54 protein-coding genes (2 of these 54 cut by a window edge) are annotated in these 56053 nt (G+C 69.6%); 32 read left to right on the top strand and 22 right to left on the bottom strand.

What is annotated here, in order from left to right; translation table 11 throughout:
- From fliN to MKK54_RS24680, 7 genes are all read right to left on the bottom strand, one after another.
- Positions 1–256: the 5' portion of a flagellar motor switch protein FliN gene (gene fliN, locus MKK54_RS23820; RefSeq protein WP_244015023.1), read on the bottom strand. Its footprint begins 89 nt before the window's first position; only the first 256 of its 345 coding nucleotides appear in the window; its start codon is at positions 254–256; the stop codon falls past the left edge of the window.
- A gap of 27 nt (positions 257–283) precedes the next feature.
- Entirely contained in the window at positions 284–883 is a 600-nt protein-coding gene (locus MKK54_RS23815) for a FliH/SctL family protein (RefSeq protein WP_244015021.1), read from the bottom strand.
- Entirely contained in the window at positions 880–1932 is a 1053-nt protein-coding gene (gene fliG, locus MKK54_RS23810; RefSeq protein ID WP_244015019.1) for a flagellar motor switch protein FliG, read from the bottom strand. The genes MKK54_RS23815 and fliG overlap by 4 nt, the downstream gene beginning before the upstream one ends.
- Before the next feature lie 42 nt (positions 1933–1974).
- Entirely contained in the window at positions 1975–3591 is a 1617-nt protein-coding gene (fliF, locus tag MKK54_RS23805; RefSeq protein ID WP_244015017.1) for a flagellar basal-body MS-ring/collar protein FliF, read from the bottom strand.
- Between the two features lie 204 nt (positions 3592–3795).
- Positions 3796–4071 carry a DUF1153 domain-containing protein gene (locus MKK54_RS23800; RefSeq protein WP_018044452.1) on the bottom strand — a complete coding sequence of 92 codons (276 nt, stop codon included), beginning with the start codon at positions 4069–4071 and terminating at the stop codon, positions 3796–3798.
- Between the two features lie 100 nt (positions 4072–4171).
- A complete protein-coding gene (locus MKK54_RS23795) occupies positions 4172–4846 on the bottom strand; it encodes a flagellar hook assembly protein FlgD (protein ID WP_244015015.1) in 675 nt (224 codons plus the stop codon).
- A 12-nt stretch (positions 4847–4858) separates the two neighbouring features.
- Positions 4859–5827 carry a flagellar hook-length control protein FliK gene (locus tag MKK54_RS24680; RefSeq protein WP_244015013.1) on the bottom strand — a complete coding sequence of 323 codons (969 nt, stop codon included), beginning with the start codon at positions 5825–5827 and terminating at the stop codon, positions 4859–4861.
- Here MKK54_RS24680 and MKK54_RS23785 point away from each other — a divergent pair.
- From MKK54_RS23785 to MKK54_RS23765, 5 genes are all read left to right on the top strand, one after another.
- Entirely contained in the window at positions 5817–6350 is a 534-nt protein-coding gene (locus tag MKK54_RS23785) for a hypothetical protein (protein ID WP_244015011.1), read from the top strand. The two genes, MKK54_RS24680 and MKK54_RS23785, sit on opposite strands and share 11 nt — an antisense overlap.
- A 233-nt stretch (positions 6351–6583) precedes the next feature.
- On the top strand, positions 6584–7738 hold the full coding sequence (gene mnmA, locus MKK54_RS23780) for a tRNA 2-thiouridine(34) synthase MnmA (RefSeq protein ID WP_244015009.1): 1155 nt from the start codon (positions 6584–6586) through the stop codon (positions 7736–7738).
- A gap of 49 nt (positions 7739–7787) precedes the next feature.
- Positions 7788–8441, top strand: a complete 654-nt coding sequence (locus tag MKK54_RS23775; protein ID WP_244015007.1) for a methyltransferase domain-containing protein — start codon at positions 7788–7790, stop codon at positions 8439–8441.
- A gap of 20 nt (positions 8442–8461) precedes the next feature.
- A complete protein-coding gene (locus MKK54_RS23770; RefSeq protein ID WP_244015268.1) occupies positions 8462–9244 on the top strand; it encodes a TVP38/TMEM64 family protein in 783 nt (260 codons plus the stop codon).
- A gap of 186 nt (positions 9245–9430) precedes the next feature.
- Positions 9431–10918, top strand: coding sequence for a sensor histidine kinase (locus MKK54_RS23765; protein WP_244015005.1), 1488 nt, complete (start codon positions 9431–9433; stop codon positions 10916–10918).
- 98 nt (positions 10919–11016) lie between these two features.
- Here the strand turns inward: MKK54_RS23765 and bioB are convergent, their stop codons facing one another.
- Together bioB and MKK54_RS23755 are read right to left on the bottom strand one after the other, a co-directional pair.
- The gene (gene bioB / locus MKK54_RS23760; RefSeq protein WP_244015003.1) at positions 11017–12036 is read right to left on the bottom strand and encodes a biotin synthase BioB; all 1020 of its coding nucleotides are present in this window, start codon (positions 12034–12036) and stop codon (positions 11017–11019) included.
- A 65-nt stretch (positions 12037–12101) separates the two neighbouring features.
- On the bottom strand, positions 12102–12986 hold the full coding sequence (locus MKK54_RS23755) for a fumarylacetoacetate hydrolase family protein (RefSeq protein WP_244015001.1): 885 nt from the start codon (positions 12984–12986) through the stop codon (positions 12102–12104).
- Between the two features lie 412 nt (positions 12987–13398).
- Between MKK54_RS23755 and MKK54_RS23750 the strand changes: the two genes are divergently transcribed.
- The 5 genes from MKK54_RS23750 to uraD all read left to right on the top strand — a co-directional run bounded on the left by MKK54_RS23750 (position 13399) and on the right by uraD (position 17862).
- A complete protein-coding gene (locus tag MKK54_RS23750; protein WP_244014999.1) occupies positions 13399–14736 on the top strand; it encodes an OmpP1/FadL family transporter in 1338 nt (445 codons plus the stop codon).
- A 247-nt stretch (positions 14737–14983) separates the two neighbouring features.
- Positions 14984–16351, top strand: coding sequence for an MFS transporter (locus MKK54_RS23745; protein ID WP_244014997.1), 1368 nt, complete (start codon positions 14984–14986; stop codon positions 16349–16351).
- Between the two features lie 43 nt (positions 16352–16394).
- On the top strand, positions 16395–16931 hold the full coding sequence (locus tag MKK54_RS23740) for a hydroxyisourate hydrolase (protein WP_244014995.1): 537 nt from the start codon (positions 16395–16397) through the stop codon (positions 16929–16931).
- A 50-nt stretch (positions 16932–16981) separates the two neighbouring features.
- Positions 16982–17335 (top strand): hydroxyisourate hydrolase, encoded by a 354-nt coding sequence (gene uraH, locus MKK54_RS23735; protein ID WP_244014993.1) that lies wholly within the window; start codon positions 16982–16984, stop codon positions 17333–17335.
- A gap of 11 nt (positions 17336–17346) precedes the next feature.
- Complete coding sequence (gene uraD / locus MKK54_RS23730) at positions 17347–17862, top strand: 2-oxo-4-hydroxy-4-carboxy-5-ureidoimidazoline decarboxylase (protein WP_244014991.1); 516 nt, start codon at positions 17347–17349, stop codon at positions 17860–17862.
- Between the two features lie 51 nt (positions 17863–17913).
- On the opposite strand, the gene MKK54_RS23725 is transcribed toward uraD, so the two are convergent.
- Positions 17914–19722 (bottom strand): PHA/PHB synthase family protein, encoded by a 1809-nt coding sequence (locus MKK54_RS23725; protein WP_244014988.1) that lies wholly within the window; start codon positions 19720–19722, stop codon positions 17914–17916.
- A gap of 146 nt (positions 19723–19868) precedes the next feature.
- Between MKK54_RS23725 and MKK54_RS23720 the strand changes: the two genes are divergently transcribed.
- The 3 genes from MKK54_RS23720 to MKK54_RS23710 all read left to right on the top strand — a co-directional run bounded on the left by MKK54_RS23720 (position 19869) and on the right by MKK54_RS23710 (position 22074).
- Entirely contained in the window at positions 19869–20222 is a 354-nt protein-coding gene (locus tag MKK54_RS23720; RefSeq protein ID WP_244014986.1) for a hypothetical protein, read from the top strand.
- A gap of 239 nt (positions 20223–20461) precedes the next feature.
- Complete coding sequence (locus tag MKK54_RS23715; protein WP_244014984.1) at positions 20462–21694, top strand: LL-diaminopimelate aminotransferase; 1233 nt, start codon at positions 20462–20464, stop codon at positions 21692–21694.
- Positions 21695–21846: 152 nt separating this feature from the next.
- Positions 21847–22074, top strand: coding sequence for a hypothetical protein (locus MKK54_RS23710; protein ID WP_244014981.1), 228 nt, complete (start codon positions 21847–21849; stop codon positions 22072–22074).
- 22 nt (positions 22075–22096) lie between these two features.
- On the opposite strand, the gene MKK54_RS23705 is transcribed toward MKK54_RS23710, so the two are convergent.
- On the bottom strand, positions 22097–22672 hold the full coding sequence (locus MKK54_RS23705) for an OmpA family protein (protein WP_244014979.1): 576 nt from the start codon (positions 22670–22672) through the stop codon (positions 22097–22099).
- A 342-nt stretch (positions 22673–23014) separates the two neighbouring features.
- Between MKK54_RS23705 and MKK54_RS23700 the strand changes: the two genes are divergently transcribed.
- Entirely contained in the window at positions 23015–23344 is a 330-nt protein-coding gene (locus MKK54_RS23700) for a hypothetical protein (RefSeq protein WP_244014977.1), read from the top strand.
- On the opposite strand, the gene MKK54_RS23695 is transcribed toward MKK54_RS23700, so the two are convergent.
- A complete protein-coding gene (locus MKK54_RS23695) occupies positions 23244–23735 on the bottom strand; it encodes a DUF2809 domain-containing protein (RefSeq protein ID WP_244014975.1) in 492 nt (163 codons plus the stop codon). The two genes, MKK54_RS23700 and MKK54_RS23695, sit on opposite strands and share 101 nt — an antisense overlap.
- 110 nt (positions 23736–23845) lie before the next feature.
- Here MKK54_RS23695 and prfB point away from each other — a divergent pair.
- Positions 23846–24974 (top strand): peptide chain release factor 2 gene (gene prfB, locus MKK54_RS23690; protein WP_244014973.1). Its coding sequence is split into 2 segments (ribosomal slippage): positions 23846–23914 and positions 23916–24974, totalling 1128 coding nucleotides; the frame shifts between segments, so codons are not numbered across the junction.
- A 163-nt stretch (positions 24975–25137) separates the two neighbouring features.
- Here the strand turns inward: prfB and MKK54_RS23685 are convergent.
- Entirely contained in the window at positions 25138–26340 is a 1203-nt protein-coding gene (locus tag MKK54_RS23685) for a M23 family metallopeptidase (RefSeq protein WP_244014971.1), read from the bottom strand.
- A gap of 83 nt (positions 26341–26423) precedes the next feature.
- A complete protein-coding gene (locus tag MKK54_RS23680) occupies positions 26424–26891 on the bottom strand; it encodes a peroxiredoxin (protein ID WP_244014969.1) in 468 nt (155 codons plus the stop codon).
- Positions 26892–27047: 156 nt separating this feature from the next.
- Here MKK54_RS23680 and MKK54_RS23675 point away from each other — a divergent pair, with 156 nt between their 5' ends.
- Entirely contained in the window at positions 27048–30494 is a 3447-nt protein-coding gene (locus MKK54_RS23675; protein ID WP_244014967.1) for a DUF3971 domain-containing protein, read from the top strand.
- A 6-nt stretch (positions 30495–30500) separates the two neighbouring features.
- Here MKK54_RS23675 and tyrS read toward each other — a convergent pair whose 3' ends face one another.
- Entirely contained in the window at positions 30501–31793 is a 1293-nt protein-coding gene (tyrS, locus tag MKK54_RS23670; RefSeq protein WP_244014965.1) for a tyrosine--tRNA ligase, read from the bottom strand.
- A 150-nt stretch (positions 31794–31943) separates the two neighbouring features.
- Between tyrS and MKK54_RS23665 the strand changes: the two genes are divergently transcribed.
- From MKK54_RS23665 to ribB, 3 genes are all read left to right on the top strand, one after another.
- Complete coding sequence (locus MKK54_RS23665) at positions 31944–33083, top strand: anhydro-N-acetylmuramic acid kinase (RefSeq protein ID WP_244014962.1); 1140 nt, start codon at positions 31944–31946, stop codon at positions 33081–33083.
- Between the two features lie 104 nt (positions 33084–33187).
- Positions 33188–34291, top strand: a complete 1104-nt coding sequence (gene aroC, locus MKK54_RS23660) for a chorismate synthase (RefSeq protein ID WP_244014960.1) — start codon at positions 33188–33190, stop codon at positions 34289–34291.
- Positions 34292–34371: 80 nt separating this feature from the next.
- Positions 34372–35448 (top strand): 3,4-dihydroxy-2-butanone-4-phosphate synthase, encoded by a 1077-nt coding sequence (gene ribB, locus MKK54_RS23655; protein WP_244014958.1) that lies wholly within the window; start codon positions 34372–34374, stop codon positions 35446–35448.
- Between the two features lie 136 nt (positions 35449–35584).
- On the opposite strand, the gene MKK54_RS23650 is transcribed toward ribB, so the two are convergent.
- Complete coding sequence (locus MKK54_RS23650; RefSeq protein ID WP_244014956.1) at positions 35585–35854, bottom strand: hypothetical protein; 270 nt, start codon at positions 35852–35854, stop codon at positions 35585–35587.
- A 107-nt stretch (positions 35855–35961) separates the two neighbouring features.
- Complete coding sequence (locus tag MKK54_RS24590; RefSeq protein ID WP_279597522.1) at positions 35962–36723, bottom strand: cold-shock protein; 762 nt, start codon at positions 36721–36723, stop codon at positions 35962–35964.
- Positions 36724–37117: 394 nt separating this feature from the next.
- Here MKK54_RS24590 and MKK54_RS23635 point away from each other — a divergent pair, with 394 nt between their 5' ends.
- From MKK54_RS23635 to MKK54_RS23620, 4 genes are all read left to right on the top strand, one after another.
- Complete coding sequence (locus tag MKK54_RS23635) at positions 37118–37588, top strand: response regulator (protein WP_238282925.1); 471 nt, start codon at positions 37118–37120, stop codon at positions 37586–37588.
- A gap of 156 nt (positions 37589–37744) precedes the next feature.
- On the top strand, positions 37745–38845 hold the full coding sequence (locus tag MKK54_RS23630; RefSeq protein WP_244014954.1) for a Ppx/GppA phosphatase family protein: 1101 nt from the start codon (positions 37745–37747) through the stop codon (positions 38843–38845).
- Positions 38842–39558, top strand: coding sequence for an RlmE family RNA methyltransferase (locus MKK54_RS23625; RefSeq protein ID WP_244014952.1), 717 nt, complete (start codon positions 38842–38844; stop codon positions 39556–39558). Before MKK54_RS23630 ends, MKK54_RS23625 begins: the two co-directional genes overlap by 4 nt.
- A gap of 265 nt (positions 39559–39823) precedes the next feature.
- Positions 39824–41119, top strand: a complete 1296-nt coding sequence (locus MKK54_RS23620; RefSeq protein ID WP_244014950.1) for an alpha-hydroxy acid oxidase — start codon at positions 39824–39826, stop codon at positions 41117–41119.
- Positions 41120–41255: 136 nt separating this feature from the next.
- Here the strand turns inward: MKK54_RS23620 and MKK54_RS23615 are convergent, their stop codons facing one another.
- The 3 genes from MKK54_RS23615 to MKK54_RS23605 all read right to left on the bottom strand — a co-directional run bounded on the left by MKK54_RS23615 (position 41256) and on the right by MKK54_RS23605 (position 44995).
- On the bottom strand, positions 41256–41681 hold the full coding sequence (locus MKK54_RS23615) for a DUF779 domain-containing protein (protein WP_244014947.1): 426 nt from the start codon (positions 41679–41681) through the stop codon (positions 41256–41258).
- A 130-nt stretch (positions 41682–41811) separates the two neighbouring features.
- Entirely contained in the window at positions 41812–43332 is a 1521-nt protein-coding gene (gene adh, locus MKK54_RS23610) for an aldehyde dehydrogenase (protein WP_244014945.1), read from the bottom strand.
- A 241-nt stretch (positions 43333–43573) separates the two neighbouring features.
- Positions 43574–44995 carry a serine hydrolase domain-containing protein gene (locus MKK54_RS23605; protein WP_244014943.1) on the bottom strand — a complete coding sequence of 474 codons (1422 nt, stop codon included), beginning with the start codon at positions 44993–44995 and terminating at the stop codon, positions 43574–43576.
- Between the two features lie 379 nt (positions 44996–45374).
- On the opposite strand from MKK54_RS23605, the gene MKK54_RS23600 reads away from it, so the two are divergent.
- Complete coding sequence (locus MKK54_RS23600; RefSeq protein WP_244015264.1) at positions 45375–46544, top strand: multidrug effflux MFS transporter; 1170 nt, start codon at positions 45375–45377, stop codon at positions 46542–46544.
- Between the two features lie 113 nt (positions 46545–46657).
- Positions 46658–47176 carry a DoxX family protein gene (locus MKK54_RS23595; RefSeq protein ID WP_244014941.1) on the top strand — a complete coding sequence of 173 codons (519 nt, stop codon included), beginning with the start codon at positions 46658–46660 and terminating at the stop codon, positions 47174–47176.
- A gap of 4 nt (positions 47177–47180) precedes the next feature.
- Here MKK54_RS23595 and MKK54_RS23590 read toward each other — a convergent pair whose 3' ends face one another.
- The gene (locus MKK54_RS23590; protein ID WP_279597530.1) at positions 47181–48779 is read right to left on the bottom strand and encodes an MDR family MFS transporter; all 1599 of its coding nucleotides are present in this window, start codon (positions 48777–48779) and stop codon (positions 47181–47183) included.
- A 141-nt stretch (positions 48780–48920) separates the two neighbouring features.
- Here MKK54_RS23590 and MKK54_RS23585 point away from each other — a divergent pair, with 141 nt between their 5' ends.
- From MKK54_RS23585 to panE, 5 genes are all read left to right on the top strand, one after another.
- Positions 48921–49823 (top strand): DUF3313 domain-containing protein, encoded by a 903-nt coding sequence (locus tag MKK54_RS23585; protein WP_244014937.1) that lies wholly within the window; start codon positions 48921–48923, stop codon positions 49821–49823.
- 165 nt (positions 49824–49988) lie between these two features.
- On the top strand, positions 49989–51482 hold the full coding sequence (gene guaB / locus MKK54_RS23580; protein ID WP_244014934.1) for an IMP dehydrogenase: 1494 nt from the start codon (positions 49989–49991) through the stop codon (positions 51480–51482).
- A gap of 7 nt (positions 51483–51489) precedes the next feature.
- Positions 51490–51912, top strand: coding sequence for an MAPEG family protein (locus MKK54_RS23575; RefSeq protein WP_244014932.1), 423 nt, complete (start codon positions 51490–51492; stop codon positions 51910–51912).
- A 22-nt stretch (positions 51913–51934) separates the two neighbouring features.
- On the top strand, positions 51935–52366 hold the full coding sequence (locus tag MKK54_RS23570; RefSeq protein WP_244014930.1) for an MAPEG family protein: 432 nt from the start codon (positions 51935–51937) through the stop codon (positions 52364–52366).
- Between the two features lie 133 nt (positions 52367–52499).
- Positions 52500–53450 carry a 2-dehydropantoate 2-reductase gene (gene panE / locus MKK54_RS23565; protein WP_244014928.1) on the top strand — a complete coding sequence of 317 codons (951 nt, stop codon included), beginning with the start codon at positions 52500–52502 and terminating at the stop codon, positions 53448–53450.
- A gap of 13 nt (positions 53451–53463) precedes the next feature.
- On the opposite strand, the gene MKK54_RS23560 is transcribed toward panE, so the two are convergent.
- A complete protein-coding gene (locus MKK54_RS23560) occupies positions 53464–53637 on the bottom strand; it encodes a hypothetical protein (RefSeq protein ID WP_244014926.1) in 174 nt (57 codons plus the stop codon).
- 147 nt (positions 53638–53784) lie between these two features.
- On the opposite strand from MKK54_RS23560, the gene MKK54_RS23555 reads away from it, so the two are divergent.
- Positions 53785–55086: an RsmB/NOP family class I SAM-dependent RNA methyltransferase gene (locus MKK54_RS23555; RefSeq protein WP_244015262.1), complete on the top strand. Its 1302-nt coding sequence runs from the start codon at positions 53785–53787 to the stop codon at positions 55084–55086.
- A gap of 429 nt (positions 55087–55515) precedes the next feature.
- On the top strand, positions 55516–56053 hold the start of the coding sequence (gene guaA, locus MKK54_RS23550) for a glutamine-hydrolyzing GMP synthase (protein ID WP_244014924.1). It continues 1019 nt past the right edge of the window; only the first 538 of its 1557 coding nucleotides appear in the window; it begins with the start codon at positions 55516–55518; the stop codon falls past the right edge of the window.

Genomic DNA, 56053 nt, shown 5'->3' with positions numbered 1-56053 from the left:
TCACGAAGATATCGATCGCCTCGCCGACCTTGCGGTCGAGTTCGAGCACGGCGCCGGGCTGGAGCCGGAGAAGGTCGCCGATCGGCATGCGCGAGGAGCCGAGCACCGCCGAGACCATTACGGGCACGTCGAAGACCTGCTCGAGATCGGCCGCGCTCTTCGGGGTGGTCGGCGTTTCGCGGATGGACTCGGTGCCGAGGCCGTCGAAGGACGCGTCCATTCCGTTGAGCTGGGGCAGGCTGAAATCGTCGGACATGGTGTTTTCTCGGGGTGCTTGAACGGATCAGGAGGCGATGCCGACGGCATCGAGAACGGCGGCCTCGATGCGGGCGCGGTCGCGCACCACGCCGCCATCGGCCCATTCCATGCGGGCGTCGCCGGGGGCGAGGTCGGGCTCGCCCAGAACCACGAGCCGGCCCTCGAAGCCGCGCTCGCGCGCGAGGCGCTTCACCAGGGTCTCGGCCTCGTCGACGAGGCTCTCGTGGACCCGGACCACGAGGTGTGGAACGCCGCGCAGGTGCTGGAGCGCGGCGCGCGCCGCGTCGCCGATGGCCGCCAGCGGATGCGCGTCGAGGGCCTCGCCGGCGATCTTGCGCGCCAGCGCGATGGCGAAATCCATCGCCTCGTCCTCGCGCTCCCGGTCCCGGGCGTCGGATTGGCCGATGAGGCCGGCGGCGGCGAGGCCGAGTCGGGTGATGGCGTCCGAGAGCCGCGCCTGGATCTGCTGCTCGGCCAGGGCCTGACCCTCGCGGACGCCCCGCGCATGGCCCTCGGCCTCGGCCCGTGCCACGGCCTCCGCCAGGGCGGCGGCTTCCCGAACGGTGGCGGGATTGTCCGCGCGGGGGCGGAAATCGGTCTCGAAGAGGAAGCGGCGCGCGTTCAATAGACCAGCTCCTCCTCGCCGCTCGACTTGGCGATCATGATCTCACCCTTCTCGGCCAGTTCCTTGGCGAGTTCGGTCATCTTGGCCTGGGCCTCGTCGACGTCCTTCAGGCGGATGGGACCGAGCGAACCCATCTCGTCGGTGATGTTCTTGGCCGCGCGCGTGGACATGTTGCGAAGGAAGAAGGTGCGCACGCGCTCGTCGGCGCCCTTGAGCGCGCGGCACAGGGTTTCGTTGTCGACCTTGCGCAGGAGGGTCTGCACGCTGCCGGCATCGAGCTTGAGCAGGTCCTCGAAGGTGAACATGAGCTGGCGGATCTTCTTGGCCGAACCGCGATTGGCCTGATCCAGGGCGGTGAGGAAGCGGCCCTCGGTCTGGCGGTCGAAGGCGTTGAAGACGTCGGCCATGAGTTCGTGGGCGTCGCGCCGGGTGGTCTGGGCGATCGTCGAGACGAACTCGACCCGCAGGGTCTCCTCGATGTGGCGCAGGGCCTCCTTCTGCACCGTCTCCATCCGCAGCATCCGGTTGAGGACGTCGATGGCGAAGTCCTCGGGCAGGATGGTGAGCACCTTCGCGGCGTAGTCCGAGCGCACCTTGGAGAGCACCACCGCCACGGTCTGCGGGTACTCGTTGCGCAGGAACGAGGCCAGGATCTCGGGGTCGATCTGCGTCAGGCTCGCCCAGACGCGCTTGCCGGAGGCGCCCTTGATCTCGGCCATGATCGCCGAGACCTGCTCGGTCGGGAAGATCTTCAGGAGCAGGGATTCGGTCCGCTCGAAGTTCGAGGTGATGCCGCCACCCGAGGACAGGCGCGACACGAAGTCGACGATGAGCTTCTCGACGGTCTCGGCCTCGAGCGAGCCGAGCTGCACCATGGCGTGCGAGACGAGCTTGATCTCGTCCTCGTCCAGCATCTGCCAGATCGGCGCGCCCTCGCTCTCACCGAGCAGCAGCAGCAGGGCCGCCGCGCGCTGGGCGCCCGTCATGGCGGCGAAGGCGCCGTTGTTGCCCTTGGCGAGTTCCGCCTGGATGTTCAGTCCCGAGGACATGGTCTCAACGCCTCAAGGCATCATGGAGGGAGGGGGCGGGCATCAGGATTCGTGGATCCAGTTGCGCAGGACCTCGACGGTCTCGCTGGGGCTGGCGCGCACCATGTCGACCACGCGCTGCACCGTTTCGGCCTGGACCTTGCCGTTGAGTTGCGCGAAATCGACGAGGCGCGCGGTGGGGTTGTCCGACGGCGCCAGGGCGGCGTCCGCGCCCCCCGCCACGGCGCCGGCCGCGCCGGCTCCGGACACCAGGGCGATCTGGAGCGGATCGGAGGCCAGCACCTTCTTCAGGAGCGGGCGCACCACCGCCATCAGCACGATGAGCGTCAGCATGCTGAGCACCGCGAGCTCGACGATGCGCATCACCTCCTCCTTGGAGGGCGAGAGCAGCGACTGAATCAGCGTCGGCTCGACGAACTCGGCCTGGGCGGGGGTTTCGGCGAAGCGCAGATTCACGACCTCGACCTGATCGCCGCGCGTCTTGTCGAACCCGATGGCCGTCCGCACCAGGGCGGCGATGCGGTCGACCTCGGCGGCCGGCCGAGGCTGATAGACCGGCTTGCCGTCCGGCCCCGGCACGTAGGCGCCATCGACCACCACCGCCACCGAGAGGCGCTTGACCCGGCCGCCCTCGGCGATCTCCGTCTTGGTCACGCGGGAGATCTCGTAGTTGGTGGTCTCCTCGTTCTTGTTCGTCGAGTCCTTCTGCGCCGGGGCCTGCCCGGGCTGGTTGGCGCCGGGCAGTTCGTTGCCCACGCTGACCGCGCCCTCGGCGCCGCCGGTGAGCGAGTTCTCACTGCGGGTCTGGGTGGAGCGCACCACACGGCTCTCGGGATCGTAGCTCTCCGAGCGGCTCTCGACGCGCTTGAGGTCGAGTTCGGCGCTGACCTGGACGCGGGCGCGCCCGGCCCCGACGATCCCGGCGACGATCTCCTCGATCTGGGAGCGCAGCCGGCGCTCGATGCCGACCTGCTTCTCCTCCATCCCCGCGCCGGTCTCGGATTCGGCGCCCTTGGCGCCGTCGGCGAGGAGGCGCCCGCGCTCGTCCACGATGGAGACGCGCTCGGGCTTCAAGCCCTCCACGGCCGAGGCCGCGAGGTGGCGGATGGCCCGGACCTGCGAGGCGTCGAGGTCTCCCATCAGCTTGAGGACGATGGCGGCGCTCGGGGTCTCCCGGTCGCGCTCGAACAGGCGGCGCTCCGGAATCACCAGGTGGACGCGGGCCGCCTGGACCCGGCCGATGGCGCGGATCGAGCGGGACAATTCGCCCTCCAGCGCCCGCAGGTGGTTCACGTTCTGCACGAAGTTGGTGGACGAGAAGGCGTCACCCTTGTCGAAGATCTCGTAGCCGACGCCGGCCTGGCTCGGCAGGCCCTTGCCGGCGAGATCCATGCGCAGGCGGGGCAGGTCGGCGCGGGGCGCCAGGATGGTCTGGCCCGCATCGCCGCGGGTCTCGTAGCGAATGCCGCGCGCGTCGAGGTCGCGGATCACGGCGGAGGAATCCGACATCGACAGGTCGGCGAAGAGGACGCCCATGTCGGGCTTCGAGACCCGCAGAATCACGAAGGCGAAGAAGCCGATCAGCGTCATCGTGACGGCGGCCATGGCGGCGAGACGCGCCGGGCCCAACTTGGTCACGAGGTCGAGGACCGGTTTCACGAAGCGACGCACCCACTCGAGCCGCAGCGACGGACCCTCCGCGCTCGGCCGGCAAAATTTGCCCAGTCCATGGTTAGCGCCGGGTTAACAAGTCTGAACGAAGCGGGGCGGGCGCCGTCGGCGGGGGCCCCGAGAAACACGAAAGCCGCGCCCGGGTGAGGGGACGCGGCTTCCGGTGTGGGATGGATCCGTGTGGATGTCGGCTCAGTGGCGGTAATGCTGGATGCGCGTGGTGCGCAGGCCGGCCAGACCGTGCTGGTCGATGGAGAACTGCCAGCTCAGGAATTCCTCGGTGGTGAGGGTGTAGCGCTGGCAGGCTTCCTCGAGACTGAGCAACCCGCCCCGGACGGCGGCGACCACTTCGGCCTTGCGACGGATCACCCATCGCCGCGTGGTGGTCGGCGGAAGGTCCGCAATGGTTAACGGACTTCCATCAGGCCCGATCACGTATTTCACTCTCGGGCGGCTTGGTTCGGTCATGATACGCTCTACAACTCGACTGACCTGTCGAGATTGGAAGCTAGGTGGTGCCGCTTAAGATATCTTGAAGCGGATCAATCGCATTGGATTCGCCTGTTCGTCATGTGGACAACCCGGAACCGATGTCCTGGACCGAGGAGACCGGAACCCGCGACGTGCCGAGCAGGAGCACCGGTTCCGTCCCGGTGAGGTCGATTCCGTCGACGGTTCCGCTGACCTTCGTGTCGACGCTGACCTTGGTGCCCGTCGCGTCGAGGGCGTCGACCTTGATCGAATAGTTTCCGTTGGCCGAGGTGAAGCCTGTGGAGGAGCGGCCGTCCCAGGCGAAGCTCTGGGCGCCGGCCGCGAGCGCCTTGCTCTGGGTCGCCACGACGTTGCCCTTGGCGTCGCTGATCGTGATCGTGGCCTGGGTGGCGGCGCGGGCGGGCGTCAGGGTCCAGGTCGCCGAGCCGTCCTTGAGCGCCGTGGTCTTGCCGTCCGCCGTGATCGTCTGACCGATGAAGCCGGTGGCGGAGGCCGCGCTCGAAGACTTGGCGTTGGTCAAGATCGAATCGAGCCGGTCGTTCGACTTCAGCTGCTGCTCGACGCCGGCATATTGCACCAGCTGCTGCGTGAACTGGTTGGTGTCCATCGGGTCGAGGGGGTTCTGGTTCTTCAGCTGCGTCGTCAGCAGCGTGAGGAACTGCGTAAAGTTCCCGGCGAGTTCCTGGGACGAAGTCTTCGTGGTCGTGCTCGTGGAGGCCGTACTCGCGAGGCTGCTGATGCCGGTGGACATGGGATCGGTTCCTCAGATGCGGATGTCGAGGCCGCGCGCGGCGCCGGAGAAGCGCAGCGGCACGGGTAAGGGCAGGACGGGGGTCTCGTTGCTGTCGCCGCCGCGCCCGCCGCCCCGGGCGCCCGCGCGCTCCCCCTCGGGATTCGAGCCGCGCGAGGCATCGCCGCCGCCGCCGTCGTTCCGCAGGCTCAGGCTGATGCTGCCGTCCGGCGCATCGAGGCCGGCCTGGGACAGGGCCTGCTGCAGGTTGCCGGCATCGCGCTGAAGCAGCGCCAGGGTCTCGGGCCGATCCACCACGAGGGTGGCCTGGACCGTGCCCGTCTCCTTGTCGATCGCGAGGTTGACGTCGATGCGTCCCAGATCCTTCGGGTCGAGGCGGATCTCGAACTGGTTGCTGCCGGCCATGGAGCGCAGACCGATGGTCATCGGCACGGCGCCGAGGGGGACCGGCGCCTGAGCCTGCGTTCCGGGGCCGGACGGTGCCGGCGCCGCGACATCCGGGGTCGCGGCCGGCGCGGCGGTGAGGGGCGTCAGGGCGGGCGTCGGCCCGGTCGAGCCATCCGGGGCGGCCTTCAGCGCGGCGGCGAAGTCCCCCTCGGGGGTCGTCTTCGCCCGCTCGCCGCCCTCGTCCGCATCGGCGCGTCCCGCGCGGGCCTGCACCCGCAGGGCGAGGGGGGCACCCGCCTGCGCCTCGGCGGCGTTCTGCGTGGTCGCGGCGCCGGTCTTCGTACCGAGGGCGCCGGTCTTGGCGCTAGAGACGGCGGTTTCGCCCGTCTGCGTCTCGGGCGCGGGCTCGCTTGCGGTTCCGGACGGGGCACCGGACGCGGCGGCCTGCACGATGGTCGCTGATGTCGGGGGCACTGACACGATGGGCAGCGGGAGGACTGGCGGCGGAGGCTCGGCCGCGCCTTCCTTGACGGTGGCCTCCTTGTCACTGGACTCGTCTTTGGTCTGCTCGCCCGTGGATTCCTTGCCGGTCACCTGGGGCGAAACTCCGGCCGAACCCGTCCCGTCGGCCGCCCCGCTCGAGTCCTGCGGCGCGCAGGCACCGGCTTTGGATTTGGTGGCTCCGTCCCGATCGCCCGCGACCGGGGCCCGATCGGATGTCGGCCGCTCCTGCGAGCGCGTCTTCGAGGCGGAATCGTCCGCCGCGCGGGTGGCGCGGTCGCCGGTCCTGTCCGTCTTCTCCGCTCCCGCGTTCGCGCGGCGGGCGCTTGCCGTCTCGCCGGCCCTGTCCTGGGACGCTGCCGTTCGCGAGGTCTCGCTGCGTTGTGCCGCCGCGCGCTTGGCCGATGAACGATCGTCCGCGAGCTTTGAACCGACGGGAGCCGTCCGCGCGGATTCGGCGTGGTCGATCGTGAAGGTCGCAGCGCCGGTGTCCCGCGAACGGGCGGCGGCGGGGGTCGAACGGCGTGCCGCCGAAACATCCGTGTCGATCACCGAAAAAGTCATGCGCGGCCTCTCTCCCTGGCGGCGACGGCGCAAGGGCCGGGCCAGCCAGTAACGGCGCTAAGGCACTGTTCGATCATGGTTTTTGAGACGGCGTCACACGTTCGTCAGGAAGCGCTCGGCAAAACCTGCCCGCGGCCCGGCAGCTTTCGCCCGGCAGCGATCCGGCACAGGCGGTTCCAAACGATCCCCCGGCGCCGCGACACCCTCCCTGGAAACCGGGGGCGAGGATGGCTATAGACTCACGCGCGGGGGCCGGACCGGCCCCTCCCGGCGAATCCTGGCGCGATGAATTCCCTCGATCTTCCCAAGGCCCCGCACGAGACGCGCGTCGTCGTCGCCATGTCCGGCGGCGTCGATTCCTCCGTCGTGGCCGGACTCCTGAAGCGCCAGGGCTACGACGTCGTCGGCATCACGCTCCAGCTCTACGACCACGGGGCGGCCACCCACCGCAAGGGCGCCTGCTGCGCCGGCCAGGACATCCACGACGCCCGCCGCGTCGCCGAGGCGCTGGAAATCCCGCACTACGTCCTCGATTACGAGGATCGGTTCCGCGAATCGGTGATCGACCGCTTCGCCGAGAGCTACCTCGCCGGCGAGACCCCGATCCCCTGCGTCGAGTGCAACCGCTCCATCAAGTTCCGCGACCTCCTCGCCACCGCCCGTGACCTCGAGGCGGATTGCCTCGCCACCGGCCATTACGTGGCGAGCCGCCCGGAGCCGGCCGGCGGACGGGGGCTCTACCGCGCCCTCGATCCGGCACGCGACCAGAGCTACTTCCTCTACGCCACCACGGCGGAGCAGCTCGATTTCCTGCGCTTTCCGCTCGGCGAGCTGCCGAAGGACGAGACGCGGCGCCTCGCGCGCGACCTCGGCCTCGCGGTGGCGGAGAAGGCCGACAGCCAGGACATCTGCTTCGTGCCGCAGGGCCGCTACGCCGACGTGATCGCGCGCCTGCGCCCCGACGCGGCGCGGGCCGGCGACATCGTGGATCTCGGCGGGCAGGTGCTCGGCCGCCACGACGGCATCATCCATTACACCGTGGGCCAGCGGAAGGGCCTGCGCCTCGCGGTGGGCGAGCCGCTCTACGTGATCCGCCTGGAACCCGACAGCGCCCGCGTGGTGGTCGGCCCGCGCGCGGCCCTCGCCACCAGCCGGATCCGGCTCAACGACATGAACTGGCTCGGCGCGGCCTCCGAGGGTGCTGTCGAGCGACCCGTCGCGGTGCGGGTGCGCTCCACCCGCGAGCCGCGCCCGGCCCTGTTGACCCGCGACCCGCGCGACGGCACGGCCGAGATCCTGCTGGCGACGCCGGAGGACGGCGTCTCGCCCGGCCAGGCCTGCGTGATCTACGCCGACGAGGGCCCGCGCGCGCGCGTTCTCGGGGGCGGCACCATTCGACGCGTCGACGCGTTGGCGAGCGGCGCAGCGCAAGCGGCCTGACACGCGCCGGCCCGACACACCCAACCCTTTCAAGGACATCGAGATCGACATGCTGAGCGAGCCGCGGGAGGCCGGTCCGAGCACCGCCCTGATGCGCAAGGCCTATGCCCGCTGGGCGCCGGTCTATGACGTGGTCTACGACAAGCTCACGGAGCCGGCCGCGCGCGACGCGGTGGAGGCGGCGGTGGCCTGCGGCCCGCGCATCCTCGAGGCCGGCGTCGGCACCGGATTGTCGCTCGGCTACTATCCGTCGACTTCCTTCGTCTGCGGCGTCGATCTCTCGGAGGACATGCTCAAGCGGGCGCGCGCCAAGGTCCTGCGCCGCCGGTTCACGCATGTGCGCGGCCTCCAGGTGATGGATGTCTGCCGCCTCGGCTACGCCGATGCGAGCTTCGACGCGGTGGTGGCCCAGTTCCTCATCACCCTGGTGCCCGACCCGGAGGCCGCACTCTCCGAATTCCTGCGGGTGGTGCGTCCCGGCGGCGAGATCGTGCTCGCCAATCATTTCGGACAGACGGCCGGGCCGGTGGCGAAGGTCGAGGAGATCGTGGCCCCGCTCTGCACCAAGATCGGCTGGTCGTCCGCCTTCAAGTCGACCCGGATCGAGGCCTGGGCCCGCGCGCACGGGGTGGACTTCATCGGCGTCGCGCCGACCTTTCCGGGCGGGTTCTTCAAGATCCTGCGGATGCGCAAGCGCGGGTGAGCGCGCCCGCGCCCCCCGCAATGGAGCCGCCCGAGCCCACGTGGCTGCGGCGGTGGCTGCGCTGGCTTCCCCTGCTGCTGCTCGTGGGTGCCTCGGTCGCCGTGCTGGTCTCGGGCGCCTCGCACCTCCTCAGCCTCGACCGGCTCCTGGCGTCCCGCGCCTGGCTCAACGCCTGGGTGGCCGAGGACCGGTTTCGCGCCATGGTGGTGGCCTACCTCGTCTATGTCGGCGCCGTGGTCGTCTCCGTGCCGGCCTCGCTGTTCCTGACGATGCTGTGCGGATTCCTGTTCGGCATCGTGCCGGGCGCCCTGATCGCGCTCGCGTCCGCGACGACGGGCGCGGCCATCGTCTTCACCATCGGGCGCGGTGCGGCCGCCGACCTGCTGCTGCGCCGGGCCGGGCCGCGCCTCGCGAGCCTCGCCGCCGGCTTTCGCGCGGATGCCTTCGGCTACATCGCGTTCCTGCGCCTTCTTCCGATCTTCCCCTTCTGGATGACGAACCTCGCGCCGGCCGCCTTCGGCGTGAAGCGCAGCACCTTCGTGCTCGCGACCCTGGTGGGGCTGCTGCCGGGCGTGTTCGTCTACGCGTCCACCGGGGCGGCGATCGAGGACGTGGTTCGGGTCCACGAGACCGCCAAGGCCGCCTGCCTTTCGGCCGGCGGGCTCGATTGCGAGAACGCCCTGACCCTGCGCGACCTCGTGACCCCGAAGATGGTGGCGGGCCTCGCCGCGCTCGCGGCCTTCGCGCTGCTCTCGGTGTTCCTCCGGCGCCGTTTCAACCGGCGCGAGCCGATGAATTCCTGATCGATTTTGGCCATAAGTCTGATCAAAGTATTGTGTACCCTGTGGCAGCCTAATGGGATCTTGAGCGTTGGTGGCGCAGAGACGCAGACCGCCGCCGCTCCTCACCCGCAGCCGGATCGACCACCGGATGAGCCTCACGCCGACACTCGCTGCGCCAGTCGGACACCGGGAACCCGAAGAATCGAGATGGGTGTGAATTCGCGTGTCGCGTTCGAGCCGGACGTCGCCGCCGCCGCTTCGCCGGCCGGGCGCGGCCTCGGGCGGCATCTCGGCCTTTCCGGCCGCCTCTTTCTGCTGACCGTCGCCTTCGTCGCCCTTGTCGAGGTGCTGGTCTACGTGCCCACCGTCGCGAATTACCGCCGGATGTGGCTGTCGGACCGGATCGCGGCCGCGCAGGTCGCCGCCCTGGTGCTCGACGCGGCACCGGACCAACACGTCTCCGAACGGCTGGCACAGCGCCTCCTCGCCGGCGTCGGTGCCCGCGCCATCGCGGTGAAGGGCAACGGCACGCGGCGCCTGCTCGCCGACGAGACCGTGCCGGAGGCGGTGTCCGAACTCATCGACCTGCGCGAGATCAACTGGATCACCTCGATCAGGGGATTGGTGCGGACGCTCCTGTTCGACTCGCCCCTTCCCGTCCGCGTCATCGGCCATGGGCGCGACGACTTCGACCTCGTCGAGATCCTGATCGACCCCGAGCCCTTCCGCGACGCGGTCGCGGCCTTCGCCATCCGGCTCGCCCTTTCATCGTTGGCGATCGCGGCGGCGGTGGCGGGGCTCATCTTCCTCATCCTGCAGCGCGCGATCGTGCGGCCCGTGCGCCGGCTCGTGCACAACATCACCGAGTTCGCCGAGGACCCCGAGGCCATCGACGGCATCATGGTGCCCTCGCGGCGCACGGACGAGATCGGGCACGCGGAGATCGCGCTCGGCCGGATGGAGACGGCGCTGGCGGGAGAGCTGCGCGAGAAGCGCCGTCTCGCCGGGCTCGGTCTCTCGGTGAGCAAGATCAACCACGAACTGCGCAACCTGCTGACGACCGCCCAGCTTCTCAGCGACCGCCTCGACGGCGTCGCCGACCCCCTCGTGCAGCGCGTCGCGCCCCGCCTGGTACTGACTCTGGATCGCGCGATCCGGTTTTGCGAGGAGACCCTGGCCTATGGCCGCGCGACGGAGCGCAATCCGAATCGCCGCCTCGTCGCGCTCGCCCCCATCATCGCCGAGCAGGCCGACCTGTCCGGCCGCGAGCGCGAAACGAACATCGTGATCCGGGAGGTTTGCCCGAAAGGCCTGCGCATCTGCGTCGACCCGGAGCAGTTCTCCCGCGCGCTCGCCAACATCGTCCGCAACGCGGTGCAGGCGCTCGCGCAGCCCGCCTCCGACCACGAGGCACGAGCCCGCAGCGATCCGACCATCACGATCGAGGCCCGGCGCGGCGCGACCGGAATCGGCGCCGCCACCACGATCCTTGTGGCGGATAACGGCCCGGGCCTGCCCGCGCGGGCGCGCGAGCACCTGTTCAGCCCGTTCAAGGGCTCCTCGCGCTCGGGCGGGACGGGCCTCGGGCTCGCCATCGCCTCGGAGCTGATCCAGCTCAACGGCGGTACGCTCACGCTCGACGAGACGGCCGTGGGGACCTGCTTCCGGATCGTCATTCCGGATCCGGCTGTCTGATCCTCGGCCTCATCGAGGTTCGGCGGACGCCCGCCGCCGCCGCGGGCAGACCTCGATGAATCATGCTCATCGGGGTCCGGCATAAGACGGGAAAGCCCCTACTCGGCGGCCGCCAGCGTCAGACCCGGCACGGCGATGCCGATGTCGCGCAGGAGCTCGGCGTCGGAATCGGTCTCGTTGTTGGCAGTGGTGAGCAGGCGCTCGCCGTAAAAGATCGAGTTCGCGCCCGCCAGGAAGCACAGGATCTGCGCCTCGCGGGTGAGTCCCTTGCGGCCGGCGCTGAGACGGACGCGGGCGCGCGGCATCACGATGCGGGCGGTGGCACACATGCGCACGAGGTCGAGGGGGTCGACCGGCGGACGATCCTCCAGCGGCGTGCCCTCCACCGCCACCAGGGCGTTGATCGGCACGCTCTCGGGGTGGGGCGCGTGGTTGGCGAGCACCTGGAGCATGCCGGCGCGGTCCTTCACGCCCTCGCCCATGCCCACGATGCCGCCGCAGCAGAGACCGATGCCGGCGTCGCGCACGTTCTGCAGGGTGTCGAGGCGGTCTGCGTAGGTCCGCGTCGAGATGATGTCGCCGTAGAACTCGGGGCCGGTGTCCAGGTTGTGATTGTAGGAGGTCAGCCCGGCCTCCGCGAGGCGCCCCGCCTGCGAGGGCGTGAGCATCCCGAGCGTGACGCAGGCCTCCATCCCGAGGCCGCGCACGCCGCGCACCATCGCCAGCACCGCGTCGAATTCCGGTCCGTCCTTCGGCTGGCGCCAGGCCGCGCCCATGCAGAACCGGTGCGCCCCGGCGGCCTTCGCCTCCGCCGCCTCGCGCAGCACGGCGTCCACCGGCATCAGGCGCTCGCGGGCCATGCCGGTGCCCTTGTGGTGCGCCGATTGCGGGCAATAGGCGCAATCCTCGGGGCAGCCGCCGGTCTTGATCGACAGCAGGCTCGCCCGCTGGATGTCGGCCGGGTCGTTGTGCGCGCGATGGACCTGCGCGGCCCGGAACACGAGGTCGAGCAGCGGCAGGTCGTGGATCGCCTGGATCTCGGCCACCGTCCAGTCGTGACGGATGGCGGAGATATCCAGGGCCGGGGCGGAGGGGAGGGCGGCGAGCGTCTCGATCATGCCCCCATGAGGCGAATCTCGGCCGGAAAATCAAGCCGGCCTAATGCGCGAGCCGGGCGCGCGCCTCAGTTCGTCGGCTCGCCCGCCGCGACCTTCGCGGTCCAGTCGTCGAAGGCGACGATCTCCTGGCGCTGGTCGCCGAGACCGTCGATGCCCAGGGTGACGACGTCGCCGCTGCGCAGGAAGCGCGGGGGCTTGCGCGCCATGCCGACGCCGGGCGGCGTTCCCGTGGTGATGACGTCGCCGGGCTCCAGCATCATGAAGTGCGAGACGTAGGCGACGAGTTGCGCCGCGTCGAAGATCATCGTGGCGGTGGAGCCGGTCTGCATCCGGGTGCCGTTGACGTCGAGCCACATCCCCAGCTTGCCGAGGTCCGGGATCTCGTCGAGGGTCACGAGCCAGGGGCCGAGGGGTCCGAAGGTCGGGCAGCCCTTGCCCTTCGCCCAGGTGCCGCCGCGCTCCATCTGGTACTCGCGCTCGGAGACGTCGTTGCAGATGCAGGCGCCCGCCACGTAGGACAGGGCCTCGTTGGCGTGGACGTAGGAGGCCCGCGCGCCGATCACTAGCGCGAGCTCGACCTCCCAGTCGGTCTTGGCCGAGCCCTTGGGCAGGATCACTCGGTCGTTCGCCCCGGCGAGGCACGAGGGCGCCTTGTTGAAGAGGATGGGCTCGGGCGGGATCGGCGCGCCGATCTCGGCGGCGTGGTCGGTGAAGTTCAGGCCGATGGCGACGACGTTGCGCGTGGCCCCGACGCAGGGGCCGAGGCGCGTGCCGGCCGGCAGCAGCGGTAGGCTCTCCGGATCGATCAGGCGCAGGCGGTCCAGAGTCTCGCGCGACAGGTTCGGGCCGGCGATGTCCCGGACATGGGCCGAAAGGTCCCGCAAGCCACCCCGCGCATCGACGAGACCGGGTTTCTCGTCGCCGCTCGCGCCATGACGTACCAGTTTCATCGCTCGTGTCTCCGCGCTCGCTCCTGCCCGCGTCACATCGATCGGATGGGTGTCCGCGGCAAGGGGCGGATCGCCTGATCGGCACGCATCCGGCCATGCGCGGCACCGGATTTGTCACCCAAAGGTCACAGTGCTGCCCGGAGATGCGGCGGCAGCGCATTTTCTGAGCGGGCGCTTACTCACGGCCGCGAGAGTTTAGATGTGAACCATTCTGCCGGTATCATCACCGAGATGAAGACGCGGCGGCAATATCACGCCAACTCCAGTATAATTTCGATTTTTACTTGATTTACGCGATCCGTCCGCAGGATTGCGCAGTCGCGGCGCGCACGTCATTGTCACATCCAAGGTGCGGGGCCGGCCCAATCGGGTCGGAACAAGCGAGCACCACAAAATGGGTGGGTCTCACGTCATGACGGGCACGATTCGGAGCCGTTCTCTTCGCAATTGGGCGCTCTCGGGTGCCTCGATCGCCCTTCTGACCGCCAGCGTGAGCGGCGCCTCGGCCGGTGCCTTCGGCATCCGCGAGCAGAGCACCGAGGCACAGGGCGTGGCCTTCGCGGGCACGGCGTCCGGCTCCGGCGGCGTCTCGTCGATGTTCTGGAACCCCGCGACCGTGACGATGCGTCCGGGCTGGGTCACGGAGCAGAATCTCAGCCTCATCAACCTCTCGGGCAAGATCACGCCGGAGGCGGGCACCAACCCGGCCTTCTCGCGGCTCGGCGACAGCGGCGACATCGGCCAGGGCGCCGTGGTGCCGGCGGGCGCCACCTCCTACCAGCTCAACGACCGGCTCTGGATCGGCATCCAGACCGGGGCCCCGTTCGGCCTCGTGACGAAGCCGCGCGATACCTGGGCGGGCGAACTCTACGGGCGCTCGAACCGGATCTTCACCCTCGCCTTCAACCCGGTGATCGGCTTCAAGGTCAACGAGTGGCTCTCCGTCGCCGCCGGCCCGAACATCGAGTACTTCAAGCTCACCCTGAAGCAGGCGCAGATCACCTCGCCCGTCTTCAACCCGGCGAACCTGCCGAGCTCGATCCTGAAGGGCGATTCCTGGGGCGTCGGATTCACGGCCGGCGCGCTGATCACCCCCTGGGCCGGGACCGCCTTCGGCGTCGGATACCGCTCCTCCGTCCATCACGACATCTCGGGTTCGCTGACCCTGCCCGGCGCCGCCGCGATCCTCAGCGGCCCGGTCGTGGCGAACCTGAACACGCCCGAAAAGATCACGGTGGGCCTGACCCAGGCGATCAACCCGGTCACCCGCATCAATCTCGGTTTCGAGTGGGACAATTGGAGCCGCCTGAAGAACGTCGCCATCGTCCCGGTCGGCCTGCTCACCCCGGCCTCGGCGCTGCCGCTGAACTACAAGGACGGTTACACCTACGCCATCGGCGCCGAGTACGATTGGTCGCCGGCCCTGACCGTGCGGGCGGGCGTCGCCTATGAGGTCTCGCCGATCGACTTCACCAACCGCTCCGTGCGCCTGCCCGACGCCGACCGGGTGAACGTGTCCGTCGGCGCGAGCTACCGCTGGAACGAGAAGCTGACCCTGAACCTCGCCTACTCGCACTTCTTCGTGGACAAGGGCCGCATCCTCACCGGCGCCGGCCGCGACTACAACGTCCAGAACGTCGTCTTCGCGGGCGTGGCCGACAGCAGCGCCGACATCGTCTCGGTGGGCTTCCGCTACGTCTTCGGCGAGCCCGTCGCCGCCGCGCCGGCGCCGCTCGTGCGCAAGTTCTGAGACCCGATCGACGGCGGACGCGGGCGGCGGGATCGGTTCGGTTCCGCCGCCCGACCGCGTCCGTGCGATGTCTCGGATCCGGTCCGTGATGCCCCGTGACGCGGGCCCCGCCTCCCGGTTCGAAGCCTTGCCGAAGCAACCCGTCGTCGATGCGCCGGCTTTGCGTTCTGGTCTGATCTTTGCGAGACTTGACCGCAGCGCGGGTCGATAGAATCGCCGATATTCCGGCCGGTCCGCAGGACGAGCGATGACGATCCAAGCGCATCCGACCCCCACGACCCGATCCGTCGAGCCGCCGGCCACCCTCGACGGAGCCTACCGCCGGATCACCCTTCGGCTGCTGCCCTTCCTGATGGTCCTGTGGATCCTGTCGTGGATCGATCGCGTCAACATCGGCTTCGCCAAGCTCCAGATGTTGAGCGACCTCAAGTTCAGCGAGACCGTCTACGGAATCGGTGCCGGCATCTTCTTTATCGGTTATTTCCTCTGCGAAGTTCCGAGCAACCTGCTGCTCGAATATATCGGTGCCCGCAAGACCATCGCGCGGATCACCTTCCTGTGGGGAATCTGCTGCGTGGCGATGATGTTCGTCACGACGCCGACGTTCTTCTACGTGCTGCGCTTCCTCCTCGGGGTGTTCGAGGCCGGATTCTATCCGGGCGTGATCCTGTACCTGACCTACTGGTACCCCACCGAGCGGCGCGCCAAGGTGTTCGGCCTGTTCATGTCGGCCTCCGCCCTGGCCGGCGTCATCGGCGGCCCCCTGGCGGGCGCGATCCTGAACGGCATGAACGGGGTCAATGGTTGGGCCGGGTGGCAGTGGGTCTTCCTGCTGGAGGGAATCCCGTCGATCCTGGCCGGCATCGTCACCCTGTTCTACCTGACCGACCGCCCATCGAAGGCCCGCTGGCTCTCGCCCGACGAGCGGGCCCTGGTCGAGGCGGACCTCGCCCGCGACGCGGCGGCCCTGGGCCCGCGCGAGCACGGGATCGTCGCGTCCCTCAAGGACGTCCGCGTCTGGCAGTGCATCGCCATCTTCTTCTGCATCGTCACGGCCAATTCCGCGCTCACTTTCTTCGGGCCGAGCGTGGTGCGCGAGGCCGGCTTCACCGACCCGCTCACCGTCGGCTGGATCATGTCGGCCGCCTATCTCTGCGGCGGGGCCGGGATGATTCTCAACGGGCGCCATTCCGACCGCACGGGCGAGGCGCGGTTGCATTGCGGCGTGCCGGCGCTGATCGGCTCGCTCGCCATCGCGGCCGTCGGTTTCCTGATCCCGTCGCAACCGGTCCTCGCCATGCTGGCCCTCGCCCTGGCGATCGTCGGCACGATGAGCGCGATCCCGGTATTCTGGCAGATTCCGGGCCGCTTCCTCGCCGGCTCGGCGGCCGCGGCCGGCATTGCGCTGATCAACTCGGTCGCCAACCTCGCCGGCTTCGGCGCTCCCTCAGCGATGGGCTACCTGCGTGAGCAGACCGGCTCGGTCTCCACCGGTCTGTGGCTGGTGGCCGCCTTCGAGTTCGCCACGCTCCTCCTGATCCTCCGCTTCATCCCAGCGGCCACACCGGCGCTGGAGCGCCGGGCAGCGGCGCGCGCGGCCCACGAACCGGCCTGAACCGATCCGTTCGCCCGTCATCGAGACAATCCAGGAGTTCGCTTTGGATCGACATTCCCTGACACGCCGTAGCCTTGTCGGGGCCGGCTTCGGTGGTGCCGTGCTGGCCGGCGCGACCACGGATGCGCTCGCACAGGCGGGTCCGCCCCAGACCGCCGCCCCGCCGAATCCCGCGCCACCCAAGCCCGGCACGCTCACCACGGCGCCGTCCTCGCAGGCGGGTCTGTCCCCGCGCCTGACCATGCACGCCATCGACAACTTCCACGGCACGCCCGGCGCCGGCATGGTCTGCGACCTGTCGATCCGGGAGGGCGACACCTACCGCCTGATCAAGACGGTGACGACCTCGCCCACCGGCCGTCCCACGGAGCCGCTCCTGGTCGACGAGGCCTTCAAGGCCGGCCGCTACGAGTTGCTGATGCACTTCGACGCCTATTTCCGGGCCCTCGACGTCAAGCTGCCGACCCCGAACTTCCTCGGCCTGGTGCCGGTGCGCTTCGTGATCCGCGACGTCGGCCAGCGCCACCACCTGCCGATCCTGTTCTCGCCCTGGGGCTACTCGTATTATCGCGGCAGCTAGGGCCGTGCCCGCTCCGCGGGCGTCGCAATCCACTCACCACGGAGTCTCAGATGGCCGGGATCAGCACACATGTCCTCGACACCGATCGCGGGCGGCCCGCGGCGGGCGTCAAGATCGAACTCTCGGTCCGGGAGGGCGAGACCTGGCGGATGGTCAAGACGATGATCACCAATGCCGACGGCCGCACCGACGGGCCGGTCGTCGCTGCGGCGGACGCGCGGGTCGGCGAGTACCAGTTGGAATTCCACACCGACGCCTACTTTCGGAGCCTGCCCGATGCCGGCGCGGGCGAGCCCTTCGTGGACAACGCGGTGGTGCGGTTCGCGATCTTCGACGTGAAGCAGCATTATCACGTGCCCCTGCTCTGCACGCCGGGCAGTTGCACCACCTATCGCGGAAGCTGAGCCAAACACCGATGCCGGACATCGCCACCGTCAACGCCCTCGACCGTGAAAGCTTCGTCGCGCTTCTCGGGGAGACCTTCGAGCATGCGCCCTGGGTGGCGGAGCGCGCCTTCGCCGCCCGGCCGTTCGCGAGCGTCGCCCATCTGCACGCCGCGATGATCCGCGCGGTGCGGGACGCCGCCGAGACGGAGCGGCTCGCCTTCCTCAACGGGCACCCCGAGCTCGCGGGACCGGAGGCGCGGGCACGCAGCATGACGGCGGATTCGGCGAGCGAGCAGGGCAGCGCCGGGCTCGACCGCCTGAGCGCGGCCGATCTCGACCGGTTCGATCGCCTGAACGCGGCCTACCGGACGACATTCGGCTTCCCGTTCATCGTCGCGGTGCGCGGCCGCGGTCGGGACGAGATCCTGGCCCTGTTCGAGCAGCGGCTCGCCCGCGATGCGGCGACCGAGGCGGAAGCGGCGCTCGGCGAGATCGCGGCGATCACGCGGATGCGCCTCGACCGGATCATCGACGCCGCCGCTTAGGGGCTTCGGGCTCCGCCTCCGGGCGGAGCGTCCGGTCCAACCGCGTCCCGCTCAGGCCTTCATGCGGACATAGGTGCCGGGGGCCGGGCAGATCGCGGCGAGGCCGGCTTCGCCGGGGATGCGCGCGGGCACGCGCGTGGGCGCCTGATGCTCCAGCCACTGGAACCAGTAGGGCCACCACGAGCCCTTGTGCTCCGTCGCGGCCGCCTGCCAATCCTCGAACCGCCCCTGGACCGGGCCGCCGGTCCAGTAGCCGTATTTCGGCTTGGCGGGCGGGTTGACCACGCCGGCGATGTGGCCCGAGCCCGCCAGCACGTAATCCACCGGGCCGCCGAACTTCGAGGAGCCCTCGAACACGGAGAGGGCAGGGGCGATGTGGTCCTCCTTGGTGGCGAGGTTGAAGATCGGCACCTTCACCTTCTTCAGGTCGAGGCGCACGTTTCCGAGCACCATCTTGCCCTGCGCCAGCGTGTTGTCGAGGTAGCAGTTGCGCAGGTAGAACGAGTGGTTGGCCGCCGGCATCCGGGTGGCGTCGGCGTTCCAGTAGAGCAGGTCGAAGGGCATCGGCGTCTGGCCCTTGACGTAGTTATTGACCACGTAGGACCAGATCAGGTCGTTGGGCCGCAGCATGTTGAAGGCGGTCGCCATGCCGGTGCCCTCGAGGTAGCCGCGCTTCTGCATCCGCGCCTCGATGAGGCGGATCTGCTCCTCGTCGGCGAACACCTTCAGGTCGCCCGCATGGGTGAAGTCCACCTGCGTGGTGAGGAAAGTGGCGCTCTTGATGCGCTTGTTGCCGGTGGCGGCCTGCATCGCCAGGGTGACGGCCAGCAGGGTGCCGCCGACGCAGTAGCCTGCCGCCGCGACCTCGTTCTCGCCGGTCGCCACCCCGATGGCATCGATGGCGGTCTCGATGCCCTCCCGCATGTAGGCCTCGAAGTCCTTGTCGGCGTGGCGCGCGTCCGGGTTGACCCAGGAGATGCAGAACACCGTCAGCCCCTGGCTGACCATCCAGGCGATCAGGCTCTTGGCCGGGTTGAGATCGAGGATGTAGAACTTGTTGATCCAGGGCGGCACGATGAGGAAGGGCCGCTTCAGCACCGTCTCGGTGGTGGGCGCGTACTGGATCAGCTCCATCAGGTCGTTGCGGAACACCACCTCGCCGGGGGTCACCGCCACGTTGACGCCGACCTCGAAGCCGGCGGCCGGGTCGGTCTGGCGCACGCGCAGCTGGCCGTTGCCGGCCTCGATGTCCTCGGCCAGCATCTTCATGCCGCGCACGAGGTTGGCGCCGTTCTCCTTCAGGGTGTGGCGGATCAGTTCCGGGTTCGTCATCACGAAGTTGGAGGGCGACAGCGCTCCACTGATCTGGCGCAGGTAGAATTGCGCCTTGTGCCGGGTGTGCTCGTCGATGCCCTCGGCGTCGTCCACCAGCCCTTCGGCCCAGCGCGTGGTGATGAGGTAGCTCTGCTTGATGAAGTCGAAGATCGGGTTGGTCGACCATTCCGCGTGGGCGAAGCGGTTGTCCTTCGGTTCGGGCAGCGCCACCGGGGTCGCCGCCTCGCCCTGCAGGCGTTGCCAGGTCGAGCCCCACAGGGTGATGAAGGCCTCACTGAGCTTGGTCTGGGCCTCCACCGTGCGCTTCGGATCGGACAGCCAGGTCTCCGCCACGGTGCCGAGGGTGCGCACCACGTCGTTGACCTCTTCCGGCGGCTCGACGGGCTGGACCGTCAGCGCATCGGGGGTCGCGACCGGCTTCATGTAGCGGGAGGCCGCACGTCCGAATTCCTCGACGAGCAGGCTCGCGTTGCGGGACAGGGCCTCGATGTCGGGCAGGGGCGGCGTCGTCCGTTCGGTCGTCACGCGTGCATGTCTCCCCGGGTCCGGCCCGCCTTCAGACGACGCGCGACCCGTGCCGCGCGATCGTCCTGGGCCTCGTTTCCGACAAATTAACGCGCCATCGCGCAGTTCCGCCAGAGCGCAGGCCTCCGAAACGGGCGACGACCCCCATGTCCCGGCTTCACAACCCCCAGTTTGTCGCCGCCTTCGCCGCGAGCCTCGCCGCCATCGGCCTGCTCGGCGGCTGCTCGGGCGATCTGAATCCGATGCGGATCGCCTACGGCACCGGCGAGGCCGGCCCTCCGGCCAAGGCACCGGACTTCGTCGCGCAGTCCCGGCGCTCCGACGGCGACTTCATGCCGGTCGGCGTCTCCGCCCCGGCCCGGCCGATCCGCGCCAAATCGGCCGAAGGCACGAAGGCCCTGGAGGACGAACTTCTCGCCGCCCGCGGCCGCAACGAGGCGCGCGGCCGCTCCGCCGCCAGTGTGCCCGCCCAGAAGGCGACGCCCGCAGAGGCGCAATGAGCCGACAGATAACGTTCGGCGTCCCGGCACAAAACTGCTAGACGTGTCCCGAGCGTGCGAATTCTGCGACGGCCCCGCGCAAGGCGGCGCCGTCAAAAGACGGCCGGATTTCACCCGAGGGACATCCGGTCTAGACCACGCCCCCGTCTCGGGTTGATGACAGATGCGCGCCCCGGCCCGGCCCGGGCCCCCGCGCCATCGCGTGCCCCAAACTCGTGCTCCTGGACACCGTGAAGGCCATGACCGACTTCCACCGCATCAAGCGCCTGCCCCCTTACGTGTTCGAGCAGGTGAACCGGATCAAGGCCCAGGCCCGCGCCAACGGCGCCGACATCATCGACCTCGGCATGGGCAACCCGGATCTCGACGCGCCGAAGCACGTCATCGCCAAGCTGGTGGAGACCGCCGGCCGGCCGCGCACCGACCGCTACTCGTCCTCCAAGGGCATCGCCGGCCTGCGCCGCGCCCAGGCGAACTATTACAAGCGCCGCTTCGGCGTGAGCCTGAACCCCGACACGCAGGTGGTGGCGACCCTCGGCTCGAAAGAGGGCTTCGCCAACATGGCGCAGGCGATCACCGCGCCGGGCGACGTGGTGCTGGTGCCGAACCCGAGCTACCCGATCCACGCCTTCGGCTTCCTCATGGCGGGCGGCGTGATCCGTTCCGTGCCGGCCGAGCCGACGCCCGCCTTCTTCCCGGCCGTCGAGAAGGCGATGCAGCACTCGATCCCCAAGCCGGTGGCGATCGTGGTCTGCTATCCCTCGAACCCGACCGCCTACGTGGCGAGCCTGGATTTCTACCGGGACCTCGTCGCCTTCGCGAAGCGCCACGAGATCATCATCCTGTCGGATCTGGCCTATGCGGAGGTCTATTTCGACGGCGAGCCGCCGCCCTCCGTGCTGGAGGTTCCGGGCGCCATCGACTGCACGGTGGAATTCTCCTCGCTCTCGAAGACCTTCTCGATGGCGGGCTGGCGCATGGGCTTCGCGGTGGGCAACGAGCGCCTGCTGGCGGCGCTCACCCGCGTGAAGTCCTACCTCGATTACGGCGCCTTCACGCCGATCCAGGTGGCGGCCACCGCCGCCCTGAACGGCCCGGAGGATTGCATCGTCGAAATGCGGGCGATCTACAGGAAGCGGCGCGACGCCCTGATCGAGTCCTTCGGCAAGAACGGCTGGAAGATCCCGACGCCCTCCGCCTCGATGTTCGCCTGGGTGCCGATCCCGGAGAAGTACCAGGCGCTCGGCAGCCTCGAATTCTCGAAGCTCCTGCTCGAGAAGTCGGACGTCGCCGTGGCCCCCGGCATCGGCTTCGGCGAGCATGGCGACAATTACGTCCGCATCGCGCTGGTCGAGAACGAACAGCGCATCCGGCAGGCGGCCCGCAACATCCGGCGCTTCTTCGATTCGGCGGACAAGACCCTGCACAACGTCGTGCCGCTGCCCGAGGCGTCCCTGTCCAAGGTGGGCTGAGTCGAGACTAGGCAGTTGTTGCGGCCAGGAGACAGGCGCCCGCAAACCGGGACGAAACCGTCCGATGCGCTTGTCACGGCGCCATCCGGTCCGCAGGGTCGGACGGCGCCGCGCTCGGCAGATCCTGCGGCCGGTCGAGGCCCGAGGTTCGTATGCGTCGTCTGACCCTTCGTCGTGTGGCCCTTGCTACGGCTCTGGCGCTGAGCGGCACCGCCGGCGCCTGCGCTCCGAAGCCCATCGTCGCCCGCGACCCGGTGCCCGCGCCCGGGCCGGGCTTCGGCTACGTCTGCGATTCCCGCCCTGTGGTGCTGAACGCCTATTCCACGAACTGCGAGCCGACGATGCGCGAACCGACGGCCGTCCTGCGCGCCAAGGGCTGAGGCGGAAGGCTGGGACCGGCGCTCACGCGAAGGGCGATGGAGGCGAGGACCGGTACCGGCCGAGGTGGAGCGGCCCGAGGATCCGTTCTCCCTTCGGCGGCCGCGCGAACTTGATCGCCAGCCGCAATCCCGGATCGCGCGCCGTCGCCAGCGAATCCCAGAAGTAGCAGGCGACCCCACGGAAGACCGCATCGTGGGTCTTGTCGGCCTCGCCGTAATATTCGTCGGCGAAGCGCTCACCGAGGCCGGCGCTGGAACACAGGTGGATCTCGGACAATCCGAGGGCGGCCTTCACGGCCGTGAGGGTGCCGCGGGCGCGGGCGGCGGACAACGTCATGTTGTAGGTCTCGCTGCCCGCGCGATCCGTCACCCCGTAGAGTTCGAGATTTCCCTGATCGGGACCGAAATTGGTCAGCACCTGGGCGACGGCCAACTTGATCCCGATGCCGTGCCGCGCGCTGAGGGACGCACTGTTCGTCTGGAACTTGTTCAGGACGAGCAGCCCGCCACCGCCGAAAACCGGCGGATCGAGGAAGAATTTCGACGGGATCGGCGAGAACGAAAAGTATCCCGCCGGATCATCGAAGGGCGTCAACATCGGCGACGGCTCCCAGGCAAATTCAATCGAGTCGGACCATTCGACAATGGTGAAGCGCGTTTTTTCCGTGCGCAAGTCGCTGACCGCCCGCCGAATGCAATAAGTCGGGCGGCGAGATTTGAGGAGGCGGCCGTGTCATCCCGCAAGACTCGACATCGCGATCCGTCTATACCGCTGATGTGCCTCGCGCGGCGTCGCGCCCAGGGATTTCGGTGAAGCGTCGCCGGGCCCGTGGAAAATCGTCCCGTTGCGGCAGCCCGGACACGGACAGCGGGATCACGTTCGGGCATAAGGGCGACGGGCGCGTGTTCATCGATCCAGGCTGCCCGCCGGAGTGCCGTCGTGTTGCTGACCCTGCGAACCCTCCTCGCCACCGGCTTGATCGGCCTCGGTCTCACCTCCGTGGCCGGGGCGCAGACGCTCTATCTCGGCGCGAACGGCCCCGTGGTCCTGCCGACCAGCCCGAGCACCGGCCGCCCCGTGCCGGACGATCCGCGCGCCGTGCCGGTTCCGAGCGTGATGAACGGCGGCGGCTTCGGCCTGACCGGGACCGACTATTACAGCGACGGCATCAGCGAGGGTCCGCTGAACAAGCGCCATCAGCCGCAGAGCTACGTCCTGGCCCCGGCACGGATCGGACCGCAGGATTATCGGAGGCCGGCGATCCAGTAGGCCGCGCCACTCCGAGGAGCCGCCGGTCTACGAGGGCGGCGGCCAGGATGCCGGCCGCGTAGGCGACGAGATTGACGGGCGAGAACACCCGCCCGATCAGGAGCTTGCCCGCCAGCGTCAGCCGGAAGGCGTCGAGTTCCGGCGTGTGAACCAGCCGGGAAAGTTCGACCGCGACCGCGATTCCGGCCGCCGTGACCAGGATGCGTCGGCGCGGTGACGGCAGCGCGAGGCCGACGAGTCCGTAGACCATGGCGCCCCAGAGCACCGAGCCGCCCCACTTCGTCACCGTGGCGGGCAGGCCGAAGGGCGCGAGACGCAAGCCCAGGCCCGCCGCGATGACGAGGAACGTCGACGCGAGCAGCCGGAATCGCCGGGTGTTCGAGGCATGCATCGTTCGGCGATCCTGGAGCGGCGTCGGGTGCGAGCCGTTTACACCACCGGGGTGGCCCGGTATCACCCCGTCCCGACCCCTCACCCCACACCACGAGCCCGAAACACCAGATGCGCGCCGAGATCGAACAACTCTCGGATGCCGCCAAGCAGTCGATCGGACTGCTGAGGAGGCATCTTTGACTGGGATACCGTCGAGAAACGCCTCGCGGAGCTGAACGCGGCTTCCGAGAACCCCGAATTGTGGAACGACGCGGACGCGGCCCAGAAGGTCATGCGCGAGCGTACCCAGCTCGATGACGCCGTGAGCGCGATCAAGAAGTTGTCCCAGGACCTCGAGGACGCCCACACGCTGATCGAGCTCGGCGAGATGGAGGGCGACGAGGCCACCATCCAGGAGGGCGAGGCCGGCGTCCGCGCCGTCGAAACGGAGGCCGCGCGCCGCCAGATCGAGACACTGCTCTCCGGCGAGGCCGACGCCTTCGACACCTATCTCGAAGTCCATTCGGGCGCCGGCGGCACCGAGAGCCAGGACTGGGCCAACATGCTCCAGCGCATGTACGGCCGCTGGGCCGAGCGCCGGAAGTACAAGGTCGAGATCGTGGAATGGTCGGACGGCGACGAGGCCGGGATCAAGGGCGCCACGCTCCTGATCAAGGGCCACAACGCCTATGGCTGGCTCAAGACCGAGTCGGGCGTACACCGCCTCGTGCGGATCTCGCCCTACGATTCGAGCGCCCGCCGGCACACCAGCTTCGCCAGCGTCTGGGTCTACCCGGTCATCGACGACCGGATCGAGATCGAGATCAAGGAATCGGATTGCCGGATCGACACCTACCGCTCGTCGGGCGCGGGCGGCCAGCACGTGAACACGACCGATTCGGCAGTGCGCATCACCCACAATCCCACCGGGATCGTGGTGGCGTGCCAGCAGGAGCGCTCGCAGCACAAGAACCGGGCCACCGCCTGGAACATGCTGCGCGCCCGCATGTACGAGGCCGAGCTTAAGAAGCGGGAGGAAAAGGCGAGTGCCGAGGCCGCCGCGAAGACCGACATCGGCTGGGGCCACCAGATCCGGAGCTACGTGCTGCAGCCGTACCAGCTGGTGAAGGACCTGCGCACCGGCACCCAGTCGACGGATCCGGACGCCGTGCTGGACGGTTCCCTCGACCCATTCATGGAAGCCTCGCTGGCGCAGCGCGTCTATGGCGGCGCCGACGTGGTCGAGGATATCGAGTAGCGCCGGACGGCCGGTCGACATGCGAAGAACGCCGGCCCGATCACTCGGGCCGGCGTTTCGCGTTTCATACCGGTCGATCCCATCGGGATGGCGAATCTGGGCTTCGCTCAGGCGCCGCGCAGGCTGAGCGAGACCTCTCCGCTTCGATCAAGCGGAGAGGGTCTCAAAGCGCGTCCGAGGCCCGCAGGAAGCGCTGCGGGTCGACGGGCTCGCCGTCGATCCGGGTCTCGTAATGCAGGTGGCTGCCGGTGGAGCGGCCGGTGGAGCCGACGCGGCCCACGATGGCGCCGGCCTCGACCCATTGGCCGGGCGTGACGTCGAAGGCCGAGAGGTGGGCGTAGCGGGTCGTGAGCCCGTGGCCGTGGTCGACCTCGACCATGTTGCCGTAGCCGCCGTTGTAATCCGCTTGGCTGACGCGGCCGGCGGCCGTGGCGCGGGCCGGCGCGCCGGTCTCCGCGCGCATGTCCATGCCGGTATGCAGGGCATAGCCGCGGGTGAAGGGGTCGAGCCGGGCGCCGAAATTGCTCGACAGGCTGATCTCGCCGGAGAGCGGGCGCCGCAGCGGCAGCGCGGCCGTGAGGCGGCGCAGGCGCGCTTCCTCGGCGATGGAGCGCTGGACCTGAAGCAGCGACAGGCCGAACGCATCGCTGCTCAGGGGCACGAGGGGCCCGCCGAGGCCGGCCTCTCGGCGACCCTCGAAGCGGGCGGGATCGAGGCCGAGGCGGGCGACCAGGCCGCGCAGGCGCTGCGCGCCCCGTCCGGCCTTCAGGCCGAGACCGTCGAGCAGGCGGGTCTGAGCCTCCGCGACGCCGTCGAGCCGCTGCTCCAGGGCGGCGACCGTCCGCTCCACGAGGCGGGCCGATTGCCGGCCGGGCGCGGCCTCGTCGCGGGTCCGGAGTTCGAGGCCGTCCGGGGTCGGAAAGGGCTTGGCGCCGAGGACCCGCGCGGGCGTCTCGTCGGCGGCGGGTTCTTCCGCCGAGGGAAGGGAGCGGGCGGCATCGGGATCGCCCGCGAGGTTGGCGAGCACCGCCTGCCGGGCCTCCATCGACGCCTGTCGGCGGGCCAATTCGGCCATGCGCTGGGCGATGCCGTCGCGGGCCACGGATTGCTCCATGGCGGCCCGATCGAGTTGGAGGCGCAGGGCGCCGATCCGCTCCTCGTAGCCGTACTGGATCGCGCTCTGCTGCGAGACGAAGCGCGCCAGGACCTCGTCGTGGAAGACGAGGTAGTAGGTCGCTCCGCCCGCCCAGAGGGTGGCGAGCGCGAGGGCGCCCGCCAGGAGGCGGACGCGCAGCGCGGAGCCGGACGGGCCTTGCGGGACCGGCCGACTCGCCTCGGCGCCGCGCGGAGGATGGGATGATTTCATGGGACGCGTGACCTGATCCACGCCGTCAGCATGCTCGGATCAGGGTTAACGAACCGCCAAGACGGATAAAGCGGGGAAAGGTCTCACGCCAGAGCGCGGGCGGCGGCCAGGACTTCCTCGGCGTGGCCCGGCACCTTCACCTTGGGCCAGATCCGGGCGATGCGGCCCTCGCGGTCGATGAGCATGGTGGTGCGCTCGACGCCCATGTACTTGCGGCCGTACATGCTCTTCTCGGCCCAGACGCCGTAGGCTTCCAGCATCGCCTTGCCCTCGTCGGAGGCGAGCGGAAAGGTGAGGCCGTACTTCGCCCGGAACTTGTCGTGGCTCTTCACCGAGTCCGGCGACACCCCGATCACGATGGCGTCAGCCGCCGAGAAGTCCTGCGCCAGGGCGTTGAAGCCCTGGGCCTCCAGGGTACAACCGCTCGTATCGTCCTTCGGATAGAAGTACAGCACGGCCTTGCGGCCCTTCAGGCCCGCGAGGCTGATCGATTCACCGCCCGCACCCGCCAGGGTGAAATCGGGCGCCTGGTCTCCGGTATCGAGGGGCATCATGCCTTCCTTTCGGCCGATTGATGGTGTGCTGGTCGGGTTGCGCCGAGGCGGAGCCGCCCGTCCGCGACGAACGAACGGCACCGTAAGCTGAAACCCGTAGGACAGCCGCTCGATAGCCCGAGGGGACGTTCCGATCCAGCGGCACAAGGATTGATGGACCAGGAAACGGCCACAGGTTCGCGCGCGACGCGATCGGCCGCGCGGCGCCGCCCCCTGCTCTGGGTGGCCGCAGGCCTCGCGCTCGTCCTGCTTCTCGCCATCGGCGGCCTCGTCGCCCGCCTCGCCTCGGGTCCGGTGCGGATCGAGGGCATGTCGGAGCGGGTGGCCTCCGCCATCGCGGGCAGCATCGGCCCCGGCTGGCGCGTCGCACTCAGCGACAGCGCCATCGAACTCGATTCCGAGCGATCGCTGGCGCTTCGCGTCGCCGGCCTCGACATCCGCAACCCGGAGGGCGCCCTCGTGGTGCGCGCGCCGCAGGCGGTGGTCAGCCTCGACACCTGGAGCCTGCTGCGGCTCTCGGTCCAGCCGCGCGCGATCGAGTTCCGCGACCTTCAGATGACCGCCCTGGTCCACCACGACGGCAGCATCGCCTTCGCGGCCTCGGACGCGACGCAGGCCGGAACCGTGCAGCCGCACACCCTGCCCAGCCTCGACCCCGCCCTCGGCAAGGTCTCGCCGATCTCCGCCGCAGTCGGGTCGATCTTCGGCGTCGTTCTCGATTCCGCCGGCATCGTCGGCGCCCTCGACCGGGCGCGGATCACCAACGGGCGCCTCATCCTGATCGACGACGACGCCCGCCAGCGCGCGGTGTTCGAGCACGTCAACGGCCTGTTCCGCCGGGACGCGACCCGCGACGCGCGCGTCTTCGAGCTGCGGATCGAGGGGCCGCACGGCGAGTGGCGCTTCGGCGGCGACCTTCACGAGGCCGGCGGCACCCGCCGCACCGGCACGATCACCCTCGACGATTTGCCGATCAACGATCTGCTGCTCCTGTCCGGCCAATCGAAGCTCCCGGTGGAGACCGACCTGAAGCTCTCGGCCAAGGCGGACGTCGCCATCGATGCCGGCCGCATCGAGACCATGACGGCCGAGATCCGCACGGGCGGCGGCAACGTCCTCATCGAGGAGAAGGACTTCAACCCAGTCACCATCGACAGCCTCAACGCCCAGGTGAGCTGGGACGAGACCGCCCGTGCGATGAAGCTCGACGGCCTGGACTACCGGGGCGCCGGCAACGCGGTTCACCTGACCGGGGCCTGGACGGCGGCGCCTCCCGGCGCCGATACGGCCTGGACCCTGGTGCTCGCGGGCCGGGACGCGGTGCTGCGGGGCGCCAAGACCGGCGACAAGCCCGTCACCCTCGACGCGGTCTCGACCCACCTGACGGGCAAGGCCGGCGGCGTCGTCATCGACGATCTCACCGTCCGGGCCGGCCAGGCGAGCGGACGGATCACCGGGACGATCGGAACGGCGGCCGACGATGACGGCCTGACCCTGCGCATCGTCGCGTCCGACACCGAGGGTCGCATGGCCCTGCGCCTGTGGCCGGAGCACGTGGCGCCGCCCGCGCGCAACTACCTCGTGGATTACCTGCGCGGCGGCAAGGTCGACAGCGTCGACATCACCGTGGACATGAGCGGGCCCGAACTCGCCGCCGCCACGCGCGGCGAGCCGATGCCGGACAACGCGGTCCATATCGACTTCACCGTCTCGGACGCGACCCTGACGGTGGCCCCCGACGCGCCGCCCCTGACCCGGGGCCGGGTGACGGGCACCATCACGGGCCAGACCACCACCATCCGCAACGTCACGGCGGATCTGCGGATGCCGGACAACCGGAGTCTGGCGATCTCGGACGGGTCCTTCGTCATTCCGAAGATCACGCCCGAGAGCGTGGTGGCGCAGATCGGCCTGCGCCTCGGCGGCGGCGCCGACGCCCTGGTCTCGCTGCTTCAGACGAAGATGTTCAAGACCCTGACGGGGGTCGATCTCGACCCGGCGACGGTGAAGGGCAGCGCCGACCTGCGCATCGATTTTCCGCTGAACCTGAAGCACATCCCCGACCTGCCCGACCTGCCGGTGACCATCGCGGGGACGCTGTCCGACATCGCGGTCGACAAGGCTTTCGGCAAGGAGCGCCTGGAGGGCGGGCGCTTCACGGTCTCCTACGATCGCGGCGCCTTCGCGCTGAAGGGCGACGGCCGGGTGATGGGCTCGCCCCTCACCATCGACCTGCGCCAGCCGAAGGCCGGCGCGCCGGGCGAGGTCAACGTCAACCTCGCCCTCGACGAGGCCCTGCGCGCCCGCAAGGGCCTGCCGGTCGCGCCCCAGCTCTCGGGCACGATCCCGGTGAAGATCAACGTGCCGATCGGGCGGCCCGGCACCGGCAAGCCGCCGATCCGCGTGGAGGCCGATCTCGCGCGGGCCGCCAGCGACGGGCTGTTGCCCGGCTTCACCAAGGCCGCCGGCAAGCCCGGACGGATGGCCTTCACGATCGTCGACGGCGCCAATAGTGGGATGGATCTGCGCGACCTCACCTTAGACGCCGCGCCGGCTGTGCTGCGCGGCAGCGCCACGCTCAATGCCGATGGCGGCTTCGAGCGCGCGGACCTGACGAGCCTGAAGCTCTCGGCCGGCGACGACATGCGCGTGCAGGTCGAGCGCAACGGAAACGGCTACCGCGTCTCGGTGAAGGGGGCCGTCGCCGATGCGCGCCCGTTCCTGCGCAACCTCGCCGGGCCGGAGCCCAAGGGCGGCCGGGACACGAATCCGAAGGACATCGAGGCCGATGTCAGCCTCGGCATCCTCACGGGCTTCAACGGCGAGGCCCTGACCAATGCCACCGCCAAGGTCTCGCTTCGCGGGCGCGATATCCGCAGCGGCCGCCTCCAGGGCAAGTTCACGGGCGCGCCCTTCAGCGCCCAGGTGATGCACGGGGAGCGCGGGGCCCCGAGCATCACGATCGAGACCCTCGACGCCGGATCGGCCTTGCGCTTCGCCGACATCTACAAGCGCATGTACGGCGGCAAGCTCATCATGACGAGCGCCCTGAACGACGGCCCGCAGCCCGGCTCGGTCCAGATCCGCAACTTCACCCTGCGCAACGAGCCCGCCCTCTCGAGCATCGTGGCGCAAGGGCCGGCGAGCAGCGAGGTGGTGGATTCGCGCGGCCGGAAATACGTGGTGCAGAACACGGGCAACGACGTGGAGTTCGACCGCCTGCGGGCCGTCTTCACCCGCACGGGCAGCCGGATCGACATCAGCGACGCGGCCATCTCCAATCCCGCCATGGGCTTCACCATGACGGGCTATCTCGACACCGCCAAGGAACGCACCGACATCAACGGCACCTTCGTGCCGCTCTACGGTTTGAACAACGTGGTGTCGCAGCTGCCGATCTTCGGGCAGTTGCTCGGCGGCGGCCGCAACGAGGGCCTGTTCGCCCTGAACTTCCGCGTCTCGGGGCGGCTCGCCAAGCCGGACGTCAGCGTGAACCCGCTCTCCGCCCTGGCGCCCGGCATCCTGCGCAAGCTGTTCAGCGCGGGTGGCGGCAACGAGGGCGTCGCCGGCACCTCGTCGGTCGGCGAGACGGAGCGCTGAGCGCCCTCAGCCCACGCGCACCAGCACGTGCTTCTTGCGGCCGAAGGAGAGCTTGATCACCCCGTCCGCCGTCAGGTCGGCGTGGCGCAGCACCGCCCGCTCGTCGGTGACCGGCACGTCGTTGACGCGCAGGCCGCCGCTCTTGATCTGGCGCCGCCCCTCGCTGGTGGAGGGCAGGAGCTTGGCGTATTCGGGCCCGAAGGCCGAGAGGACGCCGAGGCCGGCGGCGAGCAGGTCGGCCGAGACCGTGATGCTCGGCAGATCCTGCGCCACCGTACCCTCCACGAAGGTCTTTCGCGCGGTCTCGGCGGCGGCGTCCGCCGCCTCGCGGCCGTGCATGAGCGCCGTGGCCTCCGTCGCCAGCACCCGCTTGGCCTCGTTGATCTCGGCGCCCGGCAGGGCTTCGAGGCGGGCGATCTCATCCATCGGCAGCAGGGTGAACAGCTTCAGGAAGCGGCCCACGTCGGCGTCCTCGGTGTTGCGCCAGAACTGCCAGTAATCGTACGGGCTCAGCATCTCGGCGTTGAGCCAGATCGCCCCGGCGGCGGTCTTGCCCATCTTGGTGCCCGACGCCGTGGTGAGCAGCGGCGTGGTGAGCGCGAAGAGCTGCTTCGTGCCCATCCGTCGGCCGAGATCGAGGCCGTTGACGATGTTGCCCCACTGGTCCGACCCGCCCATCTGCAGGGTGACGTCGTAGCGGCGGTTCAGCTCCACGTAGTCGTAGGCCTGGAGCAGCATGTAGTTGAATTCGAGGAACGAGAGTTCCTGCTCGCGCTCCAGGCGCAGGCGCACGCTGTCGAACGACATCATCCGGTTGATCGAGAAGTGCCGGCCGACGTCCCGCAGGAAGTCGAGGTAGTTGATGTCCGACAGCCACGCGGCGTTGTCGACCATCAGCGCGGCCTCGTCGCCGAAGGTGAGGAACTTGGCGAACACCTGGGCGATGCCGGCCTTGTTGGTCTCGATGTCGGCCGCGCTCAGCACCTTGCGGCCCTCGTCGCGCCCCGTGGGATCGCCGATGCGGGTGGTGCCGCCGCCCATGAGCACGATGGGCCTGTGGCCGGTGGCCTGGAGCCAGTGCAGCATCATGATCTGCACCAGCGAGCCGACATGGAGCGAGGCGGCGGTGCAGTCGAACCCGATATAGGCAGTGATCCGGTCGCCCTTGAGCACCGCGTCGAGGCCCCCGAGGTCCGAGCATTGGTGGATGAAGCCGCGCTCCTGAAGGATGCGCAGGAAGTCCGACGCCAAGACGGGCGCGGCGGCGGGGGAGGCGGTGTCGGGGGTCTGGGCGGACATGGAGGGCAAGGCCGTCTGGTCTGGCTGGCCGGCGGATGCGGCGCCTTGCGGGACAAGGGCCGCGCCCGCGTGCTAGCTCGCGGATCACAAATCGCAGTGGTGGCGGCTCGTAGCATCCCGCGCACCGAAAGGCACGGGGGCGGCGGGGCCATGACGATGATGCGCGCGATCGGACTGATGAGCGGCACCTCCCTCGACGGCGTCGACGTCGCCCTGATCGAGACGGACGGCGAGACCGTTCGGGTGGTCCAGAGCCACAACGGCTACCTCGAACCGCTCGGACCCACGGGTTATCGCGGCTACACGGAGGAGGACCGCGCCCTGCTGCGCCAGGCTCTGGCCGATTCCGAGGGCGTCACCGCGCGCGAGGACCGGCCGGGCTGCCTCGCCGAGGCCGAGGCCTTCGTCACCGCCGCCCACGCGGAGGCGGTGGAGAGCTTCCTCGCCGACAACGGCCTGTCGCCGGCCGACATCGACGTGATCGGCTTCCACGGACAGACCGTGGTGCACCGGCCGGACCAGCGCATGAGCGTGCAGATCGGCGACGGGACTGCGCTCAGCCGGCGGCTCGGCATCGCGGTGGTGTCGGACCTGCGCCACGCCGACGTGCTGGCGGGCGGGCAGGGGGCGCCGCTGGTGCCGGTGTTCCATCAGGCGCTGGCCCGCGCCTCGGGCTTCGAGGGCGCGCTCGGCATCCTCAACATCGGCGGCGTCGCCAACGCCACGATCCTGTCCGCGAACGGCGACGTCATCGCCTTCGACACGGGCCCCGGCAACGCGCTGATCGACGACTGGATGCGCGAGCGCACCGGCCGCCCCCTCGACGATGGCGGGCGCACCGCGGCGCGCGGACGCCCCGACGAACCGCTGCTGGCCTGGCTGCTGATCCACCCGTTCTTCGCGCGCCGGCCGCCGAAGTCGCTCGACCGGAACTGGTTCTCGCACAAGCTCGCGGGCCAGCTTTCCACCGAGGACGGCGCGGCGACGCTCACCGCCTTCACCGCCCGCGCGGTGGCCCGGGCGCTGGATCACGCGCCCGAGATCCCGGCGCGCTGGATCGTGGCCGGGGGCGGGGCCCGCAACGGCGAACTCGTGCGCCTGCTGAACTACCACCTGCGCGCCGAGATCACGACGGCGGATGCCATCGGCTGGTCCTCGGCCTACCTGGAGGCGCAGGCCTTCGCGCATCTGGCGGTGCGCTCGCTGAAGGGCCTGCCGATCACCTTCCCGTCGACCACGGGGGTGCGCGAGCCGACCACGGGCGGCGTGCTGGCGCGGCCGGACGCCTGAGACCTCGTGGCCGGCGCGAGCGTGCTTTCGCGCACCGACGCCTGCGGTGGAGACATGCGCCCACGCTGGCCCTCGGGGCAAACCCGCGCTAGAGCGGGGGCGCCATGTCGCACAATACGTTCGGACACCTGTTTCGCGTCACCACCTTCGGCGAGAGCCACGGGGTCGCCCTCGGCTGCGTCGTCGACGGCTGTCCGCCCGGTCTCGCACTGTCGGCCGAGGACATCCAGGCGGAGCTCGACCGGCGCAAGCCCGGCCAGTCGCGCTTTACCACGCAGCGGCGCGAGCCCGATCAGGTCCGCATCCTCTCGGGGGTGTTCGCCGACGACCGGACGGGGGGCGTCCAGCTCACCACCGGCACGCCGATCGCCCTCGAGATCGAGAACACCGACCAGCGCTCGAAGGATTACTCCGAGATCCGCGACAGCTACCGGCCGGGCCACGCCGATTACGCCTACGACGCCAAGTACGGCATCCGCGACTATCGCGGCGGCGGGCGCTCCTCGGCGCGCGAGACCGCCGCGCGGGTGGCGGCCGGCGCTGTCGCCCGCAAGGTCCTGCCCGAGGGCGTGATCATCCGCGCCGCCCTGGTGCAGATGGGGCCGCACGCCATCGACCGGTCGCGCTGGGACTGGGAGGCGGTGAACGCCAACCCGTTCTTCTGCCCCGACCCCGAGACGGCGGCCTTCTACGAGACGTACCTCGACGGCATCCGCAAGGACGGCTCCTCGGTGGGGGCGGTGATCGAGGTGGTGGCCGAAGGGGTTCCCCCCGGCCTCGGCGCGCCGATCTACGGCAAGCTCGACGCGGATCTGGCCGCCGCGATGATGTCGATCAACGCCGTGAAGGGCGTCGAGATCGGCGACGGCTTCGCCGCTGCCGCCCTGCGGGGCGAGGAGAACGCCGACGAGATGCGCTCAGGCAATGCCGGCGCCCCGACCTTCCTCGCCAACCATGCGGGCGGCGTGCTCGGCGGCATCTCTACGGGGCAGCCCATCGTCTGCCGCTTCGCCGTGAAGCCGACCTCCTCGATCCTGACGCCCCGCATGAGCGTGACCCGCGACAACCGCGACGTCGACCTCGTCACCAAGGGTCGCCACGACCCCTGCGTCGGCATCCGCGCCGTGCCGGTGGCGGAGGCCATGATGGCGTGCGTGCTCGCCGATCACCATCTGCGCCACCGGGGGCAAGTCGGCGCGCGGGGCTGATCCGCTCGCGCCCGACGCCCGCCTGCGTGGCCCATTCCAGAGACGTCCCAGTGCCTCATACCCAAGTGCTTCATACCCAAGTGCCCCACACCCATGTCACGCAGGCCATTGAGGCCTATGCCAACGGTGAGATCGTCGTCGTCACCGACGACGACGACCGCGAGAACGAGGGCGACCTCGTCGTCGCGGCCTCGCTCTGCACGCCGGAGAAGATGGCCTTCATCATCCGCAACACCTGCGGCATCGTCTGCGCGCCCCTGACCCGCGCGGAAGCCCGGCGCCTGCGCCTCGACCCGATGGTGGCCTCCAACGACGCGCCGCTCGGCACCGCCTTCACGGTGACGGTGGACGTGAAGCACGGGCTGACCACCGGCATCTCGGCCGAGCAGCGCTGCAACACCGTGCGAGCGCTGGCCAACGGCAACATGGGCGAGGACGATTTCGTCCGTCCGGGTCACGTCTTCCCGCTGATCGCCAAGGATGGCGGCGTGCTCATGCGCTCCGGCCACACCGAGGCGGCGGTGGACCTGTGCAAGCTCGCCGGCCTGCCGCCGGTCGGCGTCATCTGCGAACTCGCCAACGACGACGGCACGGTGATGAAGGGCCCGCAGATCACGGCCTTCGCCGAGACCCACAACCTCAGGCGCGTCTCGGTGGCCGACCTGATCGCCTATCGTCAGGCGCGCGAGACCCTGGTGGAACGGGTCGGCACCTTCCCGGTCAAGACCGAGTTCGGCGAGATGACCGGCTATGCCTACACGACGCCCTTCGAGGCCGTGCAGCAATTCGCCTTCGTCCACGGGCGCATCGGTGACGGCAAGGACGTGCTGGTGCGCCTTCACCGTTCCAATGTCGTCGCCGACGTGATCGAGGGCGGCCGCCAGATCGAGGCGGTGATGCGCAGGTTCGCCGAGGAAGGACGCGGCATCCTCGTCTACCTGCGCGACGGCACCGCCGGCGTACCGCTCAAGCCCTTCGCGGAGGAGAGCTCGGAGGCCCAGCGCGTGGCCCAGTGGCGGGACGTCGGCCTCGGGGCGCAGATCCTGCGCGACCTCGGCGTCTCCTCGATTCGCAACCTCGCGACCTCTTCACGGGCCTATGTCGGCCTGTCCGGCTTCGGAATCGAGTTTTTGGGAGATGAGCGCCTGGAGGGTTGAGACCGTCTCGGCTTGATCAAAGTGGAGACGGTCTCGCTCAGCCCGCGCGGCGCCTGAGCGAAGCCCAAATCCGCCATCCCGAAGGGATCAATCGGATTTGGGATAAGCCTTTCGGGACGAGCCTCGCGGCAGCGCCTCAGCGGGGCGCGGCGCCCACCCCTTGCGAGGACCGGTTACGGCTCTGAAGCGCCCGCGAGGCGTCCCGCGCGCTCGGGGGGAGGCTGCCGTCGGCGGCCGACGCATCCGCACCGCCCAGCCCGCCCGTCCCGAACCCGCGCTTGTGCCCGTCGGCGGTCTGAAGCGCGTAGCCGGCGTTCACCCCGGCATAGAAGCCGCTGAAATCCTCGGCCGAGACCGGAGCCGCCAGCCAGACGAGGCAGGCGCACGAGAGCAGGCCGATCCGCATCGATCCCTCTGAACTTCGTCACGTCCCGAATGCGAAACGGCGGCCCGATGGGCCGCCGCTCCGATCATGGCGCGAAAGGTGGCCGCAACGCGGCCACCGGAATGCGATCAATCGTCGACGTTGATGCTCTGGGCCTCGCGGCCCTTCTGACCTTCGACCACGCCGAGCACGACCTGCTGTCCCTCGGCGAGGGATTCGAGGCCCGCGCGGGAGAGGGCGGAGCGGTGCACGAACACGTCCTTGCCACCGTCGTTGACGGAGACGAAGCCGAAGCCCTTGGCCGGGTCGTACCACTTCACGGTGCCGGTCATCTCGGTGGAGGGACCGCTGGCGAAGCGGCCACCACCGCCGCCACGATCACCGCCGCGGTCGCCGTACCCGCCGCCGCCGCCACCGTAGCCGCCACCGCCAAAGCGATCGCCGCCGCCGAAGCCGCCGGTGCGGGGCGGACGCGAATCGCGCATGGGCGCGGCCTCGGCCGTGGAGGTGTCGACGCTGGTGACGTCGGTCACCTGCGGACCCTTCTGGCCCTGGGCGGTGTGGACCGTCAGGCGCGTGCCGGGGAGGAGGTCGGCATGGCCAGCAGCTTCGACGGCGCGGATGTGGAGGAAGGCATCGCCCGAGCCGTCAGCCAGCTCGACGAAACCGAAGCCCTTCTCCTTGTTGAACCACTTGACCGTCGCATCGCGCTCCGGCCCGGAGGGGGCTGCCGCGGCGCGCGACGGGCCACGGTCGAAGCCGCCGCCACCGCCGAAACCACCACCGTAGCCACCGCTGCTCGGAGGAGCCTGATCCGGCCAACGCGGCTCGGCTCCACCCTCATCGAAGCCGCGCTTCTGCGGCCCCCGAAAATCACGACCACGTCCCATAGAAAGCTCGCAAAAACCGTCCGCCGACCATCAGTTTCGATAACCACGTGCGCGCCATCCCAGACAGCCCACGCTCCGCATCACCATTACTCCCAGCAGCGGTGACCAAGAATAACGCCTTAGTCCTGACTGAAACCTGCCTTGATCGCAAGAACCTTTCGTTCGGGTTCGCGAGAGTTCCGTAACTTTCCTGCGGCAAAGTGCGTAGCTTTTCATCGCACCCCCGGCGGCCGCGATGGACTGCGCGCCGCCTGGGCAGCCGGAACCGGCCGTTCTTGAAGCGGATCGCTCGAATCAAATCAGGGGCTCGCGTTAGCAATCCGCAAAGGCTCCGGCCCGTAAGCTCCGCTCCGGGCAGACTCGCCCAGGCGGCCCCGAGGGCGACGCTGGACGCATGATCGCGACACCGAGCTTTCCGGACCTGTCCGCCCTCGTGGTGGACGAGAGCCTCTACATCCGCCGCATCGTGCGCGACATGCTCATGCGCGTGGGCATCAAGCGGGTCCTGGAAGCCCCCGACGGCGCTGAGGCGCTCGGCGTTCTCGCCGAGAGCAAGCCGGACCTGACCATCATCGACTGGGACTTGGCGATCCTGTCAGGCGAGGAGTTCATCCGCCTCGCGCGCACGCCCACCACCTCGCCGTCCCCCACCGTGCCGATCATCCTGATGCTGGCGCAACCGCGCCGGAACGTCGTCGACCGCGCCATCTCCCTCGGGGTCAACGAGATCATCGCCAAGCCCTTCTCGCCCAAGACCCTGTGGTCGCGCCTCGACGAAGTGATCAACAGGCCGCGCCCGTTCTCCCAGGTGAAGAGCCTGCTGCGGCCGGTGCCGCGCATGGCCGCCTCCGGAAAACTCGGCTGAACGCCACCGCACGTGTTTATCCTAGCAAAACAATCCTCGGTTCCGCACGAAGGCGGGATCGAGGCTTTGCAGTTTGCCGGGGAGACCTGTAGCTTCGTGCGGGAATGATGGTCCGGCTCTCCGCCTGGGGCCACGACGAGGATTTCGGCTCGGCCGATGAGGGAAGAGAGCGCCGCGACCATGCCGGCCCGCCCGAGCGGCGGACAGACGCCTTCACCGGCTCCGGCGGCGCGCGCCGAGTCGAGCGGGACGACCGGCCGTCCGGGCCGGCGCGGCGCCTACGCGGCCCTCGACCTCGGCACCAACAATTGCCGCCTCCTCGTGGCCGAACCGGCCTCGCACGGCTTTCGCGTCATCGACGCGTTCTCGCGCATCGTCCGACTCGGCGAGGGCCTGGGAAATTCCGACCGGCTCAGCGATGCGGCGATCGAGCGGACCGTCGAGGCGCTCCGGGTCTGCCGGGCCAAGATGCAGGCGCGCGGCGTCGTCCGGGCCAAGGTCATCGCCACGGAGGCCTGCCGCCTCGCGGTGAACGGCGCCGAGTTCGTCGAGCGGGTGCGCAAGGATGTCGGCCTCGACCTCGAGATCGTCGATCGCCAGACCGAGGCCTATCTCGCCGTCACCGGCTGCGCGGCCCTGGCCGATCCCTATTCCGAATCCGTGGTGATCTTCGACATCGGCGGCGGCTCCACCGAGATCGCCTGGCTCGACGGCGCGGCCACCAACCCGTCCGCCGATCCGACCCTGCGCATCCGCGCCTGGGATTCGCTGCCGGTCGGCGTCGTCACCCTGGCCGAGCGCCACGGCGGCACCGACGTCACCCGCATGACCTTCGACGGCATGGTGGAGGAGGTGGCCGACCTCCTGGCCCGTTTCGCGATCCGGGCGGCGCCGGCCGCGAATGCGCGGCACTTCCACCTGCTCGGCACCTCCGGTACGGTGACGACGCTGGCGGCGATGCACCTGCGTCTCGCCCGCTACGAGCGCCGGCGGGTCGACGGCCTCTGGATGAGCGATGCCGAGGTGGGCGACGCGATCGACGACCTCCTCGACACCCGGCTCGAACAGCGCGCGGACAATCCGTGCATCGGGCGCGACCGGGCCGACCTGGTGCTGGCAGGCTGCGCCATCCTGGAGGCGATCCGGCGGGCCTTCCCGTCCGACCGCCTGCGCATCGCCGATCGCGGCCTGCGCGAAGGATTGCTGATGAACATGATGCGGGAAGACGGCGTCTGGCGCCGTGGGGGTTACCGGTGAGCGACAGGCGTGGTGCCAGCGGGGGTTTGCGCGGCGAACTCAAGCAGCGGGTGAAGACGGGGCGGGGCCGCACGGCCTCGCAGAAGCGCTGGCTCGAACGCCAGCTCAACGACCCTTACGTGGCCCGGGCCAAGCGCGAGGGCTACCGCTCGCGTGCCGCCTTCAAGCTCATCGAGATCGACGAGCGCTTCAAGCTCCTGAAGCCCGGCCAGCGCATCGTCGACCTCGGCGCCGCGCCCGGCGGCTGGTCGCAGGTGGCGGCCAAGATCGTCGGCGCCAGCGGGCGGATCGTGGGCATCGACCTCCTGGAGATCGAGCCGATGGTCGGCGTCGATTTCATCACCCTCGACTTCCTGGCGCCGGAAGCGCCCAGGCTCCTCACCGACCTTCTCGGAGGTCCGGCGGACCTCGTCCTCTCCGACATGGCCGCCAACACCACCGGCCACAAGCAGACGGACCACCTGCGCATCATCGGGCTCGCCGAGACCGCCGCCGAGTTCGCCCGCGAGATCCTGGCGCCCGGCGGCTCCTACCTCGCCAAGGTCTTCCAGGGCGGCACGGAGGGCACCCTGCTCGCCGACCTGAAGCGGGATTTCGCCAGCGTGCGTCACGTCAAGCCGAATGCCAGCCGCGCCGATTCGAGCGAGCTCTACGTGCTGGCCAGCGGCTATCGCGGACCCATGGGCGCCGCGCTCAGCCCGGAGGCCGATTAGGGCGGCGACGCGCGGTTCGGGCGAAGCGCGGCCGCGATGCGCCTGGTGCAATGCAGCATGAAACGAGGCGCAGAGCTTCCTGGCGAATCAAATCTGCTCGTTACTTTGGAATGCTTATCATTCGCAGTCGGAATACATGAACGGCATTATAATGGTCTGCGTTCACGGCCACCGAAAGCACTATACACCCTCTTGAAGAATTTGCGCGGCGCAACATGAATGGTGCAAAGCAGCATCTCCGCGAGATCGCTGTGTGAGCCCATTGATGTCCGAGACCTTTCAACCTCAGCCCGGTTCTGAGACTGAAAAACTGTTCCACCGCCGCAAGTTCCTGGAATTCCTGTCGGCCAGCCCCGTCGTGGCGCCGGGCGTCGTGAGCGCCCTGGCCGGCCTTTCCGTCCTCGGCACCGATGCGGCGATGGCGCAGAGCTACGACGTGCTGCGTCAGTCCCCCGGCAATGTCGGCGAGATCATCGACTCCCCGACGCAGGCCCTCAACGTCTTCGACTTCGAGCCCGCCGCCAAGAAGGCGCTGCCCCCGGCCCATTACGGCTACCTCGCCAGCGGCGTCGACGGGGACGAGACCCTGAAGGCGAACCGCGACGGCTTCGAGCGGATTCGCATCCGCGCCCGCCGTCTCATCGACGTGCGCAAGATCGACACCACGGTGAAGATCTTCGGCGAGACCTGGGCGAGCCCAATCGTGCTCGCCCCGGTGAGCAGCCAGGCCGCCTTCCACCCGGAAGCCGAATCCGCCGTGGCGCGCGGCGCCAAGGTCAAGGGTCATCAGATGATCCTCTCGACCGTGGGCAGCACCTCGATCGAGGACGTGATCAAGGAGCGCGGCGCCCCCGTCTGGTACATGCTCTACCCGACCGACGATTGGGCCGTGACCGAGGCCCTGGTGAAGCGGGCCGAGAAGGCCGGTGCGCCCGCCATCGTGCTGACCGTCGACCGCCAGGGCGGCCGCAACACCGAGACGCTGTTCCGCGAGCGCCGGCAGGACACGCGGACCTGCACGGATTGCCACACGCCGGGCTTCAAGAACGAAGTCAGCCGCAAGCCGATGTTCGACGACATCGACGTGTCGAAGGTGACGAACCTCTACGGCACCGGCATGACCTGGGATTACGTGAAGCGCCTGCGCGGCATCGTGAAGGGCAAGCTCGTCCTCAAGGGCATCGTCACCCACGAGGACGCCAAGAAGGCCCTCGATTACGGCGTCGACGCGCTCATCGTCTCGAATCACGGCGGCCGCGCCGAGGAGAGCCTCGAAGCCACGATCGACGCGCTGCCCGAGGTGGTCCAGGCCGTGAACAACAAGGTGCCTGTCCTCATCGACGGCGGCTTCCGCCGCGGCACCGACGTGATCAAGGCGCTGGCGCTCGGAGCCACGGCCGTCTGCATCGGCCGTCCCTACGTCTGGGGTCTGGCCGCCTTCGGCGAGCCCGGCGTCACCACCGTACTGGCGATTATGCAGCGCGAGTTCGAGACGATCATGCGTCAGGTCGGCGCCACGAAGCTCGCCGAGATCACCAGCGCCAGCGTCAGCCGCGCCTGACAAAGACCGCCTTCCCGGACCCCGGCTCCGGGAAGGCGCACCGGCGCGACGCTCTTAGAGCTTCTCACAAAACTCCCGCTGCGCTGCCGTGCCCAGAGTGAGGGCCGACGGTGGTCGGGAGTTTTGTGAGGCACTCTCAGACTTTGCAGGCGCCCGCGAGCGCCGTGTTCTCGGCCTCGGTGAACAGCCGCGAGCGAATCAGGAAGCGCTTGTCGCGCCCATTCTCAAGGGAGAACATGCCGCCGCGCCCGCGCACCACGTCGAGGATGAGGTGCGTGTGCTTCCAGACCTCGAATTGCGGCCGGCTGATCCAGAAATCGGCCCCGGCCACCTGGCCGAGATGGACGTCGCTGTCGCCGGTGAGGAAGTCGCCGACAGGGTAGCACATCGGGGACGAGCCGTCGCAGCACCCGCCCGATTGATGGAACATCACCGGCCCATGGTCGGCACGCAATTCGGCAATCAGGTCGACGGCGGCCGGCGTCGCGGTGACGCGCAGGGGCGTGCCGTCGTTCCCGGTCTGATCGGCGGTGTTCTGGGCGAGGGAGGCGGTTTCGCTCATCGGGGCGGTCTCCGTGGACAGGTCCATCCGGACAGATAGGGCAGGGGACGAAAAAGCCCCGGCCTTTGGGGGCCGGGGCAAGTCTCTCGGATATCTAAGAATTCTGCAGTCTCGGGATCTTGGACCCGGCCTAGAAGAAGCCGAGCTTCTTGGCCGAGTAGCTGACGAGCATGTTCTTGGTCTGCTGATAGTGGTCGAGCATCATCTTGTGGTTCTCGCGGCCGATGCCGGACTGCTTGTAACCGCCGAAGGCCGCGTGGGCCGGATAGGCGTGGTAGCAGTTCGTCCAGACGCGGCCGGCCTGGATGGAGCGGCCGAAGCGGTAGGCGCGGGTCACGTCGCGGGTCCAGATTCCGGCGCCGAGGCCGTAGAGCGTGTCGTTGGCGATGGCGAGCGCGTCGGCATCGTCCTTGAAGGTCGTGACCGACAGGACGGGGCCGAAGATCTCCTCCTGGAAGATCCGCATCTTGTTGTGGCCCTTGAACACGGTCGGCTTCATGTAGAAGCCGTCCGCGAACTCGCCGTCCTTCACGTTGCGCTCGCCGCCCGTGAGGCACTCGGCGCCCTCCTGCCTGCCAATGTCGACGTAGCTGAGGATCTTCTCCAGCTGCTCGGAGGAGGCCTGGGCACCGATCATCGTAGCGGGATCGAGGGGCGACCCTTGCGTGATCGCCTCGACGCGCTTGATCGCCCGCTCGATGAAGCGGTCGTAGATCGACTCGTGGACCAGGGCACGGCTCGGGCAGGTGCAGACTTCGCCCTGGTTGAGGGCGAACATCGTGAAGCCCTCGAGCGCCTTGTCGAAGAAGTCGTCGTCCTCGTTGGCCACGTCCGAGAAGAAGATGTTCGGCGACTTGCCGCCGAGTTCCAGCGTCACCGGAATCAGGTTCTGCGAGGCGTACTGCATGATCAGGCGGCCCGTCGTCGTCTCGCCCGTGAAGGCGATCTTGGCGATGCGGGGCGAGGAGGCCAGCGGCTTGCCGCATTCCAGGCCGAAGCCGTTGACGATGTTGAGCACGCCCGGGGGTAAGAGATCGGCGATCAGCTCGGCCACCACGAGGATCGAGGCGGGGGTCTGCTCGGCGGGCTTGAGCACGACGCAGTTGCCGGCGGCCAGCGCGGGCGCCAGCTTCCACACCGCCATCAGAATGGGGAAGTTCCACGGGATGATCTGGCCGACGACGCCGAGCGGCTCATGGAAGTGGTAGGCGACCGTGTCGTGGTCGATCTCGGAGATCGAGCCTTCCTGCGCGCGCAGGCAGCCGGCGAAGTAGCGCCAGTGGTCGACGGCGAGCGGGATGTCGGCGTGGGTCGTCTCGCGGATCGGCTTGCCGTTGTCCCAGGTCTCGGCCAGCGCGATCAGATCGAGGTTCTCCTCCATCCGGTCGGCGATGCGGTTCAGGATGCGGGCGCGCTCGCCCGGCGCGGTGCGGCCCCAGGCCTCCTTCGCGGCGTGGGCGGCATCGAGCGCCCTGTCGACGTCGGCGGCATCCGAGCGGGCGACTTCGCAGATCACGCGACCGGTGATCGGCGAGGTGTTCTCGAAATAGCGGCCGGCGACGGGCGCGACCCACTGGCCTCCGATGAAGTTGTCGTAGCGGGGGGAGAACGGGGACTTGGTGCCCTGATTCAGAAATTCCGGCTTGTTCATCGGGTTTCCTCCTGGTTGTTTTTATGAGGCGCAGCCAAGGCCAGACGCCCGTTCAAATCAAGGTGGACTTTTGGCCAACGAACTTGGCGGCGGGACCTTCCTCGCGGCAGGACCTTGCGGACAAGATCGCGACGGCGGGATCGCGGCATCGGCTCGGCGAGGCGGCGCGCGGGACAACATCCCGACCGGAGCCGGATGGTAGACCCGTTTCGCAGGGTTGGCGACCCGGCGGGCCGGCCCTTCAGCGCGGGATCAGCCGCGCGAGGCGGCGCGAGGTGATCCGCCGGGCCGTCTGGGCGTCGATGCGCGGGCCGGAGCGCGCGCCGCCGGCCGCGTCCACGAGGAGGCCGGTGGCACGCCCGTCGGGCTCGATGTCGAGGGCGATCCGGGTGCCGTCCCCGGCCACGAAGACCCGGTCGCTCTCCGGCGTCAGTTCCAGGCGGGCGAGCCCCGTCCCCTGGACGACGAGCCGGTCGCCGGACCGCGTCAGGGCCACGACGGCGCGCGGTCCGGTCCGGTAGAATCCGACGTAGCGCTCGATCACCCCCGGCGGAACCGCGATCTCGGTCGCCTCCGGAACGCCGAGCGCGAGGGCGGCGAGCCGGCGCGACAGGGTCTGGGCCGGCGCCGTCTCGGTGTTGCCCAGGACCACGACGGTCAGGCCGAGGTCCGGATAGGTGTCCTTGATCGCGGAGAACCCGTTCAGGAAGCCGCCATGCGACCACAGCCGCTGGCCATAGGCATGCCCGAGATACAAACCGAGTCCATATCCGTGACCGCGATCCCGGACCATCTCGGCGAGCGATTCCGGTGCGAGCACGCGCCCCGCGAGCAGGGCCTGGTCCCAGGCCACGAGATCGTCGAGGGTCGAGACCAGCCCGCCCGCGCCGAGAGCCGCCGCCGGCACCACCGGGCCCGCGTTGCGCCATGCTCCGGCCACGCGCCGGTACCCGCTCGCGCGGCGCGGGATCACCAGGTCGGGATCGGCATCCCCGGTCTCGGAGAGGCCGGCCGGCGCGAGCACGAGAGACCGCAGGGCCTCGGCGAAGGGCTCACCGGTGATCCGCTCGACGATGGCGGCCAGGAGGATGTAGCCGGTATTGCTGTATTCCTGCGCCGTACCCGCCGGGAACAGCAGGTCTTCGGGAAAGAGCCGCGCGACGACGTCCATGGGATTGCGCGCGGTGCGGGCGATCTCGGTTGGGAAATCGGGCAGCGCCGTGACGTTGGGCAGCCCCGAGGTGTGGTCGAGGAGCATCCGCAGGGTGATGGGCGTCCAGGCGGCCGGAAGGCCGGGCATGTGGCGCGACGCGGAATCGTCGAGGCCGAGCCGCCCCGCCTCCCGCAACCTGAGGATCGCGGCGGCGGTGAACTGCTTCGTCAGGGAGGCGATGCGAAATCGGGTCTCGGCCGTGTTGGGCACCGACCACTCGCGATTCGCGGCCCCGTAGGCCTGCCGGAACAGCGCCATCCCGTTGCGCGCCACGATCACGGCCCCCGAGAAGATCCCGGCGCGGGCATAGGGCCGTATCAGCGCCTCCGCCCGTTCGGCGAAGTCCGATTGTTCAGCGAAGGACGCTGCCGGGTCGGCCCAGGCGGCCCCGCGCGGCAACACCGGCAGGAGGAGGCCGAACAGGACGATGCGGCGTCGCGTCTCCGGCATGCGGTCGTTCTTCCCTCCTGCGCGAGACCCTCGCCCGAGCGTCTTGCGTGACGAACGCCCGAGCGAAGCTGAAGGGCGATCGTTTGCCGGAAATTATGGCGTCACCGCGCCGTCCGGCCCGCGCGGCTGCCATGCAGGCGACTCAATTGCCGACCTAAGCCTCCGGCACCAAATCCGGCGAGAACGGTCGCCCAACCGCCAACCAACGCCCGACCCGCACATCCGGACGCACTCGTCCCGAGGACAACTTCCAGTGACCAGCACACCGGTGACGACCCTGCGCGCGACGTTGCCGGACCACGACGGCGCGGCCGGGTCCGCTTCGGCAGCGCCCGCGAAAGGCCCCGGCTTCGGCGAGTTCGTCGGCATCATCGCCCTGATGATGGCGGTGACCGCCATCTCGATCGACAACCTGCTACCGGCCTTTCCGGCGATCCAGGCCCGCTTCGGCGTTCCCGACGCCAACAGCCTGCAACTCCTCGTCTACGTCTACATGATCGGCTTCGGGGCGGCGCAGATCTTCTACGGCCCGCTCTCGGACACCTATGGCCGCCGTCCCATCCTCATGGCGGGTCTGGCGATCTACGTGGTCGGGTCCGGGCTCGCCATGGTGGCGCCCTCGTTCGGCTGGCTTCTCGCCGCCCGGATCATCCAGGGTATCGGCGCGGCGAGCGGGCGCGTGCTCTCGACCGCGATCGTGCGAGACCGCTTCGCCGGCCGCGAGATGGCGAGCGTGATGTCGCTCATCATGATGGTCTTCCTCATCGTGCCGATGATCGCGCCGGCGATCGGCGGCGCGATGCTGCTGCTCGGCTCCTGGGTCTACGTCTTCGTCTCGATGCTGGCGCTCGCCGGCATCCTCTTCGTCTGGTTCGCGTGGCGGATGCCCGAGACGCTGCACCCCGAATTCCGCCGTCCCTTCTCGTTCCGGGCCGTCGCCCAGGCGGTGGGGCTGACCTTCCGCAACCGCGTCGCGGTCGGCTACGCCACGGCGCTCGGTCTGCTCACCGGCTGCATCATGGGCTATGTCGGCTCCGCCCAGCAGGTCTTCGACACGGGGCTCTACCATCTCGGCGCGCTGTTTCCCCTGGCCTTCGGCCTCGTCGCCGGGTCCATGGGTGCCGCCACCCTGGTGAATGCGCGGCTCGTCCGCCGCCTCGGCATGCGGCCGCTTTCCCATGCGGGCCTGAGCCTGTTCGTGGTGGTGGCGGTGATCCAGGTGGTGGCGGGCCTCGCCTATCACGGGCACCCGCCGCTCGCCCTGTTCCTCGCGATCCTGGCGGCCAACCAGTTCCTGATCAGCTTCGCCATGCCGAACTTCAACGCCCTGGCCCTGCAGCCGCTGGGCGAGATCGCCGGCACGGCCTCCTCGTTCCTCGGCTTCTACACCACGATTCTCGGCGCGTTCTGCGGCTACCTGATCGGGCAGTCCTTCGACGGGTCGGTCCTGCCCATCGGCCTCGGCTACGCCGTGCTCGGTGCGCTCGCCCTCGCGGTGGTCGCCTGGACCGAGCGCGGGCGCCTGTTCCGGGGCGGCGTGTCCGGGTGAAGCCCCGTCATCCTGTCGAGGATCGAACCCTGTTGAGGGCCCGGCGTCCTTAACGCTCTCTTCAGCCGGTCCCGACAAGGCTCGGCGTCTCGATGTCAGATGGAGCCCGATACGTGACCGGCCGGACCCAAGACGGACTGCTTCTGCTCTCGCGCCTGCTGCTCGCCGCCGCGCTCCTGCCCACGGGCATCGCCCGAGCGCTGAACGTCTCGGGCTTCGCGCTGACGCTCGCCTCCACGGGCCTGCCGTCGCCCAACGCGGTCGCCACGGCGGCCGTGATCGTGCAGGTCTTCGGCCCCCTGGCGCTGGTCCTCGGCGTGCTGCCGCGCCTCAGCGGGCTCGCGCTCGCGGCCTTCGCCTGCGTGATGGCCGCCCTGCTCCACCCGTTCTGGCAGTTCGCCGGTCCGAGCGCCGTGGCGGAGCGGACCCTGCTGCTGGCCGATCTCGGCCTCGCCGGCGGTTTCCTGATCTACGCGATGACCGGCCCCGGACGCTGGAGCTGGCAGGGCTGGCGTGAGGGCGCGCGCGCCTCGGCCGGGCCGGCGAGGGCCGCCGCCGCGAGACCGGCCGGCAAATCGGGGGCCAAGCCGAAGCGTGCGCCGGGGCGCGCGCCCGCGCGCGCTGCCGCCTGAAGCGCTACGGCATCGCGGCGCGGGGATCCTGCGCGCAGGCTTCCTGCGTGACGCGGCGCTGACCCGAGACTTCGGCCCCGGCATCGGGGTCGAGCCGGCGGAAGGCGATGAGCGAGGCCAGCGAGATCACCGCGACGGTGAGGAAGGCCGGGGCGAAATCGCCTGCCGCGATGTCGTTGCGGCCTTGCGCGGCCGCCGCCGCCTCGAGCGCCAATGCGCCGATCGAGACGCCGAGACTGAGCGAGAGCTGCTGGGCCACGCTCGCGAGACTCGTGGCCGCGCTCATCTCCCGCGTGTCCAGTTCGGCATACGCGATGGCGTTCACGCAGGTGAATTGCATGGAGCGCACGCAGCCTCCCACCAGCAGCACGCAGACGATGACCGCGTGTGGCGTCTGCGCCGTGAACAGCCCGTTCACCGCCAGAAAACCCGAGGCCACCACGGCGTTGACCAGCATCACCCGCCGGAAGCCGTGGCGGCGCAGGATGCGCGGGCCGATGATCTTGATCAGCAGGGCGCCGGCGGCGGCCGCGAAGGTGAGCAGGCCCGATTGCAGCGGATCGAGCCCGAACCCGATCTGCAGCATCAACGGCAGCAGGAAGGGGATCGCCCCGGTCCCGATGCGGAACAGGCTGCCGCCCGTCACCGCCGCCCGGAAGGTGGGATAGCGCAGGAGATCGAGGCGGATCACCGGATGCGCGATTCCGCGCGCATGCCGGAGGTAGAGCGCCAGCAGGATCACGCCGCCGCCGAGGCAGGCCCAGGAAACGCCGTCCGGCAGGAGATGCCGGCCCGTCGAGGCGATGCCCAGCATCAGGCTGGCGAGCCCGAGACCGGAGAGCAGGAAGCCGACCACGTCGAGGGGCGGACGCTCGACCTCGCGGATGTTCTCGAAGAACAGGGTCGCGAGCACGATGCCCGCGATGCCGATCGGGATGTTGATGAAGAAGATCCAGCGCCAGTCGAGATAGGTGGTGATCAGGCCGCCCAGCGGCGGCCCCATGATCGGGCCGATCAGGGCCGGAATCGTCAGGTAGGCGAGGGCGCTCACGAGTTCGTTCTTGGGCACGCTGCGCAGGATCACGAGCCGGCCGACCGGCACCATCATGGCGCCGCCGAGCCCCTGGAAGAACCGGGCGGCGACGAAACCCGCCAGCGAGTTCGAGGCGGCACAGGCGAGCGAGCCCGCCATGAACACGCCGAGCGCGATGCGGAACACCGAGCGCGCCCCGAAGCGGTCGGCCATCCAGCCGCTGATCGGGATGAAGATCGCGAGGCTGACGAGGTAGGCGGTGAGCGCGAGCTTGAGGGCGATCGGGTCCTCGCCGAGGCTCCGGGCGATGGCGGGCAGGGCCGTGGCGATCACCGTCGAATCGGTGTTCTCCATGAACAGCGCGGTGGCGACGACGAGGGGAACGATCTGAGAGGCGCGCATGGGAGGGGAAAAGCCTGCTGGCATCCGGTCGGTTGCGTGGACGACGGCAGAAACCGCCGCCCCGCGCGGATCCGAATTTTTTCGATCCGGCGTGGAATGAAATGGGCATGTCGTCCGTGCAGGGCGAGAGCCGAAAACAGGCGTGGCTCTGCGGCCACAGCGATTCAGCTTCGGACGGACGGCGGGTCACTCGCCTTTCCACATTGTTGCTGGAGCCGTTAAGCTCACGGTCACGCTCGGATCGCCGCACGCCGCTTTTCCGTGGTGGTGCCGCGCGACCGATCCTTACCGTCCCCGAGAAAGTCATCGATGCTTCCGAGGTTCGAACATCGTCCCAGGTTGTCCGGGATCGCGGCGAGCCTCGTGCTCGCCCTGGCCGTCGCCGGCTGCGGCACGGTGGTCCTCACCGAGTCGGGCGCCCTGACCCGGTACGACCGTCTCGTCTCCAGCGACGAGACGGCGAGTTCCTCGCGGATCTTCGTCGACCCGGCCGCGCTGGCCACGACCCGCACCGTGCGCATCGTGCCCACCACCTTCTCGGAGGCCGTGGCGCCGGGCCTCACGCCGCTGGAGCGCAAGCTCGTGGCCAACGCGGCCGACCGCGCCCTCTGCTACGAGCTGTCGCTGAAATACGATGTGGTCTCCGGGCGGAAGGCCGACCTCACGGTGCGCTCGGCCGTGACCCGGATCGACCTCACCAACGTGCCGGCCGCCGGCGCCACGATCGCGACCTCGGCCGGCATCACCATCGCGTCCCAGTTGGGCGCCGGCTTCGCGACCACCGTCGGCCGCATCCCGATTCCCCGCATTCCGATCGGCCTCGGCAGCCTGACGGTCGAGGCCGAGGCCCTCGACAGCCGCAACAAGCAGCGCGCGGCCATGGTGTGGGGCGGCGCCACCAACGCCTTCACCAACCAGGCCCGGTTCTCGCCGGCCAGCGACGCCTACGACCTCGCCGGGGAATTCGGACAGGATTTCGGGTTCTACCTCGCCACTGGCCAGGACCCCTTCAAGGCGCCCCTCACCCTGCCGACCTACGACCGCGTTCGCGTGACCACGCTCGGCGAAGCGCCGCTCGACCCCGATTGCGAGGCCTTCGGTCGCGCTCCGGGCATCGACGGCATCCTCGGCGACTACGTCGGCGCGCCGCCGGAATGGACGGATAAGGGACCGGCCGAAGGGCTGCCGGGCGCAGCCAGGGGTCTGCGCTAGGCGCAACCCCCACCGGATCTCGGCGCACGGAACGCATTTTCCTGTTGCGTCGGCGTCCCGGCGGCTTTGCGAAGGGTCCGCGCGCGTGATACTGGCCCGTGCCAACCCGATGACGCCGGAGCACCTGAAAAGGCCCGGCGCCGGCACCCGTTTCGGAGTTGGTTCATGGCCCGCATCACCGCAGATTCCATCATTGAGGGCCTGACCTTCGACGACGTCCTCCTGCGTCCCGCCGCGTCCTCGGTGATGCCCGGCGATGTGCGGATCGCGAGCCGGCTGACCCGCTCGATCCACCTCAACCTGCCGATCCTGGCCTCGGCCATGGACACCGTGACCGAGGCGCCGATGGCGATCGCCATGGCGCAGAACGGCGGCATGGGGGTGATCCACCGAAACCTCGAGCCGCCGGAACAGGCCGAGCAGGTCCGCCTCGTCAAGAAGTACGAGTCCGGCATGGTGCTGAACCCCATCACCATCCATCCGGACGAGACCCTGGCCGACGCGTTCTCGCTGATGAAGCAGAACCGCATCTCGGGCATCCCCGTGGTGGAGCGCGGCCCGAACGGCTCGCGCGGCAAGCTCGTGGGCATCCTCACCAACCGCGACGTGCGCTTCGCCACGAACTCCTCCGAGACCGTGGCCGACCTGATGACCCGCGACCGGCTCATCACCGTGCGCGAGGGCGTGAGCCAGGACGAGGCCAAGCGCCTTCTCCACCAGTTCCGGATCGAGAAGCTGCTCGTCGTCGACGACCATTACCGCTGCATCGGCCTCATCACCGTCAAGGACATCGAGAAGCAGGTCGCCTATCCGGGCGCCGTCAAGGACGAGCAGGGCCGCCTACGGGTCGCTGCCGCCACCACGACGGGCGACGGCGGCTTCGAGCGGGCCGAGCGCCTGATCGACGCCGGCTGCGACGTGATCGTGGTCGACACCGCCCATGGCCACTCGATCAAGGTGCTCGACGCCGTGCGCCGGGTGAAGCAACTCTCCAACACCGTGCAGGTGGTGGCCGGCAACGTCGCCACCCGCGATGGCGCCCAGGCCCTCATCGATGCGGGCGCGGACGCGATCAAGGTCGGCATCGGTCCGGGCTCGATCTGCACCACCCGCATCGTGGCGGGCGTCGGCGTGCCCCAGCTCACCGCCCTGATGGAGGCCGTGGAGGCCGCCGACCGGGCCGACGTACCCGTGATCGCCGATGGCGGCATCAAGTATTCGGGCGATCTCGCCAAGGCCATCGCGGCGGGCGCCTCCGTGGCCATGCTCGGCTCGCTCCTGGCCGGCACCGACGAGGCCCCCGGCGAGGTGTTCCTGCACCAGGGCCGCTCCTACAAGAGCTACCGCGGCATGGGCTCGGTGGGCGCCATGGCCCGCGGCTCGGCCGACCGTTACTTCCAGGCCGAGGTCAATGACACCCACAAGCTCGTGCCCGAGGGGATCGAGGGACAGGTGCCCTACAAGGGGCCGGTGGCGGCGGTGCTGCACCAGCTCGCCGGCGGCCTGCGGGCCGCCATGGGCTATGTCGGCGCGCCCACGATCCCCGAATTCCAGGACAAGGCGCAGTTCGTCCGCATCACCAATGCGGGCCTGCGCGAGAGCCACGTCCACGACGTGACCATCACCCGCGAGAGCCCGAACTACCCCGGCCGCGCCTGAGCCGGCGGTGACCGATCCGCGCTACCTCGTGCTCTGGCCGGTGCTGGCGCAGATCGGACTCACCTTCGCCCTCTATGCCTGGCTCTCGGCGGCGCGCGTGCTCGCGGTGCGCTCCGGCGAGGTCCGCTACGGCTGCTTCGAACTCGGCCGCGACGAGCCGGTGCGGATCGCCCGCATCACCCGCAACCTCGCCAACCAGTTCGAACTGCCGGTGATCGTCTTCGCCTGCGTTGCGCTGCTCGTCGCCTTCGACGCGGTGACGGCGTTCGACGTCTGGGCCGGCTGGATCTTCTTCGTCGGCCGGGTGGTCCATAGCGGGGTCCAGACGCTGACCGACGACGTGCCCCTGCGCGGCCGGGTCTTCCTCATCAACACGCTCGGCTGCGCGATGCTCGTCGGGCATCTTGGCCTCGTCGCCCTCAGAGGCTGATCTCTCTCGCGAAGGATTCGCCGTGACCGTCCAAGCCATCCTCGCGCCCGTCTTCGCGCAGGTGCTTCTCACCTTCGCGCTCCTGTTCTGGATGGGACGCGCCCGCCTCGGCGCCGTCCGGGGCGGGGAGGCGCGGGGCCGTGAACTCTCGATGGGCCAGCGCAACTGGCCCGCCCCGGCGCAGCAGGCGGCCAACACCTTCTCGAACCAGTTCGAGATTCCGGTGCTGTTCTACGTTCTCGTCGGCTTCGCGATGGCGACGCGCAAGGCGGATCTGCTGTTCGTGGTCCTGGCCTGGGTCTTCGTCGCGACGCGGTTCCTCCATGCCGGAGTCTATCTCACCACGAATCACGTGCCTTACCGCTTCCGGGCCTACGCCGCCGGCACCCTGGTGCTGCTCGCCATGTGGATCGTCTTCGCCGTCCGGATCTTCTCCGCGCCGATCGGGCTCTGAGCTCCGGGCAGATCCGACGTCCGGGCGAAGGCTACGTGCCGGGATTGCGGGTAAGGACTCGGCGCGAAGTCGCTGGATCGACGGGCCGCGCCTCGGGTAAGGCTAGGCGCCTGAACAGGAGAGGGATACGACCATGCGCGTGCTCGTTGTCGGCGCCGGGGCCACCGGTGGGTATTTCGGGGCGCGGTTGGCTGAGGTCGGGCGCGACGTCACCTTCCTGGTCCGGCCGGCCCGGGCCGCCAAGCTCGCCGCCGCCGGGCTGGTCGTGGAGAGCCCCGTGGGCAACCTCCACATTCCCGCGCCGCAGACCGTCACCGCCGCCGCCCTCGCGGACGGAGCGGGTGGCGCCTTCGACCTCGTGCTCCTCTCCTGCAAGGCCTACGACCTCGACAGCGCCATCGCCGATGTGGCTCCGGCGGTCGGCGCCGACACGGCGATCCTGCCCATCCTGAACGGGATGCGCCACCTCGATGCCCTGGCCGCGGCCTTCGGCGAGGAGCGCGTGCTCGGCGGCTCCTGCTCCATCGTGGGGACGCTCGGGCCGAACGGCGAGATCCGCCAGATGACCCCGCTGCACACCCTGACCTATGGCGAGCGCGCCGGTGGCCGCTCGGCACGGGTCGAGGCGATCGAGGCCCTGATGCAGGGCGTCACGTTCCAGGCACGCCTGAGCGAGAGCGTGGTGCTGGAGATGTGGGAGAAGTGGAGCTTCCTCGCGACGCTCGCCGGCGCCACCTGCTTGATGCGCGCCACCATCGGAGACATCGTCGCGGCGCCCGGCGGCCGAGTTTTCATCGAGGCCCTGATGGAAGAGTGCCGCGCCATCGCGGAGGGCGCCGGTTACGCCCCGCGCCCCAAGGTGATGGAGAACACCCGCGCCACCCTCACGGCCGAGGGCTCGACCTTCACCGCCTCGATGCTGCGCGACATCGAGGGCGGGGCCCGGATCGAGGCCGATCACATCATCGGCGACCTGATCGCGCGGGCGCCCGACGCGGTCGCGCATTCCATGCTCGACCGCGTCTACACCCACATCAAGGCCTACGAGAACCGGCGTGCCCGCGAAACCGCCAAGGCTGCCTGATCGGGAGAACGGTTCAGTAGCGCGGTCCGGGCGGCGGCGGCGGGGGCGCGCCATATTCGAGCTGGGTCTTGGCATCGGGCCGACGCGGCGGCGGAGTCGACAGGTCGGGCGCGGCCGGAGCCGTTGAGCAGGCGGCGACGGCCAGGAGCACAAGGCCCGAGACAGCGAGGTGGATGACGGGAGACATGGCGTTCTCTAAAGCTCCGGATGACCGCTCCGCGCGGCACCGTCGCTCAAGCTGAGCGGCAAACGCGCCGGAAGCTCGGCCGTATTGTGGCCGGTCACGCCCCAAGCGTGACCGTATCGCGGCGGCCGCGAACACGAGGACCATGCCCTGACGCCCCCCGCCCGCCTGTCCGCCGCCATCGAGGTCCTCGCCGACATCGCCGCCCGCCGCCGCCCCGCCGCCGACGCCCTCAAGGATTGGGGCCTCGCGCACCGATTCGCCGGCTCGGGCGACCGGGCCGCGATCGCCAGCCTCGTCTACGACACCCTGCGCCGCCGCGCCTCGGCCGCCTGGATCATGTCCGACGAGAGCCCGCGCGGCCTCGTCATCGGCATGCTGCGGCTTCAGTACGGGCGCGCCGCCTCGACCATCGCGGAGCTGTTTTCCGGCGAGCGCTTCGCCCCCGCCCCTTTGAGCGAGACCGAGATGCGGCGCCTCACCGAGGGGACGCTGGCGGATGCGCCGCTCCACGTCGCGGGCGACGTGCCCGAATGGGTCCTGCCCTCGCTGGAAGCGACCTTCGGCGCTGCGACCCTCGACGAGTTGCGCGCGCTGGCCCGCCGTGCCCCCCTCGATATCCGGGTCAACACCCTGAAGCGCGGCCGCGCGGAGGCCCTGGAGGGCCTCGCCCATCTCGGGCCGGCTCCGACGCCGCATGCCCCGCACGGCCTGCGCATTCCCATCGGCGAGGACGGGCGCGGACCCGCACTCCACGTCGAGCCGGAATTCATCGACGGCTGGTACGAGATCCAGGACGAGGGCTCGCAACTGGCGAGCCTGCTCAGCGGCGCGCGCCCCGGCGAGACCGTCGTCGATCTCTGCGCCGGCGGCGGTGGCAAGACCCTGAGTCTTGCCGCGATGATGGACAATGCGGGCCGCCTGATCGCCAGCGACGACGATCCGCGCCGGCTCGCCCCCATCCACGAGCGCCTGCGCCGCGCGGGCGCCACGGCCGAGATCCGCACGCCCCGCGCCGGAAAGGCCCGCGCCGACGTGCTCGCGGACCTCGACGGCACCGCCGACCGTGTGCTCGTGGACGCGCCCTGCACCGGCTCGGGCACGTGGCGGCGCAATCCCGACGCGAAGTGGCGGATGCGTCCCAACGCGCTCGGCACGAGGGTCGGCGATCAGGCCGGCGTCCTCGACCGCGCGGCGCGTCTGGTGCGGCCGGGCGGCCGGATCACCTACATCACCTGCTCGCTCCTGCCCGAGGAGAACGATGCGGCGGTGGCGGGCCTCCTCGAACGCCGTCCGGGTGATTTCGCCATCGTCGCGGCGGAGGCGGTGCTGGCTGACCGTGCACCGGACCTCGCCCCCGTCATTCGCCTCACCACGCACGGCCTGCAGATGAGCCCCGCCCTGACGGGCACGGACGGATTCTACGTCGCGACCCTGCAGCGCGGGGGCTGAAACGAAGAAGGACCCCGCACGGGGCCATTCCGTCTCCCCGGCGCGGCCGCGGCAAACGGAGACGGCGCCTTCCGCTCGAAGCAGCGGCGATTGGGCACCACGACCACGCGCGCCCGCGGCTCTTGGTGATCACCGTCCGGCGCACGACCCGAACCCGCGCGATGCCGCTGGCCGGCGCGAGGTCGCGCGCGAAGGGCAGGGTAGAAGGCGGTACCGGTGCCCGTGAGGGCGAGGGCGGCGATCCCGAAGACGGTGGCTCTCATGACATGAGGCGCCCGTTCGTTGCTGGGACGCAGGATTTCGGCGCCCGCCCATGAACGACCGGTCCATGGGCCCCGAGCCACGAATCCCCAATCCGTTGCATCTCGCGGGGCGGGTCTGCGGGCCGATCCGTTGCACGGCGCCGAGGCCTCGTCTAACTGCGGTTCCATGACGACAGAACACGACAAGATCCTCATCGTCGATTTCGGCAGCCAGGTGACGCAGCTGATCGCGCGCCGCGTGCGCGAAGAGGGCGTCTATTGCGAGATCGTCCCCTTCACCAAGGCGGCCGAGGCCTTCGCGGAGACGAAGCCCAAGGGCGTCATCCTCTCCGGTGGCCCCGAATCGGTCACCACGGAGGCGTCTCCCCGCACGCCGCAGATCGTGTTCGATTCGGGCGTTCCGGTCTTCGGCATCTGCTACGGCCAGCAGACCATGGCGGCGCAGCTCGGCGGCGAGGTCGAGGGCGGGCACCACGCCGAATTCGGCCGGGCCGAGATCGAGATCCTCTCGGAATGCCCGCTGTTCAAGGGCGTCTGGCACGTGGGCGAGCATTACCCCGTCTGGATGAGCCACGGCGACCGCGTCACCAAGCTGCCGGACGGCTTCACCACCGTGGCCATGTCGAAGAACGCGCCCTTCGCGGCGGTGGCCGACGAGGCGCGGAACTACTACGCGGTGCAGTTCCATCCCGAGGTCGCCCACA

Source organism: Methylobacterium sp. J-068 (assembly GCF_022829445.1).
Lineage (GTDB): Bacteria > Pseudomonadota > Alphaproteobacteria > Rhizobiales > Beijerinckiaceae > Methylobacterium.
The sequence above is the reverse complement of the archived record's forward strand: the minus strand, read 5'-3'. Positions and strand labels throughout refer to the sequence as shown.

What these genes read in the sequence shown, in the direction of transcription:
- MKK54_RS23770 (WP_244015268.1), top strand. Translation starts at nt 8,462, where the DNA reads ATGGAGCCGCCCGAGCCCACGTGGCTGCGGCGGTGGCTGCGCTGGCTT.
- MKK54_RS24590 (WP_279597522.1), bottom strand. Translation starts at nt 36,723, where the DNA reads ATGGGACGTGGTCGTGATTTTCGGGGGCCGCAGAAGCGCGGCTTCGAT.
- tyrS (WP_244014965.1), bottom strand. Translation starts at nt 31,793, where the DNA reads ATGTCCGCCCAGACCCCCGACACCGCCTCCCCCGCCGCCGCGCCCGTC.
- MKK54_RS23695 (WP_244014975.1), bottom strand. Translation starts at nt 23,735, where the DNA reads ATGCATGCCTCGAACACCCGGCGATTCCGGCTGCTCGCGTCGACGTTC.
- MKK54_RS23600 (WP_244015264.1), top strand. Translation starts at nt 45,375, where the DNA reads ATGATGGCGGTGACCGCCATCTCGATCGACAACCTGCTACCGGCCTTT.
- MKK54_RS23710 (WP_244014981.1), top strand. Translation starts at nt 21,847, where the DNA reads ATGCGTCGTCTGACCCTTCGTCGTGTGGCCCTTGCTACGGCTCTGGCG.
- aroC (WP_244014960.1), top strand. Translation starts at nt 33,188, where the DNA reads ATGTCGCACAATACGTTCGGACACCTGTTTCGCGTCACCACCTTCGGC.
- MKK54_RS23605 (WP_244014943.1), bottom strand. Translation starts at nt 44,995, where the DNA reads ATGCCGGAGACGCGACGCCGCATCGTCCTGTTCGGCCTCCTCCTGCCG.
- MKK54_RS23665 (WP_244014962.1), top strand. Translation starts at nt 31,944, where the DNA reads ATGACGATGATGCGCGCGATCGGACTGATGAGCGGCACCTCCCTCGAC.
- uraD (WP_244014991.1), top strand. Translation starts at nt 17,347, where the DNA reads ATGCCGGACATCGCCACCGTCAACGCCCTCGACCGTGAAAGCTTCGTC.
- MKK54_RS23620 (WP_244014950.1), top strand. Translation starts at nt 39,824, where the DNA reads ATGTCCGAGACCTTTCAACCTCAGCCCGGTTCTGAGACTGAAAAACTG.
- mnmA (WP_244015009.1), top strand. Translation starts at nt 6,584, where the DNA reads ATGAATTCCCTCGATCTTCCCAAGGCCCCGCACGAGACGCGCGTCGTC.
- MKK54_RS23795 (WP_244015015.1), bottom strand. Translation starts at nt 4,846, where the DNA reads ATGTCCACCGGCATCAGCAGCCTCGCGAGTACGGCCTCCACGAGCACG.
- guaB (WP_244014934.1), top strand. Translation starts at nt 49,989, where the DNA reads ATGGCCCGCATCACCGCAGATTCCATCATTGAGGGCCTGACCTTCGAC.
- MKK54_RS23680 (WP_244014969.1), bottom strand. Translation starts at nt 26,891, where the DNA reads ATGCCCCTCGATACCGGAGACCAGGCGCCCGATTTCACCCTGGCGGGT.
- MKK54_RS23615 (WP_244014947.1), bottom strand. Translation starts at nt 41,681, where the DNA reads ATGAGCGAAACCGCCTCCCTCGCCCAGAACACCGCCGATCAGACCGGG.
- MKK54_RS23675 (WP_244014967.1), top strand. Translation starts at nt 27,048, where the DNA reads ATGGACCAGGAAACGGCCACAGGTTCGCGCGCGACGCGATCGGCCGCG.
- adh (WP_244014945.1), bottom strand. Translation starts at nt 43,332, where the DNA reads ATGAACAAGCCGGAATTTCTGAATCAGGGCACCAAGTCCCCGTTCTCC.
- MKK54_RS23560 (WP_244014926.1), bottom strand. Translation starts at nt 53,637, where the DNA reads ATGTCTCCCGTCATCCACCTCGCTGTCTCGGGCCTTGTGCTCCTGGCC.
- bioB (WP_244015003.1), bottom strand. Translation starts at nt 12,036, where the DNA reads ATGATCGAGACGCTCGCCGCCCTCCCCTCCGCCCCGGCCCTGGATATC.
- MKK54_RS23635 (WP_238282925.1), top strand. Translation starts at nt 37,118, where the DNA reads ATGATCGCGACACCGAGCTTTCCGGACCTGTCCGCCCTCGTGGTGGAC.
- MKK54_RS23585 (WP_244014937.1), top strand. Translation starts at nt 48,921, where the DNA reads ATGCTTCCGAGGTTCGAACATCGTCCCAGGTTGTCCGGGATCGCGGCG.
- MKK54_RS23745 (WP_244014997.1), top strand. Translation starts at nt 14,984, where the DNA reads ATGACGATCCAAGCGCATCCGACCCCCACGACCCGATCCGTCGAGCCG.
- MKK54_RS23775 (WP_244015007.1), top strand. Translation starts at nt 7,788, where the DNA reads ATGCTGAGCGAGCCGCGGGAGGCCGGTCCGAGCACCGCCCTGATGCGC.
- panE (WP_244014928.1), top strand. Translation starts at nt 52,500, where the DNA reads ATGCGCGTGCTCGTTGTCGGCGCCGGGGCCACCGGTGGGTATTTCGGG.
- MKK54_RS23705 (WP_244014979.1), bottom strand. Translation starts at nt 22,672, where the DNA reads ATGTTGACGCCCTTCGATGATCCGGCGGGATACTTTTCGTTCTCGCCG.
- MKK54_RS23800 (WP_018044452.1), bottom strand. Translation starts at nt 4,071, where the DNA reads ATGACCGAACCAAGCCGCCCGAGAGTGAAATACGTGATCGGGCCTGAT.
- uraH (WP_244014993.1), top strand. Translation starts at nt 16,982, where the DNA reads ATGGCCGGGATCAGCACACATGTCCTCGACACCGATCGCGGGCGGCCC.
- MKK54_RS23755 (WP_244015001.1), bottom strand. Translation starts at nt 12,986, where the DNA reads ATGAAACTGGTACGTCATGGCGCGAGCGGCGACGAGAAACCCGGTCTC.
- MKK54_RS23715 (WP_244014984.1), top strand. Translation starts at nt 20,462, where the DNA reads ATGACCGACTTCCACCGCATCAAGCGCCTGCCCCCTTACGTGTTCGAG.
- MKK54_RS23650 (WP_244014956.1), bottom strand. Translation starts at nt 35,854, where the DNA reads ATGCGGATCGGCCTGCTCTCGTGCGCCTGCCTCGTCTGGCTGGCGGCT.
- MKK54_RS23765 (WP_244015005.1), top strand. Translation starts at nt 9,431, where the DNA reads ATGGGTGTGAATTCGCGTGTCGCGTTCGAGCCGGACGTCGCCGCCGCC.
- MKK54_RS23685 (WP_244014971.1), bottom strand. Translation starts at nt 26,340, where the DNA reads ATGAAATCATCCCATCCTCCGCGCGGCGCCGAGGCGAGTCGGCCGGTC.
- MKK54_RS23630 (WP_244014954.1), top strand. Translation starts at nt 37,745, where the DNA reads ATGAGGGAAGAGAGCGCCGCGACCATGCCGGCCCGCCCGAGCGGCGGA.
- MKK54_RS23720 (WP_244014986.1), top strand. Translation starts at nt 19,869, where the DNA reads ATGTCCCGGCTTCACAACCCCCAGTTTGTCGCCGCCTTCGCCGCGAGC.
- MKK54_RS23750 (WP_244014999.1), top strand. Translation starts at nt 13,399, where the DNA reads ATGACGGGCACGATTCGGAGCCGTTCTCTTCGCAATTGGGCGCTCTCG.
- fliG (WP_244015019.1), bottom strand. Translation starts at nt 1,932, where the DNA reads ATGTCCTCGGGACTGAACATCCAGGCGGAACTCGCCAAGGGCAACAAC.